We start from the raw sequence: 55,860 nt of genomic DNA, 5'->3' as shown, positions 1-55,860 counted from the left end.
CAGCTGCGACCTCGAGCCGCCGATGGGCAGCATCCTGTACATCAAGAAGTGCCCGCCCAAGGGCGGCGACACGCTGTTCGCCAGCATGTACGCCGCCTACGAGGCGCTGTCGGACCGGATGAAGACCTATCTCGACGGGCTGACCGCGGTCCATGACGGCGAGTCGGTCTATCGCGGCCTCTACAAGAACTACAACGTGGTCGACAAGCCAGAGTATCCACGGGCCATCCACCCGGTGGTGCGAACCCATCCGGTGACGGGCAAGAAGGCGCTCTACGTCAACCGCGGCTTCACCCGCTCGCTGGTCGGCCTGCCGCGCGACGAGAGCGACGCGATCCTGCGGTACCTGTACGAGCACATGGAGAACCCGCTCTTCCAGTGCCGCTTCCGCTGGCAGGAGAATTCCATCGCCTTCTGGGACAATCGCTGCGTCCAGCATCGCGCGATGTGGGACTACTGGCCGCACACCCGCAGCGGCAACAGGGTCACGGTGGCAGGCGACAAGCCTTACTGATATCTCTGGCGGGTGCTGGTCATATTCGATTGCGACGGGGTTCTGGTCGACAGCGAGCCCCTCGCCAACACCTGCTTTTCCCGCGCGCTCCAGCGCGAGGGCCTCGACTGGACCGTCGAGGAGACGATGCGCCGGCTGATGGGCCGCTCGATGAAGTCCTGCGTGGAGATCGTCGAGGGGGAACTTGGCCGGGCCCTGCCGGTCGATTTCGTCGACCGCCTCCAGGCCGACACAATGCAGGCCTTTCACGATGCGCCGCTGAGAGCCGTGCCGGGCGTCGTCGAGGCCATCGATGCGATCGAGGCGGCGGGCATCGCGACCTGCGTCGCGAGCTCGGGTGGGCTCGACAAGATGCGGGTCACGCTTGGCCTCACCGGCCTGTGGGCGCGCTTCGAAGGCCGCATCTTCAGTTCGAGCCAGGTGCCGCGGGGAAAGCCGTTCCCGGACCTCTTCCTTCACGCAGCCATTCAAATGAACGAGCAGCCCTTCGACTGCGCCGTGGTCGAGGATTCCCTGCCCGGCGTCCAGGCCGCCCGGGCCGCGGGGATGCGGGCGCTGGCCTATGTCGGGGCGACGTACAGCGACTCCGCGGCATTGCAAGCAGCGGGCGGTCGCACCTTCGACTCGATGTCGTCGCTGCCGATGCTGGCATGGGCGGGACGGTGAGCCGTACCGGGCCATGGTCGATGGGAGCCGGCGGCGGCGAGCGCGTCATCGTTGTCGGCGCCGGCATGGCAGGGCTCGTGGCTGCAAGGCTGCTGCACGATTCGGGCTTTACCGTCAGCGTGCTGGAGGCGCGCGACCGCATCGGTGGTCGAACCTGGACCGATGATCGCGTCGGTGCGCCGGTCGATCTCGGCGGCTCCTGGGTGCATGGGGTCGAGGGCAATCCGCTCACCCTCTGGTGCGAGAAGCTGGGCATCGACCTGATCGAGTCGCAGGGCGAGCGGCTGTTGATCGACAAGCGCGCCACGTCGCCGACGCGCGAGGGCCAGCGCCGCCGCGCGGTGATGGGCCGGATGGCCTTCAAGGCCGCCATCGAATGGGCGGGCTGGAAGAGCAAGGCGTTCACCCGGATTCGCGGTCCGCGCTCTATTTCCGTGCGCGAAGCCATCGAGCCGTTGCTGACCGCGTCATGGTTGCCGGAGATCGACCGGCTAGTGGTCGCCACCTTCGTCGAGATGAGCGAAGGGGTGCAGAGTGCGCCCTGGGAGGCGGTGGCGGCAGAGGAGTGGTTCCCGACCGAAGGCCTCGAACGCAACGCCCAGCCGAAGGGCGGCTACCGGTCCCTGGTCGGCGACGTCGCGCACGGGCTCGACATTCGCCAGGGAGTCGCGGTCGAACGGGTCGTCTGGACGGGTGGCGGCGTGACCGCGATCCTGCAAGGCGGCGAGCGCATCGAGGCGGATCGCGCGATCATTGCCGTGCCGGTCGGGCTGCTGCGGGCCGGGCTGCCGGCTCTCGATCCCGCACCGCCGGAACTTCAGCGCAGGGCCATCGGCCGCATCGGCTATGGCGCGGGCGTGCTCGGCAAGATCTACCTGCGCTTTCCGCGACGCTTCTGGCCGGAGTCGCCGAAATGGTTCGGGCGCCTTCCCGACTCGCCGGTGCAGCGCGGCGGCTTCAACACCTGGGTCAGTCACGAGCAGGAGACCGGGCTGCCGATCCTGCTCAGCTTCTGCAATGGCCACACCGCCATCCATCTCGACCACCGGGCGAGCGATGCGGAGGTGACGGCCGTCGCCATGCGATCCCTGCGCGCGATGTTCGGCGAGGACATTCCCGAGCCCGAGGCGATGGTCTTCCCGCGCTGGCTGAGCGATCCCTGGTCGCGCGGCGGCTATTCCTATCCCGGCGTCGGCAGCGATCCCGACGACTGCACCGAACATGCGCGACCACTGGGAAACCGCGTGTTCTTCGCCGGCGAGGCGACCGAACCGGTGGAGTACGGCACGGTCCATGCGGCGCTGTGGTCGGCCGAGCAGACCGCCGAGACCATCTTTCGGCTGGCCACCGGCACGGCAGCCTCGCGCGCCGCGCGGCCCTGGGCCGGCGCCCGTACTGGCGCGGGCCGGCACAATGCGGGATAAAAGCTCATGACCCTCGCCAATGTTCTTTTCGTGCTCGTGCTGGTCTCTGCCTTCGCCACGCTCGGGACGCTGTTCGCCGGCCTGATCAACATGAGTCGAAACCAGGACGGCAATATAGAGGGCAGTCGCCGCAGCAACCGCATGATGTGGTGGCGCGTACGCCTGCAGCTCCTCACCGTCGTGCTGATCCTCCTTTGGTATTTCGCGAGCAGGAGCTAGCCGATGGCCGTCACTCTCAACCGCATCTACACGCGCGGCGGCGATGCCGGGCAGACGTCGCTCGGTCGCGGCGAGCGTGTGGCGAAGCATGATGTCCGCGTCGAGGCCTATGGCACGACGGACGAAGCGAACTCGGCGATCGGCCTGGCGCGCAGCGCCCTCGCGCGCGCCGGGACCGGCGATCCGCGCCTCGCCGAAGCCGATGCGATGCTGGCCCGGATCCAGAACGACCTGTTCGATCTCGGCGCCGATCTCTGCACGCCCGAGGGCAAGACGAAGCGCGACGAGCCGGCGCTGCGCATCGTGGCGTCGCAGGTCGAGCGCCTCGAGCACGAGATCGATGCGATGAACTCCGAGTTGCAGCCGCTCAAGTCCTTCATCCTGCCGGGCGGCAGCGAGGCGGCCTCCTGGTTGCACCTGGGGAGAACCGTGGCGCGGCGCGCCGAGCGCTGCATGACGCGTCTCGCGGCCGAGCAGGAGATCAACCCGGAGGCGATCAAGTACATCAATCGCCTGTCCGACCACCTCTTCGTGCTGGCCCGCAGGCTCAACGACAATGGCGCGGCAGATGTGCTGTGGGTGCCGGGCGGCGCCCGCTAACCGGCCAAGCTGTTGAAAGATAGGGGAAAAATCTTCCACCCTGCGGTTTTGTGCGGTGCGCCATAGCCTTGACATGATCGGCTGAACACCCCTACACGAAAACCCCTTCGCCGGACGGGTCAGTCCGGCCGCAACTCACCGATAGGCGCAACGCGATGAAAGTGCTGGTCGCGGTCAAGCGGGTCATCGACTACAACGTCAAGATCCGCGTCAAGGCCGACAACACGGGTGTCGAGACGGCTAACGTCAAGATGTCCATGAATCCCTTCGATGAGATCGCCGTGGAAGAGGCGATCCGCATGAAAGAGAAGGGCGCCGCGACCGAAGTCATCGCCTTCTCCGCCGGCCCGGCCCAGTGCCAGGAGACGATCCGCACGGCCCTCGCCATGGGCGCCGACCGCGGCGTGCTGGTCCAGACCGACGCCGAACTGCAGCCGCTGGCCGTCGCCAAGCTGCTGAAGGCGGTGGTCGACAAGGAGCAGCCCGGCCTGGTGATCGTCGGCAAGCAGGCGATCGACGACGACTCCAACCAGACCGGCCAGATGCTGGCTGCGTTGCTGGGCTGGTCGCAGGGCACCTTCGCCAACAAGCTGAACGTCGCCGACGGCTCGGTCGAGGTGAAGCGCGAGGTCGACGGCGGCCTCGAGAACATCAAGATCAAGATGCCGGCGGTGATCACCACCGACCTGCGCCTGAACGAGCCGCGCTACGCCTCGCTGCCGAACATCATGAAGGCGAAGAAGAAGCCGATCGAGACGCTGGCGCCGGACGCGCTGGGTGTCGACGTCGCGCCGCGCCTCAAGACGCTGAAGGTCGAGGAGCCGCCCAAGCGCAAGGCCGGCATCAAGGTGAAGACCGTCGCCGAACTCGTCGACAAGCTGAAGAACGAAGCGGGAGTGATCTGATCATGGGCGTTCTCGTCGTCGCCGCGCATGACGGCAAAGCTGTCCGGGCCAACGTCGCCAACGCCGTCGCCGCGGCGAGCCAGATGGATCCGGACGTCACGGTCCTCGTGGCCGGCAACAATTGCGACGATGCGGCCAAGTCGGCCGCTTCGATCGCCGGCGTCACCAAGGTGCTTCAGGCCGACGATGCGGCCTATGCCAACTGGCTGGCCGAGGACATCGCGCCTCTGATCGTGAAGCTCGCCCCGAACTACAGCCACGTCGTGATGGCGGCCGATTCGGTCGGCAAGAACATCGCGCCGCGCGTCGCCGCCCTGCTCGACGTCGCGCAGGTCTCCGAGGCGATCCAGGTCGTGTCGCCCGACACGTTCGTCCGGCCGATCTACGCCGGCAACGCGATGGCCACCGTCCAGACAGCTGACAAGATCAAGATCGTCACGGTGCGCCCGACCAATTTCAAGGCCGCGGCCGGCGGCGGTTCGGCGGCGATCGAGAAGATCGGCGGCGAGGGTGCCAAGGGCCTGTCCTCCTATGTCGGCGCCGAGCTCTCCAAGAGCGAGCGCCCCGAACTGACCAGCGCCAAGATCGTCGTCAGCGGCGGTCGCGGCCTGCAGAGCGGCGAGAACTTCAAGATGCTCGAGACGCTGGCCGACAAGCTCGGCGCCGGTCTCGGCGCCAGCCGCGCCGCGGTCGATGCGGGCTACGTGCCGAACGATTACCAGGTCGGTCAGACCGGCAAGGTGGTCGCGCCCGACCTCTACATCGCCATCGGCATCTCCGGCGCGATCCAGCATCTCGCCGGCATGAAGGACAGCAAGACGATCGTGGCGATCAACAAGGACGAGGAAGCGCCGATCTTCCAGGTGGCCGACTACGGCCTCGTGGGCGATCTCTTCCAGCTCGTTCCCGAGCTCACCGCCGCGATCGAGAAAAAGTAAAGTAACCCGAGGGTACCCATCATGATCAAGCGCATCGGAGTCATCGGTGCCGGCCAGATGGGCAGCGGCATCGCCCATGTCTGCGCGTTGAAGGGCTTCGACATCCGGCTCGCGGATGTCGACCAGGCGCATCTCGACAAGGGTATCGACGCGATCGGACGCAACATGGACCGGCAGATCGGCCGCGGCATGATCCGTCCGGAGGACAAGGATTCGGCGCTGGGACGTATCTCGACCGGCACCGACTACAAGGCCTTCGCCGACTGCGACCTGATCGTCGAGGCGGCGACCGAGAACGAAGCGGTGAAGCGCGAGATCTTCAAGAAGGTCTGCGAGGGCCTGCCGGCCAACGTCCTGCTCGCCACCAACACCTCGTCGATCTCGGTGACGAGGCTCGCCGCCGTCACCGACCGACCCGGCAAGTTCATGGGCATGCACTTCATGAACCCGGTTCCGCTGATGGGCCTGGTCGAACTGATCCGCGGCATCGCCACGGAGGAGGAGACCTTCCGCACCGTGCGCGAGGTCGTGGTCAAGCTCGACAAGAAGCCGGTCAATGCCGAGGATTTCCCGGCCTTCATCGTGAACCGCATCCTGCTGCCGATGATCAACGAGGCGGTCTATGCGCTCTACGAGGGCGTCGGCAATGTCGAGGCGATCGACACCGGCATGAAGCTGGGCGCCAACCATCCGATGGGCCCGCTCGAGCTGGCCGACTTCATCGGCCTGGATACCTGTCTGTCGGTGATGCAGGTCCTGCACGAAGGTCTGGCCGATTCGAAGTACCGGCCGTGCCCGCTGCTCGTGAAGTATGTCGAGGCGGGCTGGATCGGCCGCAAGGTCAAGCGCGGCTTCTACGACTATTCCGGCGAGCGCCCGGTCCCGACGCGCTGACGGGGCGGGCGGCGCGATGCGTATCGCCGTCCTGCATTTTGCCCATGAGACGGTGACGTTCCTCCCGAACGACACCACGCTCGCCGATTTCACCTATCCGGGCTCGCCGGCCAGCGGCGAGGCGCTGCTGGCGCACGATCCAAGGTCCTACATGGGCGGGTTCGTGAAGGTGGCGCGCGAGTATGACGGTGTCGAACTGGTCGGCATCGAATCGCCGCTCTGGCCGAAGACCGGCACCGGCTCCGGCTGGATCACCGAAGAAGCCTACGAGACCTTCCTCGGCCGCATGATCGCGGGCCTGAAGGAGCAGGGGCCGTTCGACGGCGTCTATCTCAGCCTGCACGGGGCGATGGGCGTGCGCGGCGTTGCGCGCCCCGAGGCCGACATCGCGCGCCGCGTCCGCGAGGCGGTCGGGCGCAGGGCTTTCATCGTCGGCACCTTCGATCCGCACGGCAACGAGGATGCCGAGTTCCTGGCCCAGGCCGACATGGCGTTCACGGTCAAATATTTCCCGCACTACGATAGCCACCTCCAGGGCCAGCGCGCGGCGCGCATGCTGGTGCGCGCGATCCGCGGCGACTACGTGCCCGCCACGGTGACGGTGAAGGTGCCGATCATCACCCCGACCGTGCTGCAATGGACCGGCGCCTCGCCGTGGATGGACCTGGTGCAGCGCGCCCTCGTCTGGGAAGCCCGCGAACCCGATGTCTACGTGAACGTGTTCTTCGGATTTCCCTTTGCCGACGTGCCGGATGTCGGGCTCACCTTCCAGGTCATGACGAACGGCAATGCGGCGCTGGCGAAGAAGGTCGCCGACGACATGGCGTCCTGGGCCTGGCGCCGCCGGAAGGACCTGCTCAACACCGCCAGGGTCTATCCGATTCCCGAGGGCGTCCGGCTGGCGAAGAAAGCCATGGCCCGTGGCGAGACTCCGGTCGTGCTGGCCGATCATAGCGACCGCTCGGGCTATGCGACCTGGATCCTGAAGGAAGTGATCGCGCAGGATCTGTCGGACGTGCTGATCGCCACGATTGCCGACGCCAAGGTCATCGACGCGCTGAAGGGCGAAGGCGTGAAGGTCGGCGATCCGTTCGACCGCGAGATCGGCGGCCTCGCCGATGAATCCGCAGGCCAGCCGGTGCGCGTTACCGGCACGGTGGTGGGGGCGCATGAGGCGCACGGCAGGCTCTGGGTGAGCGTCGCTTTCGGCCGCAACAATGTCGTGCTGATCAGCCGCTACCTCACGCAGATCGTCGAGCCGTCGGAACTCGCGGGCCCCGCCTTCGACCTCGCGCAGTTCAAGGCGATCGCCATCAAGTCGCGCGTGCACTTCCGCCGCGGCTTCGACGATAGCGGCTTCGCTCGGACCATTCTGCTGGTCGAGCCGGTCGAGCCCTTCCTCGGTACCGTGCGGCTCGACGGATTGCCCTATCGCAACGTCGACCTGAAGAACTTCTACCCCTACGGCGACGTCGAATTCCCGCAAGCGAGACCCGCATGACCAGCCCGCTGTTCCGCCCCTTCGCGACCAAGTCGCTGTCGCTGCCCAATCGCCTCGTCATGGCGCCGATGACGCGCTCCAAGAGTCCCGGCAGCATCCCCGGCGCCGACGTCGCGGCCTATTATCGCCGCCGTGCCGAAGGCGGTGTGGGCCTGATCGTTACCGAAGGCACCACGGTCGACCGGCCCGCCGCCTCCAACGACACCAACGTGCCGGACTTCCATTCGCCGGCGGCTCTCGCCGGCTGGCGCCGCGTGGTCGAGGAGGTGCACGCCGCGGGCGGCAAGATCGCGCCGCAGATCTGGCACCAGGGCATGATGCGCAAGACCGGCACCGGCCAGCATCCCGAGGCGCCGTCCGATGGCCCTTCCGGTCTCTCGGCTTCCGGCAAGCAGGTCGGCCCACCGATGAGCGATGCCGACATCGCCGACACGATCGACGCTTTTGCGCGCGCCGCCGGTGCGGCGCAGGAGATCGGTTTCGATGCCGTCGAGATCCACGGCGCGCACGGGTACCTGATCGACCAGTTCTTCTGGGAGGGCGCGAACAAGCGCGACGACGCCTGGGGCGGCGACTTCGTGCAACGCACGCGCTTCGCGGCCGAGATCGTGAAGGCGATCCGGGCGCGGGTCGGCGCCGACTATCCGATCATCTTCCGCTTCTCGCAGTGGAAGCAGCAGGACTTCACGGCGCGGCTGGCGCCGACGCCCGACGAGTTGGCGCGCTTCCTGGAGCCGCTCACTGCCGCCGGCACCGATATCTATCACTGCTCTACGCGCCGCTTCTGGGAACCGGAGTTCGAGGGCTCGACGCTCAACCTCGCGGGCTGGACGAAGAAGCTCACCGGCAAGCCCACGATCACCGTGGGCTCGGTCGGCCTCAAGGGTGCGGATTTCGTGCAGACCTTCCGGACGCGCGAGGATTCGGAGATCGGCGATCTCGGCGAACTGGAGGCCCGGCTGGAGCGCGAGGAGTTCGATCTCGTGGCGGTCGGCCGCGCCCTGCTGGCCGATCCGCAATGGGCGGCCAAGGTGCGCGAAGGCCGCTTCGGCGAGCTCGCGCCCTTCTCGGCTTCCTCGTTGGCGACGCTCGCTTAAGGTCGTGCGCGAATCAGGGAGAAGTCATATGCCATCGTTCTTCAAGCCCCTTGTCGCGACCGCGATGCTTGCGAGCCTCGCACTGCCCTTCGCGCCGGCGGAGGCGCAATGGGTGTTCGTTGCCCGCAAGGCGCTGGGCCGCATCCACCAGATGACCGAAGGCGGTCAGCCGGATGGCCGCGCCGGTTACGATTTCGCGACGGTCCTGCTCGATGCCCATGCCGACAAGATCTTCTCGACCGCGCTCGACCTCGCGCGGAAGAATCCGTCCGTCCGCATCCTGATGCAGGATCCCGGCGCCCGCCGCATCCAGATCGCCGAGGGCGATCGCACCGCGACGTTGAACGTCGTGCCGTTTAACGACGACGTCTCGCAGCTCATGATCGCGGGCCATGCCGGTCCAAACGAAGGCTCGACCGCGTCAATGGTGGTGCAGGCGGTGCTGCGGGTCTGCAAGGAAATGGGCAAGCACTGCGAAGTCAGCAATTGATGGGCTGAGCGGAGCTCGGCCCGTTTAGCGACAGGCTGCGGCTTGGTTACAAGCCGCTAAGCTTGCAGTGTTCGAGAGCGTCGAAGAACGAACGGTCGTCGCTGACCCCTCCATCGGCGATTACGCCGACACCTCCCCATCTGAATGGGGAGGAGAGTAATCCGCGCTTTCCCAGTCGAGGCCGATGTCGAGGACGCTGGCGCTGTGCGTGAGCCAGCCGGCCGAGATGAGATCGACGCCGCTGGCCGCGATGGCCGGCGCGGTCTGAGGCGTGATGCGGCCGGAGGCCTCGGCGATGGCGCGTCCGTCGATCATGCGGACCGCGGTGGCGAGCTGATGGGGCGTCATGTTGTCGAGCAGCACGGCATCGACACCGGTCGCCAACGCTTCCTCGAGCTGATCCAGCGTATCGACCTCGACTTCGATCTTCACGAGATGACCGACGCCGCGGCGGGCCGCGAGGATCGCCGGCCGGATGCCGCCGGCCACGGCGACGTGGTTGTCCTTGATGAGCACGCCATCGTCGAGGCCGAAGCGGTGGTTCATGCCGCCGCCCACGCGCACGGCGTATTTCTGCAGGGCGCGCAGTCCCGGCATGGTCTTGCGCGTGCAGCAGATGCGCGCCTTGTGGCCGCGCACGGCCTCGACCAGTGTGGCGGCGCCGCTCGCCACGCCGCTGAGATGCCCGAGGAAGTTCAGCGCCACCCGCTCGGCGGTCAGCATGCCGCGCGCCGGGCCGGCAATGGTCGCGATGCGATCGCCGGGCGCGAGCGGTGTGCCGTCCGGCCGTTCGACCGCGACCTCGATCTCCGGGTCGACCAGCCGGAAGGCCGTTGCCGCCGCGGCAAGCCCGGCCACGACGCCCGGCTGGCGCGCGACCAAGGCGGTTCTTGCCCGGGCCGTCGGCGGCACGATCGCGTCGGTCGTGAGATCGCCGGCACGGCCGAGATCCTCGAGCAGGGCGGCGCGGACCACCGGTTCGATCATGAGGAGGGGGAGCGAGGGGATCGTCATCGGGTCCTCAGATTTCCAGCATGCGTTCGACGGCCCGGCGCGCCGCCGCGGCCACCGCGGGATCGATCGTCACCTCGTGCCGCATCGTCTCCAGTGCCCGGCGGATCTTCGGCAGGGTGATCTGCTTCATGTGCGGGCAGAGGTTGCAGGGCCGGATGAACTCGACTTCGGGATGTTGCACGGCGACGTTGTCGCTCATGGAGCATTCGGTCACGAGCACGACCCGCGCCGGTCGCTTCGCATCGACATAGTCGATCATCGCCGCCGTCGAGCCCGTGAAATCCGATTCGCCCACCACCTCGGGCGGGCATTCTGGATGGGCGAGCACCACGATTCCGGGATGGCCGGCGCGAAGCTGGCGGATGTCCTGGGCCGTGAAGCGTTCATGCACCTCGCAGTGGCCGGCCCAGGTGACGATCTCGACCCCGGTTTCGGCGGCGATGTTCTGCGCCAGGTACTCGTCGGGGAGCATGATGACCTTCGGGACGCCGAGGCTCTCGACGATCTTCTTCGCATTGCCGGAGGTGCAGCAGACATCGCTCTCGGCCTTCACGGCGGCGGACGTGTTCACGTAGGTGACGACGGGCACGCCGGGATAGCGCTGGCGCAGCAGCCGCACGTCGGCGGCGGTGATCGAGGCGGCGAGCGAGCAGCCGGCGCCGGGATCGGGGATCAGCACGCGCTTGGCCGGGTTCAGAAGCTTGGCGGTCTCGGCCATGAAGTGGACGCCGGCGAGGACGATGACGCCCGCATCGACCTTCATGGCCTCGCGCGCCAGGGCCAGGCTGTCGCCCACGATGTCGGCCACGCAGTGGAAGATCTCGGGCGTCTGGTAGTTGTGCGCCAGGATCACGGCATCGCGCTCGCGCTTCAGCGCCAGGATGGCATCGATATCCTCGGCGAAGGCCGGCCATTCGATCGAGGGAATGACACTCTTCACGCGATCGTAGAGCGGGGCCGTGCGGACCATCAGGTCGGGCGAAGCGGACAGCGACATCGGACACCTATTTAATGCTCAGTGTGAGTATTAATTATTTATACTAGGAATGAGCATTAATTCCGTCAAGACTTCAGATCGGGCGGGAGAGGGGGAGCTTGCTGCCCAGCACGGCGCGCTCGAGCACAACCTCGCGGCGGAAGCGGAACAGCTTGGCCGGACGGCCGCGCGCCTCGGCGGTGGACGCGCCCGTGGGCTCGACCAGCCCCTGCGCGTCGATCAGGCGGCGGAAGTTCTGCTTGTGCATGGGCCGGCCGGCCAGCGCTTCGACCGCGCGCTGGAGCTGCAGCAGCGTGAACTCGGGCGGCATCAACTCGAAGAAGACCGGCCGGTATTTGATCTTGGCCCGCAGGCGGGCGATGCCGGTGGCGAGGATCCGGCGGTGATCGTGCCGCATCGGCATGCCCGGTACGGGATCCGTCGCCGGATGCTTCGCCTCGGGGACCAGGCCCGCCTCGTAGAGCAGCTCGTAGCGCTGCAGGACCAGATCCTCGTTCCAGGTCTCGCGGCCATCGCCGAAGCTCACCTCGACACGCTGCTGCCGCTCGCGCCGGTTCCCTGCATCGGCCCCGGCGTCCACCCACGGCGCGAGCCTTGGCAGGATAGTCCCGGCGATCAGCGGCGAGGGGCCCGCCCGCCAGTCCTCCCACGGAAAATAGCGGTACCAGCTTCGCCATTCGGGATCGCGTGCGCCGGCCGACAGCCGCTCGCGGGTGAGGCCGAGATAGCTGATCGACACGACGCGCCGGCGCCCGTCCGAGGCCGGCCGGTCGCGATCGGCGAAGGTGTAGAGCTGCTCGACATAGCCCAGGGGATGGTTGGTCTGGCGTTCGACCCAGGCGCGCACGCCGCTCTGCAGCGTGGGATGTTCGGTCGCGAAGGGTCCCGACGGCAGGAGCGTGCCGTCCTCCAGGGTCAGCACCAGCGGCTGGTTCGCCGTCAGGGCGACCAGTACGGCGTTGAGTTCGATCGCGACGGCGTCGGAAGGCGCGGCAGGCGGCGTCATGTCCGCCGCATTATGCACGAAGCCGGCGCGACCGGGCGGGCCGTCAGCCTTTGTCCTTGCCCATCGCCGCCTTCATCAGGGCGATCGATTCGGGCATGTCCCAGTCGGCATCGCCCTCGATGCGGCCGAGCTCGCGACCCTTGGCATCGACCAGGATCGACGTCGGCAGCAGGGTGACGTCGAGACCCTGCATGGTCTTGCGCCCCTTGTCGAAGTAGATGCCGAGATTGGCGAGCTTCTGGTCCTTGTAGAACGGCGCGACCTTGGGCTTGGTCGGGCCGTCGATGGACAGCGGCACGATGAGGAACTTGTCCTTCGGGAAGGCCGCCTGCAGCCGGTCGAGGCTCGGCATTTCCTTCACGCAGGGCGCACACCAGGTCGCCCAGAAGTTCAGCAGGACGACCTTGCCCTTGAAGTCGCCGAGCTTCATTGGCTTGTCGTCGGCGGTCTGGATCTCGAGGTCGGGCAGGGGTTTCGGCTGCGCGGCGAGCTTGAACCGCTCCATGGCGCCCCTGGCCATGTCCGGCTTCACGCCGGCCAGGACCGGGGTGGCCAGGGCGGGGAGCGCGACGCCCGCCAGGGCGCCGCAAAGAATGTAGCGCCGGCCAAGTAGGAAATTGGGGACAGGATGTGCCATAAGCCGCGTTCCTAAAGAGATATATGGCTGAATTCATGGCACGGAAGAACACGACTGCGCGAGCAGCCAATCGTCGCTCCAATACGATGTGGGGCGGCCGCTACAAGCTCGGGCCCGCAGAGATCATGGAGAAGATCAACGCCTCCATCGGTTTCGACCGGCGGCTCTACGCGCAGGACATCGCCGGGTCGGTCGCGCACTGTGACATGCTGGTGGCCCAGGGAATCCTGACGGCCAAGGACGGACGCGACATCAAGCGCGGCCTCGCCCAGGTCAAGGCCGAGATCGAGAGCGGCAAGTTCAAGTTCTCCACCAAGCTCGAGGACATCCATTTCAACGTCGAGCAGCGGCTGACCGACATCATCGGCCCGGCCGGCGGCCGGCTGCACACCGCCCGCTCGCGCAACGACCAGATCGCGCTCGACGTGCGGCTGTGGGTGCGCGACACGATCGACAGGTTCGAGGCGATGCTGCAGGACCTGCAGGCCGCGTTGATCGACCGGGCCGACGAATATTCCTCGACCATCATGCCGGGCTTCACCCATCTGCAGACGGCCCAGCCCATCACCTTCGGCCACCATCTGATGGCCTATGTCGAGATGTTCGGCCGCGACCGCAGCCGCTTCGCCGACTGCCGCGCGCGCCTCAACGAATCGCCGCTGGGCGCCGCGGCGCTGGCCGGCTCGCCGCATCCGATCGATCCGCGCAAGACCGCGAAGGCGCTGGGCTTCGACCGTCCGATGGCCAACTCGCTCGACGCCGTCTCCGACCGCGACTACGTGATCGAGTTCATCGCCGCCGCCTCGACGACGGCCGTGCACCTGTCGCGTCTCTCCGAGGAGATCGTGATCTGGTGCTCCGCGCCGTTCCGGTTCATCGCCCTGTCGGATGCCTTCACGACCGGCAGCTCGATCATGCCGCAGAAGCGCAACCCCGACGCCGCCGAGCTGACCCGCGCCAAGGTCGGCCGCATCGTCGGCGCCTTCGTGGCGCTCTGCACCATCCTGAAGGGTCTGCCGCTGACCTACGGCAAGGACATGCAGGAGGACAAGGAGCCGCTGTTCGACGCCGCCGATTCGATGGAACTGGGGATCGCAGCGATGACCGGCATGATCCGCGACCTCAAGGCCAATCCGGAGCGGATGCGCGCCGTGGCCTCGGCTGACTATTCCGTGGCGACCGATCTCGCCGACTGGCTGGTGCGCAAGGTCGGGCTGCCGTTCCGCCAGGCCCATCACGTCACCGGCCGCCTGGTCGGCATCGCGGCCGACAAGGGCATCGACCTCGACAAGCTGTCGCTTGAGGAGATGCAGGCGGTGGAGCCCAAGATCGACCGCAGCGTCTATCGCGTGCTGACTGTCGAGGCATCGGTCAATGCCCGCAAGAGCCTGGGCGGTACTGCGCCGGCAAACGTCGAGCGCGCCGTCGCCGAAGCGCGGCGTCGCTTCCTGGGCAAGGTGGGGGGACGCGGGCGATGAGCGTCTTCGCCTACAAGGATGGCGAGATGCACGCCGAGGGCGTCGCGCTCGCCACCATAGCGGCCCAGGTCGGCACGCCGTTCTACTGCTATTCCGCCGGGGCCCTGCGCGCAGCGTGGCAGGAGTTTGCCGACGGCATCAAGGGCATGAACGCCAGCGTCGCCTACGCGATGAAGGCCAACAGCAACCTGGCCGTCATCCGACTGTTCGGCGAGATGGGCGCTGGCGCCGACATCGTCTCCGTGGGCGAGATGAAGCGGGCGCTGGCCGCCGGTATCCCGGCCCGGCGCATCATCTACTCCGGCGTCGGCAAGAAGCCGTCGGAGTTGATGGCGGCGCTCGAAGCCGGCATCGGGCAGATCAACGTCGAGAGCTCGGCTGAACTCGAAACGCTGAACGCCGTGGCAGGCCAGCTGGGGCGCAAGGCCGACATCACCATTCGGGTGAACCCGGACGTCGATGCCAAGACGCATGCCAAGATCACGACCGGCCGCAAGGAGAACAAGTTCGGCATCGACATCGACCTGGCCCGCGAGGCCTTCGCACTGGCCGGCCGGCTGCCGAACCTGAATGTCGTCGGCGTAGCCATGCACATCGGCTCGCAGCTCACCTCGCTCGCGCCCTATCGCGACGCCATCGTGCGGGTGCGCGAGCTGATCGGGCAGCTGCGCGAGGACGGCCATAGCATCGACCGGTTCGACATCGGCGGCGGGCTGGGGATCGTCTATGCCGACGAGAAGCCGCCCTCGATCGCGGAGTTCATGGCGGTCGTGGCGCGTGAAACCGAGGGGCTCGGCTGCGAACTCGCCTTCGAGCCGGGGCGCCGACTGGTCGGCGAGGCGGGCGTGCTGGTGGGCGAGGTCATCCTCGTGAAGCCCGGTTCGGCCAAGACTTTCGTCATCGTGGATGCGGCGATGAACGACCTCATCCGGCCCACGCTCTACGAGGCCTGGCACGAAATCCAGCCGGTCCGCGAGCCACGCCGCGATGCCGCCACGATCCGTTGCGACATTGTCGGTCCCATCTGTGAATCCGGCGACTTCCTGGCACAGAACCGTGATCTGCCGCCGCTGGCGGCGGGCGACTTGGTGGTGGTACGGTCAGCGGGTGCATATGGGGCGGTCATGGCTTCCAGCTACAACAGCCGTCCGCTGGCGCCCGAGGTGATGGTGGATGGCACGCGGTTTGCGGTTACGCGACCGAGGCCCACTGTCGAGGAAATGATCTCCGCCGAGCGGTTTCCGCCCTGGATGGAGCCGAAAAAGGCCTAACGAAAGGACGTCGATGGACGCCAGCCAGACCACCCCGACGATCCAGGCCCCCGGGCTGGGACGCAAGATCGGTTTGGCGCGGGCGGCTCTGGCATGGGAAGGCCTGTGGCCACGTTTCGTGCCGCTGCTTTCATTCGTGGCGCTGTTCGTGGCCGCCGCGCATCTCGACCTGTTCGCCGGCCTGGATCCGTGGGTGCATACGGGCGTGCTGGCCGCCATCGCGTTCGCCTTCGCCGGGCTCGCCTGGTGGCAGTTGCGTGATTTTGCCTGGCCCACGCAGGAAGCGTCGATCCGCCGCCTCGAGCGCGACAGTGACATTCCGCACCGGCCGCTGGTGGCCGTGCAGGACCATCTGGCCGCCGGCACGGCCGACCCGATGGCCAAGGCGCTGTGGGAGGCTCATCGCCGCCGCGAGGCCGAGCGTCTCGCCGGCCTGAGCAACCGGCCGGCCCATCCTGGCCTGGCCAGCCTCGACAAGTGGGCCCTGCGCTTCGTTCCGCTGCTGGCCCTGGTCGTCGCCATCGCCGTGGCGGGTGGCTGGCGCAGCGACCGCATGGCCGCCGCCGTCACGCCGGCCTTCCCGCCGCCGCCGCCCGTCGTCGCCAACCTGTGGATCGCGCCGCCGGCCTATACCGGCAAGCCGCCGGTCTATCTGGATATGGCCGAGCACGAAAAGATCTTGCGGGTTCCGGCCGGCAGCAAGATCGCCGGTTTCGTCGACGACACGCGCGGTCGCAAACCGCCGGTACTTTCGATCGACGGCAAGGCGACCGAATTCTCGACCGTCAGCAAGGGCAAGTACCAGGTCGAGGAAGTCATCACCGAGGGTAAGCAGATCACCCTGCAGGCGCGCGGCGACGAGCAGGCGCGCTGGAAGCTTCACGTGATCCCCGACCTCGCCCCGACCATCGAGTTCACGCGTCCGATCGGCGTCGACAAGTGGTCGACCAAGATCGAGTACCTCGCCGGCGACGACTTTGGCATCACCGGCGTGCAGCTCCAGATGCGCCTGCATGGCAGTGTGCTGGGCGACGATGCGCTGAGCAGCGACGAGGAGCCCGAGGTGCTGCGGGTCGACCTGCCGGTCGCGGGGAATGCCAAGAAGATCGCCGACACTTTCGTCCGCGATCTCACCAGCCATCCCTGGGCCGGCCTCAAGGTCACGGTGATGCTGTTCGCCACCGATGCGCTCGGCCAGAAGGGCCGCAGCTCGGTCGAGACCTTCCTGCTGCCCGAGCGGGTGTTCAACGATCCGACGGCGCGCGCCCTGATCGTGCTGCGCAAGGCACTGACCCGCGATCCGAAGGGCTATCGCATCGATGTCGCCGACGGCATGCGTCTGATCCATGGGAATCCGTCGAGCTATCGCGAGGATCCGGTCGTCCAGCTCGGCCTGCGCATCGGGTCCGTTCGGCTCGCGCAGAACGACAGCAAGGAGACGATCACCGACACGCAGAAGCTCCTCTGGGATCTCGCGATGCGCCTTGAGAGCGGCGCCACGTCCGACGCCGAGCGCGCCGTCGAGCAGGCCCGCCAGGAGCTGCAGGATGCCATGCAGCGCCAGGCCGGTGACGAGGAGATCGAGAAGCTGATCCAGCAGCTCTACGACGCGATGGCGCGGTGGCAGCGCGAGCTGGCCGAGAAGATGAAGGATCCCGACGAGCGCCGCCGCATGGAAGAGCAGGCGGAAAAGATGGATCCGAACAACACCATCACCGGCGACGACCTGCAGAAGATGCTCGACAAGATTCGCGAGATGGCCAAGAACGGCCAGCGTGAAGAGGCCAAGCGCATGCTCGAGGAGCTGCGCAAGATGATGGAAAACGCCACCCCGATGATGGCGAATCCGAACGGCCAGCAGCGCCAGCAGCAGGGACAGCGCGGCCAGCAGGGCCAGGGCAACCAGCAGGGCCGCGAGATGATGAACCAGCTCGACCAGCTGTCGCGCCGGCAGAACCAGCTGCTGGGCGAGTCCGAGCGCGAGGGCCGTCAGCAGCAGGGGCAGCGCGGCCAGCAGGGACAGCAGGGTCAACGCGGCCAGCAGGGACAACAGGGCCAGCAAGGACAACAGGGGCAGCAGGGACAGGGCCAACCCGGCCAGGGGCAGGGCCAGTGGGGCGACCAGCAGCGCGGCCAGCAGGAAGGCCTGCGCGGCCGGCTGGGCGACTTCATGAAGAAGCTCGACGAGAACGGCCTGCAGATGCCGGAATCGCTGGGACGGGCCGAACGCTCGATGCGCGAGGCCGAGGAGGCGCTGCGCCGCGGCGACCCGCGTGAGGCGTCCCGCGCCCAGCGCCGGGCCCTCGACAACCTTCAGCAGGGCATGGGCGACATGGCCGAGCAGCTGCGTCAGCAGCGCGGCCCCGGCAACAATCAGGATATCGCCGAGATCGAGGAGCGCGAGCGCCGCAGCGAGGACCGCGATCCCCTCGGCCGCTCCGACGGCAATTACGGCGACGCGATCGACTCCGGCGCCGACAAGGTGCCGCTCGAACTGGAACGCCAGCGCAGCCGCGAGATTCTCGACGAACTGCGCCGCCGCGCCGGCGAGCAGCAGCGCTCCAAGGAAGAGCTCGACTACATCGACCGGCTGCTGAAGACGTACTAGCAGGCCTTCGAAAAGGTCGAAGTCGAGACGAATAAACGAAACAAACGAAATAAACGAAACAAATGAAATGAATGTCGCCCCCCCCCCAGACCTACGTCACGGGGAGTGTGGCGCAACATTGTTGCGCGTAGGCCCTTCTGAAAGGTCTATTTCAACAACCTGAACCTGACGGGGCGGCCTGAGCACTCCCCGGCCGAGACAAGAGGGCGCCCTTTAGCCGGCCGTCTTCTCGACCACGCCGATGAAGGGCAGGCCGCGGAAGCGGTGGGCCCAGTCGAGGCCGTAGCCGACCAGGAACTCGTCGCCTGTCTCGAAGCCGACAAAGTCGGCCTTGAGGTCGGTACGCCGCTTGGCGGGTTTGTCGATCAGCGTGCAGATCGAGACCCGCCGCGCGCCACGCTCTTCCAGGAGCTTCTTGGCGAAGCTGAGCGTCAGGCCGGATTCGAGGATGTCGTCGACCAGCAGGACGTCACGGTCGCGCACGTCGTCGACGATGTCGCGCACGATGCGGACGGTGCCGCTCGTCTCGGTGCCGCTGCCGTAGCTCGACAGGGTGACGAAATCCATCGACCAGTCGGCGCCGGCGCGGCTCAGCGCCCGGATCAGGTCGGCCGCGAAGACGAAGCTGCCCTTCAGGACCGAGACGACCAGCGTGTCGGACTCGAGCTTGCCGGCAAGGTCGATCGCCATTTCCTCGACGCGCGAGGCGATCTCGGCGGCTGAGAAGCGGATCGAAACGACCGGACGGTCGGAGGTTGTGCGGTCGGGCAACGTGAACTCCGTCAGCGGCTGGTTAGTCGACGGTCGGCACGATGTTGGTCGCACCCGAAGGAGGTTCTTCAAGCGGCAGCGTGAAGCTCCTGCGCGCACCGGGGGCGATCGGCCCCTCGACCAGCGGCATCGCGCGCTCGGCCAGAACCTGCTCGCCGGCCCGGAAGACCAGCTTCAGGCGCCGGGTCGAACCGGGTGCGGTGCCGGTATTGATCAGTTCGCCCGCCACCACGTAACGCCCGTCGATGAGATCGATCTTGGTCGTCGCCATGTCGATCCCGACACGGGCACGCGCGATCTGGGTCGCATTCTGCGTCGCGTTCGCCGCATCGAGATGCAGCATCGTCCGCCAGGAGGCGGGCAGGCGGGCCTTGATCTGGTCGCGATACGCGTAGCCCGCGCCACCCAGCAGCACGACCAGGACGATCGCATAGGCGATCCAGGCGCCCCAGTTTCTCTTCTTGGGCGCAGGAGGCGTGGTCAGGGCAGGCAGGCCGGCGCCAGGAGGCGATGGCCGGATGACGATGTCGGGTACGGCGGTGGCCGGCGCGGGCGTCGAATCCGACGCGGTAGCGGCGGCCGGCGGCGCATCGGGCTTCTGGAACCAGCGATGACTGCAGCGGACACACTGGACAGTGCGGCCGGTCGGGCCGATCGCCAAGGGGTCGACGGCATATCGCGCGCCGCAGTTGGAACAGGTAAGCTGCATGATGAGCGGGGGATGCCCCACCAGATGTCCTTTGCGCGGCGACACTAGGCCACTACAAGTTGGCATACAAGCAACACGTCGCTCGCGAATACTTTTGAGATGATTGGCCTCCGGCTGCGCTCGTTCTTCTTCAATGTCGGCTGGTACGTCGGCACCACGATCCTCGCCATCGCCGGTTCGCCGATCCTGCTGATGCCGCGGCGCTTCGTGGTCGCCTGGTCGCTCGTCTGGATCGACTTCTGCCTGTGGTGGCTGCGGGTCACCTGCCGGCTGACGCATCGCGTCGGCGGGCTGGAGAACATGCCGACGGGACCGGTCATCTTCGCCTGCAAGCACCAGTCCTCGTGGGAGACGCTGGCCTTCTCGCGTCTGTTCCCCGGCGCCGCCACCGTCATGAAGCGCGAGCTGGTCCTGATCCCGATCGTCGGCTGGGCGATGGCGCGGGCCGGCAACATCGCGGTCGAGCGCGGCGACGGCGCCAAGGCGCTGCGCGGGCTGGTGAAGCAGGCCAAGGCGACCCTGGAAGAGGGGCGGTCGATCCTGATCTTCCCCGAGGGCACGCGCGTCGCCGTCGGCGACGAGAAGCCCTACCAGGTCGGCACGGCGGCGCTCTACCGGCAGCTCGGTGTGCCCGTGGTCCCCGTCGCGCTGAACTCCGGCGTCTTCTGGGGGCGGCGCAAGTTCATCAAGTGGCCGGGCGTGATCGACGTCGAAATCCTGCCGGCAATTCCCCCGGGCCTCGGCCGCGACGTGTTCATGGCCACCCTGCGCGAGCGAATCGAGGGCGCCACGGATCGGCTCGTTGCTGCAGCCCGCAGGCGCGAACAAAAATAGAACGATCTGTTGATATCGACGGGCCTTGGGCCTAGGTTTTCAGGATGGAATGGGCGCCCGTCTCCCAGCGGATCTGGGACATGAAATACCGCTTCAAGAGCACACCGGGTGGCAATCCCACGGCGACTCCGGATGCCGACCTCGATGCGACCTGGTGGCGTGTCGCCCGCGCCCTGGCGGCGCCGGAGCGCGATCCCGAAGTCTGGGCCGGCCGTTTCCACGAGGCGCTGTCGGGCTTCAAGTTCCTGCCGGCCGGACGTGTGATCGCGGGCGCCGGCACGGGCCGCACGGTCACGCTCTTCAACTGCTTCGTCATGGGCACGATCCCCGATGACATGTCGGGCATCTTCGAGAACCTGCGCGAGGCAGCCCTCACCATGCAGCAGGGCGGCGGCATCGGCCACGATTTCTCGAGTCTCCGCCCGCAGGGCGCGCCGGTGGTCGGCGTCGGCGCCGACGCGTCGGGGCCGCTGTCGTTCATGGATGTGTGGGACTCGATGTGCCGCACCATCATGAGCGCAGGCTCGCGGCGCGGCGCCATGATGGCGACGCTGCGCTGCGACCATCCCGACATCGAAGCCTTCGTCGACGCCAAGCGCGACCCCAAGCGGCTGCGCATGTTCAACGTCTCGGTGCTGGTCACCGACGCCTTCATGAAGGCGGTCGGGGACGATGCCGACTGGCCGCTGGTGTTCGGCGGCAGGACCTTCAGGACGGTGAAGGCCAAGGCGCTGTGGGAGCGCATCATGCGCGCGACCTACGAGGTGGCCGAGCCGGGCGTGATCTTCATCGACCGCGTGAATCGTCGGAACAACCTGCGTTATTGCGAGACGATCCAGGCTACGAACCCCTGTGGCGAGCAACCCCTGCCGCCCTATGGCGCCTGCCTCCTGGGATCGATCAATCTCGCCGCAATGGTAAAGGCCCCTTTCACGCCGGAGGCGGCGCTCGATGCCGACGCGCTGGAGCGGCTGGTGCCGCTGGCCGTGCGCATGCTCGACAATGTGATCGACGTCTCGCGCTTTCCGCTGCCGCAGCAGGAGAAGGAGGCGAAGGCCAAGCGGCGCATCGGGCTCGGCGTGACCGGTCTCGCCGATGCGCTGATCTTCTGCGGCGTGCGCTACGGCTCACCCGAGGCGGTGCGGCTGACGCGCGAATGGCTGGGCGCGGTGCAGAGGCTGTCCTACGTTGCCTCGGCCGACATCGCGGCAGAGAAGGGTAGTTTCCCCCTCTACGAACGGGCCAAGTATCTGGCGGGCGAGACGATCAGGGCGTTGCCCGAAGAGGCGCGGACCGCGATCGGTCGCTACGGCATCCGCAATGCGCTGCTCAACTCGATCGCGCCCACCGGTACGATCTCCCTGCTGGCCGACAACGTGTCCTCCGGCATCGAGCCGGTCTTCGCCTTCAGCCACGTGCGCCACGTGCTGCAACCCGACGGCTCCAAGCGCGAGGAGAGCGTCGACGACTACGCGTTCCGTGTCTGGCGCGAGATGAAGGGCAACGAGGCGCCACCGCCCGACGTCTTCGTCGATGCCCAGACGCTGACGCCCGCCGATCACCTCGCGATGCAGGCGGCGGCGCAGGACCATGTCGACAGCTCGATCTCCAAGACCATCAACCTGCCGCGCGACATTTCCTTCGAGGCTTTCAAGGGCGTCTACGAGGAGGCCTATGCACAGAACTGCAAGGGCTGCACGACCTACCGTCCCAACGACGTGACCGGTGCTGTGCTGGAGGTAAAGCCGGCGGAAGCCGAGAAGCCGGTGACGGCGGTGGCGCCGCGCGACAGCGATGTCGTCTACCTTGCTCCGCCGCTCGACCGGCCGGAGGAGCTTCCGGGGCGCACGTACAAGATCAAATGGCCGGGCAGCGACCACGCCATCTACATCACCGTCAACGACGTGGTGCAGGAGGGCCGCCGCCGCCCCTTCGAGATCTTCATCAACTCCAAGAACATGGAGCATTACGCCTGGACCGTGGCGCTGACGCGCATGATCTCGGCGGTGTTCCGGCGTGGCGGCGACGTCTCGTTCGTCGTGGAGGAGCTGAAGGCGGTGTTCGATCCGCGCGGCGGGCAATGGATGGAAGGCCGCTACGTGCCTTCGCTGCTGGCCGCGATCGGCAGCGTGATCGAGCGCCACCTTGTCGAGATCGGCTTCCTGGCGCCGACGGAATCACCCCGTTTGATCGACGCGATCGAGGAGCGCATGCGCTTCGCCGCCGGCTCCAAGCCACCGGCCGGCGGTGGTTCAACCAGTTCGATGGGACAGTGCCCCAATTGCGGTGCGGCGGCGCTCACGCATCAGGAAGGCTGCGACGTCTGCCTGAACTGCGGCTACTCCCGCTGCGGGTGACCGGGATTGTCCGCGCTGGCTCAACCCAGCTCGAGCTCGATCCCGGCCGATTTGCTGACGCCGGCCCCCAGGGTGGCGAATTCGCTGACGAAGGCGGTGTATTCGGCCGGCGCCATCGGCTTGTTGCCCGGCAGCAGCAGCACCTCCTTGACGCGCTCGACCACCTGGGTGCCGAGCTCCGCCGAAAGCTTGGACGCCGGAATGCGGGAAATCGTGTCGGCGGTGCCGCCCGGAGGGAAGGCGGCGATCAACTTGGTCGGCCCGGCCGGCCAGCAGGGGCTCGCCTTGACGGCGGGCACGGCCAGCGAAGAGCCAAGGGTGGCGGCCGATGCGGCCAGGGCGGTACTGCGGGCCAGTTTCACGAAGCGCTCCCGGGGTTCCCTCCCGCCAATGGCTGGCGCGTTCCCCCCGAAATCCTGCAATCGATATGCCCGCGCCAATCAGCCCTTGATTTGCCATAAGGGAGTCCGCAAATCCGGGCCGACCAAGGAGATGTTCGTATGATTCGGCGGGTGATTCTGGCAGCGGCCATCATGGGATGCGGCGCGGCGACTTCCGTGGCCCCGGCCGCCCTGGCGCAGGGGCTGCCCAACTCGCGCAGCGAGCTTGCCTATTCCTACGCCCCGCTGGTCAAGCGCGTCTCTCCGGCCGTGGTCAATATCTACACCACCACAACCGCCCGCGTGCAGCGCCGCCTGCCGTTCCCATTCCCCGGCCTGCCGCAGCAGGGCGGCGAGCGGGTGCAGAACTCGCTGGGCTCCGGCGTGCTGGTGGGCGCGGACGGGCTGATCGTGACAAACGCCCACGTCGTGAAGGGCGCCGACGAGATCCGCGTCGTGCTGGCGGACCGCCGGGAGTTCGAAGCGAAGCTCGTCACCCAGGACGAACGCTACGACCTGGCGCTGCTGCGCATCGAGGGCTCCGACGAGAAGTTCCCGTTCCTCGAACTGCGCGATTCCGATTCGATCGAGGTCGGCGACGTCGTGCTGGCGATCGGCAATCCGTTCGGCCTGAACCAGACCGTCACCAGCGGCATCGTCTCGGCCGTGGCGCGCAGCGCCGGCGGGATCAACGATTCGAACTTCTTCCTGCAGACCGACGCGGCGATCAATCCCGGCAACTCGGGCGGCGCGCTGGTCTCGCTCGACGGCAGGCTGATCGGCATCAACACGGCGATCTACTCGCAGAGCGGCGGTTCGGTCGGCATCGGCTTCGCCACGCCCTCCAACATCGTCGAACGCATGATCTCGACCGGCACGAAGGGCGGCCGCATCGTGCGCCCGTGGCTGGGGGTCAGCATGCAGAGGGTGACGCCCGACCTCGCATCGGGTTTCGGCCTGTCGCGGCCGGCGGGGCTCGTGGTCAAGGACGTCTATGCCGGCGGGCCGGGCGCGCACGCCGGCCTGAAGCGCAACGACGTGATCATCGGCATTCGCGAGCAGGCGATCGACGACGAGGCGGCACTGCGGTTCCGGCTCTCGACGCTCAACGTCGACACCGTCGTTCCGGTGAAGGTCATGCGGGGCGGCAAGGAAGTGGTGGTGCAGCTCAAGCTCGCGGCGCCGCCCGAGGATCCGCCGCGCGACCTGTCCCTGCTCGAGGGACGGCAGCCGCTTTCCGGCGCCTCGGTCGTCAACATGTCGCCGGCCGTCGCCGAGGAGATGGGGTTGGCCGAGTGGCGCCCCGGCATCGTCATCGTCGATGTGAAGAACGGCGCCTATGCCAGCCGCTTCGTGCGCCCTGGAGACATGATCCTGGCGGTCAACGGCCAGGACGTGAAGAACGTCGCCGAGCTCAAGAAGCGTGTTGCCAGCGGCATCAACAGCATCAGCGTCGGTCGCGACGGCGTGGTGTTCCCGGTCCAGTTCCGCTGAGCCGGTGGTAGCGTCGGGTCGTCGTGCCGGCTGAACTCTTCGCCTCGCTCGCCCCGACGCCGCTGGCCGAACGCCTGCGTCCCAAGTCGCTGGACGAGATCCTCGGCCAGGATCACCTGCTCGGGTCCGAGGGGCCTCTCGGGCGTATGCTGGAGGCGCGCAAACTCGGCTCGCTGGTCCTGTGGGGGCCACCGGGGTGCGGCAAGACCACCATCGCCCGCCTGCTCGCGGAAGCCGTGGACCTGCATTTCGAGCCGCTGTCGGCCGTCTTCTCCGGGGTGGCCGACCTGCGCCGCGTGTTCGAGGGGGCCCGCCAGCGCCGCAAGGACGGCAAGGGCACGCTCCTGTTCGTCGACGAGATCCATCGCTTCAACCGCGCCCAGCAGGACGGCTTCCTGCCCTATGTCGAGGATGGGACGGTAACCCTGATCGGCGCCACCACCGAGAACCCGTCCTTCGAGTTGAACGCCGCGCTCCTGTCGCGCTGCCAGGTGCTCGTCCTGCGCCGCCTCGACGACAATGCCCTGTCGGCGCTGCTCGCGCGGGCCGAGGAAGCGCTCGGGCGGAAACTGCCGGTCGACGAGGAGGGCCGTCAGGCCCTGTTCGCCATGGCCGACGGCGACGGCCGGTACATGATCGGACTCGCCGAGCAGCTCGCACAACTGAAGGACAAGGGGCCGGTGCCGCCGGCGCGGCTGGCGACGCTGCTGCAGAAGCGCGCGCCGCTCTACGACAAGGGGCAGGAAGCGCACTACAACCTGATCAGCGCGCTGCACAAGTCGCTGCGCGGGTCGGACGTCGATGCAGCGCTCTACTGGTTCGCGCGCATGCTCGACGGTGGCGAGGACCCGAAATACATCGCCCGCCGGCTGGTGCGCTTCGCGGTCGAGGATATCGGCATGGCCGATCCGCAGGCGCTGACCCAAACCCTGGCGGCCTGGGAGACCTACGATCGGTTGGGATCACCCGAAGGCGAACTGGCGATCGCCCAGGCGGTGATCTATCTCGGTACCGCGCCGAAATCGAACGCCGGCTACGTCGCATTCGGTGCCGCCAAGCGCGCCGCCAAGACGCACGGCTCGCTGACGCCGCCGATGCATATCCTGAATGCGCCGACCAAGCTCATGAAGGAGATCGGTTACGGCCAGGGCTACGAGTACGACCACAATGCCGCCGACGGCTTCTCGGGCCAGAACTACTTCCCCGACGGCATGGCGCGCGAGGAGTTCTACCGGCCGGTCGAGCGCGGCTTCGAGCGCGAGATCCTGAAGCGCCTCGACTACTGGAAGAAGCTCAGGGACAAGAAGCGTTGATCAAGGGAGCGCGCCACTCCAGTGGCGCTCAAGCATTGTCAGTTTAACAAGACATGAGCGCCACTGGAGTGGCGCGCTCCAATGAGGCGGTCAGGCCTCAGGGCCTGGCCATCGCCCGAACGACCCGGCGGTCGCGGCCATAGACGTCGTCGCGGAAGGTCGGAACGCCCTCGGCATTGGCGCTGACGGTCCGGTAGGTCACGTACAGGGTGATCGGCTCGGGAAAGGTGTAGTGGGCCTGCTGATTCTCCCTGATCGCCTGCTGGACCCTGTCCTTGTTGAAGCCGTTCTTGCCGTTGAAGACCTTCTCGACGAAGTCGAGCGGGTTCTGCAGGCGGATGCAGCCATGGCTGAAGTTGCGGCTGCCCTCGGTGAACAACCAGCGGCTCGCCGTGTCGTGCATGTAGATCCCGTACTTGTTGTTGAACGGGAAGAAAATGTAGCCCAGCGCATTCGAGGCGCCCGAGTCCTGCCGGATGCGGTAGGGGAATGCCTTGGGATGGATCGAGCTCCAGTCGATCGTGTTAGGGTCGATCTCGTCGTCGTTGCTCCAGCTCGCGAAGATCTTGAAGCCACTTCCAGCCAGGGCATTGGGATCGCGCCGAAGGATCGGCAGGTATTCCTCGCCGGCGATCGACGGCGGGACGGTCCAGTACGGGTTGGTCTGGAAGCCGCGCATGGTCGACTGGATCTCGGGTGTCGGGTCCTTGGGTGTGCCGACGATGACCTGGCTCTGGAAGGCGATCTTGCCTTCGTTCACGAACACCATCGAGTAGTCGCCGGTGTTCACATAGACGAAGCGGCTGCCGAGATCCTCCGGCAACCAGCGGCGGCGCTCCAGATTCGCGACGATCTGCTCGATGCGCTCGTCGATCGTGGTGTTGAGCGAGCGGACGGTCTTGGCGCCTATGACGCCGTCGACGGTCAGGCCCTTCATCTCCTGGTACGACTTCACCACGCCGACCAGCGGCTCGTCGTAGAGGTCGGCGACGGCGCCGGCCGGCGGCACCGTGAAGTCGAGTTCGGCCAGACGCTTGCGCAAGACGGGCACGCGGCTGTCGATCATGTTGGGCTTGAGCGCCGTGCCGTCGGGCATCGGGGTGTAGGTCACCTTGCCGCGCTTGTCGCGCCAGGTCGCCAGCGCCTTCTGCAGCGACGGGTAGTCGCCCTTGGGCGGCAGCGAGGCGAGGTAGGCCGCGAAGTCGGTCGCGTCGGCGGCGGCCTGCAGCAGTTCGGCCTTGTCCGCCTTGCGCTGGACGATGTCGATTTCCTTGTCGACCCTGTTGGCGCGGACGCGGCCGGTCGAGACATCGCTGGCATAGGCGACGAAGGCCGCCGACAGCAGGGCCTCGGCCGTAGTCGGATCTGCGCCCGGGGCCATCGCCTTCTCGACCTCGGAGAGGTTGTACCAGGCGGGATCCAGCCCATGATCGCCGGCGCTGCGTAGCGCCTTCAGCAGCGCTTCGGCACGTGCCGTTGCAGGGCCGGATCCGGTCCACAGAACGCCCGAAGCGAAGGAGGAGGATGCCCCCGAAAAGGAGAGCGCGAACGCCAGGAAAGCGGCGACAAAATGCGATCGATTCACACCTCAAGTATAAAGAGAATCGGCTGATTCGTCCATCAGCGCACGAATCCGTGAATGGCCAGGAAGGCGATCAGGTCGGCACTGGCGCGCTGCTTCAACTCGGCAGTCCCGCCGCCCGCGCGGGCGCCGCGGGTGACGCAATGTCGTCGGGCCCAGGCCTGGAACTCGGGCTCGTCCATAGCCCGCCCCAGCGCGGGCACGAAGTGACGGCCGTCATCCTCGATGAGGTTGCGGCAGCACGACCAGTTCTCGGCGTCCTTGATGTCGAAGACGGGCCCCAGCGACTCCCATCCGTGGTGTGCGCCGCCATAGACCTTCACCCTGATGCGGTCGTTGCCGGCGGCCCGCATGCGTTCGGCGTATTCGATCGCCAGTTCGGCCGGCGTGTAGTCGTCCCGGGCGGCCAGCATGAAGAACATCGGCCTTCCATGCGTGGTGGCGTCGCGATGCTGGGCGGTCGCGCCGGGGCAGAGAGCGACATGGATGTCGAACAGGTGCGGGAAGCCGCGCCGCCAGCTCTGGCGCACGGCGAGGGCGGCGTTGAGCGTCGCCACGCCGCCCTTCGAGACGCCCATGATGCCGATGCGCTCCGGATCGAAGCGCCGGTCGGCGCGCAGCAGGGCGAGGGCTGCGAAGGCGTCACCCTCCATCTGCGCGGCCGAAACCAGGCTCTGGTCCGCCACGGTGCGCCGCACGCCCCGGCTCCTGAAACTGTCGACGATCAGCGCCGCGGCGCCGGCGGCATTCAGCAGGTCGGCATAATAGTGCTCGCGATGACGCTGGACACCGGCGCTGCTGGTCAGGATGACCATGCAGGGCACCGGGCCGGGCCTTTCGGGGGGAATATGCAGGGTCGCGGAAATTCGCGCCGGCAGGCAGGCCGTCGGATGGTCGAACGTCAGCGTGTCGAAGGACACCGATTCCATGGACCCTGTGTAGCTTGTCCCTTAGGTTGCGCGCCATGAGCCAGAGCCCCGCCACCGGTGGTACCCGTCAGGTCCAGACCCGCGCCGTCACCGATGACGAGGCTGACATGCGCCTCGACCGCTGGTTCCAGCGCCATTTTCCCGAGCTGAGCCACGGCGCCCTGCAGAAGCTGCTGCGCACCGGCCAGGTGCGAATCGACGGCAAGCGGGCCGAAGGCAAGGACCGGGTCGAGCCCGGGCAGTCGATCCGCCTGCCGCCGGGTGTCACGAACTCGCCGCCGCCCAGGCCCAGGACGGCGGCAACGCCCAGCGTCTCCGAGCGCGACACCGCCGAAATCCAGAAGATGGTCATCTACCGCGACGAGCATGTGATCGTGCTCAACAAGCCGCCGGGACTCGCCGTTCAGGGCGGCAGCGGGACGGAAAAGCACATCGACGGCATGCTCGACGGACTGCGCTTCGGCTTCGAGCAGCGGCCCAAGCTGGTCCACCGGCTCGACAAGGACACGAGTGGGCTGCTGCTGATCGCCCGGACCGGCCAGGCGGCCAAGCATCTGACCGCGTCGTTCCGCGATCGGGAGACCGAGAAGCTCTACTGGGCCATTGTCGTCGGGGTGCCACCCAAGAAAGAGGGCGCGATCAACCTGCCGCTGGCCAAGCGGCCGGGCGCCTTCGACCGGGAACTGATGCAGGTCGACGAGGAGAACGGCCAGAAGGCGCTCACGCACTTCCGCGAGATCGACCGGGCCGGCCACCGCGCGGCCCTGCTGGCGTTGTGGCCGCGCACCGGCCGGACCCATCAGCTTCGCGTTCACTGTGCCGCCATCGGCTGCCCGATCCTCGGCGACCGCAAGTACGGGGGCGAGGAAGCGCTGCTGTCGACCATCGCCGACGCGCGCAAGCTGCATCTCCACGCCCGACGTCTGACGCTGCCGCATCCATCGGGCAAGGGCGAGCTGAGGGCCGAAGCCGAGCCGCCACCTCACTTCCGCCGTACCGTCGAGGCATTTGGCTTTTCGACGGACGGAGTTTGAGCGAGAATCAATCTGGATGCGGATTCCCTGGAAGCGCGTGGCGGTGATCACGGCGGTGGCGGTGCCGGTCGCCGCCGTTGTCGGCGTCGTCTGGGCCGCGACAAGGGACCTGTCGCGCTATCAGGCGCGCATGACCGAGCAGGTCCGCAAGGTCACCGGGCGCGAACTGGCGGCCCGCGTGCCGCTTTCGGTCAAGCTCGGCAGCGAGCCGGCGATGGTGGCCGAAGGCGTCACGCTCGCCAATGCGGCGTGGGGTTCCCGGCCGGACCTGGCGCGCGTGCGTCGCATGACGCTGTTCCTCGACCCGTTCTCGCTGCTTCTGGGCGAGGTCAAGATCGGGCGCATCCTGCTCGAGGGTGCCGACATCCTGGTCGAGCGCAGCGAGGTGGGCGACAGCAACCTCGAGATGCTGCCGCCGCCCGATGGATCGGGGCCGCACCCCGGCGAGAACCGTTCGCTCAAGCTTCGGACCGCCGCTGCCTTCCCGTGGATCGGCAACATCGAGGTGCGCGACTCGGTCCTGACCGTCTCGGAAGGCGCGGGCCGGCCTCCCGTGGTGCTCGAGATTCCGGCCGCGACCTTCAAGTCGCCGGCGCCGAACCAGACCTTGCAGGTCGAGGGGCGGTTCGGCGTGGCGCAGGGCGTGCCAATGGAACTCACGGGGACCGCTGGCTCCTTCAACGGCTGGATGGCCGGATTGCCCGGCAACATCGATCTGCAGGGCGGCTTCGGCGACGGCAAGATCTCGATCAAGGGCAGCATCAACGCCAAAGGCACGTCGCTGCAGATCAACTCCGAAGGCGCCGACGTCTCGGTGTTCGGGCCCTATATCCGCCTGCCCGTTCCGGCGGGCGGTCCCTATGTGATGAACAGCAAAGCCTCGACCCAGCGCAACGGCTTCAAGGTCGAGGTCACGACTCTGAAGGTGGGCGCGAGCGAAGCGGCGGGCGAGGCGCTGTTTCGCGTCGACCGCAAAGGCACACCGACCATCGTCGTCAACGCCGACGTGACCCGCCTCGACGTATCTGAGCTGAAGGCGCCGCTCGCGAGCGCGGTACCGGCCGCGCCAGCGACGGCCCCCGTGCAGCCGCCGCGTCTCATCCCGACCCTGCCGTTCGTCGCGAACTGGCTGGGTCGTGCCACCCTGTCGGTCACGGTCAGGCTGGGTGAGGTCGTGGGCCTTGGCGCCAAGATGCAGAACGCGTCGGTGACGCTGGCGTCGGGCGAGACGCGCTTCACCTTTCGCGCGGCTGCGACCGTCGGCGGCGGGTCCGCCGGCGTCGATCTCGTCTACGATCCGGCCGGACGCATCGGGCAGACCACGCTCACGGCGACCGCCAACCGCGTCTCCCTCGGCGAACTGTCGACGCTGCTCGGCCTCGACTTCGGCCTGCGCGACGGCGTTGCCGACATCGACCTGCGCCTGCGCGGCGGCGGCCGGACGACGCGCGATGCGCTGAATTCCGCCAATGGCTCGATCGACGTCGCCATGGGCAAGGGCCTGTGGCCGCAGAGTCAGCTCGCCAACTGGCCGCCGGAGATACAGCGGCTGCTGGGCGGTACCGATTCCGGCGTCCCGTTCAACTGCATCGCGGGACGTTTCGAGGTGAGCGGCGGTGTCGCCAACCTCCGACGACTGGTCGTCGACACGCCGCGCGGGGTGCTGGTCGGCGGTGGCTATTTCCACCTCCGCACTGACAACTGGGAGTTCATGCTGGCGCCCGAGGCGCGAGACCATCAGAACGCCGCGCTGGCCGTTCCAATGCGTATCAAGGGCGGGCTCGGCAAGGCCACGGCGAGCGCGGTCGATCCCAACCTCTCCAAGCTGCTGGTGGGCGGCGGCCCGATCCCGAGCCTGGTCGCGCAGGTAGCCCAAGCGGGCCGGCAGGCGGGCGCCAATGCATGCGCCGTGCTGGCGCCCCGGGTCGAAGCGCTGCGTCCCGGGCTGCGGGCACAGTTGCCGGCGCCCACGTCGGACGTCCGGCAGCGGGCGTCGCGGCCGCAACTGAAGACGCCCGGTCCGCAGCGCAGTCAGGGCCGCTAACCCTGCTCTTGTCGGCCGGCCCGCACCGCGTGTAATCCCGACGCCACGATGCGACAGGAGAACAGGTCATTCCGCATCGTGATTTGGCCGGGATCTGAATGAAGCGATTCTACAAGGATACGGGCATCGACGAGGGCGAGGGTGGTTTTCGCGTCCTGCTCGACGGCAAGCCGATGCGGACGCCGGCCAAGGCGGTGCTGGTCGTACCGACTCGCGCGCTCGCCGAGGCGATCGCCGCCGAATGGGCGGCGGTGCCTGACAAGGCCGAGATCAATGCGGCCCATCTGCCGCTGACCCGCCTTGCCGCGACCGGCATCGACCGCGTGGTGTCGCGGCGCGACGAGGTGATCGCCGACACCTCGAAGTACGCAGGCTCGGACCTTCTCTGCTACCGGGCCGCCGGGCCGGACAGCCTGGTCGAGCTGCAGCGGGGACGCTGGGACCCGCTGCTCGCCTGGGCAGCCGAGCGGCATGGCGCCCAGCTGGTCACGGCGGAGGGGATCGCCTTCGTCGAACAGGCGCCAGAGGCGAGGGCGCGGCTGCACGAGGCGGTGTCGGCGCACGGCGATCTGGCCCTTTCGGCGCTCTATAACCTCACGCATACGGCGGGCTCGGTCGTGATTGCGCTCGCGGTGTCGGACGGCCGCCTGGATGCGGCAGGCGCCTTCGCGGCCGCGCAGACCGACGAGCTCTACCAGGTGGATCGCTGGGGCGACGATCCAATCGCGGAGAAGCAGCGCGAAGGCGTGCGCCGGGACATCGAGGCGGCCACGCGCTTTCTTTCACTTCTGGAAAACGCGCGTCTGCGCGGCTGAGAGGGATCATGGGAGCGGGCACCAGGCTGCGAAAGGTCATGGCCGAGAAGGGCCTTATCGAGGCGATGGCGGCGCACAGCCCGCTCTCGGCGATGCTCGCCGCCGAGGCGGGCTTCGACGCGATCTGGGCCTCCGGCTTCGAACTCTCCGCGCTCTACGGCGTGCCGGACGTCAGCATCGTGTCGATGACCCAGCATCTCGATATGACGCGCGCCATGGCCGAGCGCTCGGGCCTGCCGGTCGTCGCCGACATCGACACCGGCTTCGGCAACGCCATCAACGTCCTCTATGCCGTGGAGCAGTACGAGCGTGCCGGCGTCGGCGCGATCGTGATGGAGGACAAGAGCTTTCCCAAGGTCACCAGCCTGATCGCCGGCGGCCGGCAGGACATGGTCCGCATCGAGGAGTTCCAGGGCAAGATCGAGGCGGCGCGGTCGGCGCGGCGCGATCCTGATCTCATGGTCGTGGCGCGTACGGAGGCGTTGATCGCCGGCCTCGGCCAGGACGAGGCGCTGAAGCGGGCGCGGGCCTATGAGGCCGCGGGCGCCGACCTGATCCTGGTCCATTCCAAGCAGAAGACGCCCGACGAGATCGAGGCCTTCATCAAGGCGTGGGACGGCAAGGCGCCGATCGCGCTGGTGCCGACCGCGTATCCCCAGATGACGGTGGCACGGGTGAAGGAACTGAAGAAAGTCGGCCTGCTGATCTGGGGCAACCACGCGATCCGCGCGTCGGTCGGTGCGATGCGCGCGACCTTCGCGCAGATCCGCAAGGACGGCGGAATTCATGGCGTCGAGGCGAGTATTCCCTCCGTCGACGCGGTATTCGATTTGCAGGGAATGGGAACTGTGAAGGACAACGAGAAGCGATTCCTTCGCTAGACGTGATCGCTTTATTGGCCGAAAACTGACCGAGGGCCGGAGAATTAGATGCAGAAGATGTTGGAAGAACTCGAGCGCAGGCGGGCAGCGGCGCGTCTCGGCGGCGGCGAGCGCCGTATCGAGGCGCAGCACGCCAAGGGCAAGCTGACGGCGCGCGAGCGCATCGATGCGCTGCTCGATCCCGGGTCGTTCGAGGAATACGACATGTTCGTCGAGCATCGCTCGATCGACTTCGGCATGGAAAACCAGAAGATTCCGGGCGATGGCGTGGTCACCGGCCACGGCACGATCAACGGCCGGCTGGTCTACGTGTTCAGCCAGGATTTCACGGTCTTTGGCGGGGCATTGTCCGGCATGCACGCCACCAAGATCTGCAAGGTCATGGACATGGCCATGAAGGTCGGCGCGCCGGTGCTGGGCCTTAACGACTCGGGCGGCGCACGCATTCAGGAAGGGGTCGACTCCCTCGCGGGCTACGCCGACGTGTTCCAGCGCAATGTGCTGGCGTCCGGCGTGATCCCGCAGATCTCGATGGTCATGGGGCCCTGCGCAGGCGGCGCGGTCTATTCGCCGGCCATGACCGACTTCATCTTCATGGTGAAGGACAGTTCCTACATGTTCGTCACCGGCCCCGACGTGGTGAAGACCGTCACGCACGAGACGGTGACGCAGGAGGAGCTGGGCGGCGCGCTCACGCACACGCAGAAGTCGGGCGTGGCCGACCTCGCCTTCGAGAACGACATCGAGGCGCTGCTGCAGCTGCGCCGCTTCATCGATTTCCTGCCCTCGAACAATCGCGAGAAGGCGCCAGTCCGCACGACGCTCGATCCCGTCGATCGTGAGGATTTTTCGCTCGACACGCTGGTGCCCGAGAATCCGAACAAGCCCTACGACATCAAGGAGCTGATCCTGAAGGTCGTGGACGAGGGTGATTTCTTCGAACTGTCGCCGGAATGGGCGGCCAACATGGTGGTGGGCTTCGGCCGCATGGACGGCCGCTCGGTGGGTTTCGTGGCGAACCAGCCGATGGTGCTGGCGGGCTGCCTCGACATCGACAGCTCGCGCAAGGCGGCGCGGTTCGTGCGCTTCTGCGACGCCTTCAACATCCCGATCGTGACCTTCGTCGACGTGCCGGGCTTCTTGCCGGGCACGACGCAGGAGTTCGGCGGCATCATTAAGCACGGCGCCAAGCTGCTCTACGCCTATGCCGAGGCCACCGTGCCGAAGGTGACGGTGATCACCCGCAAGGCCTATGGCGGCGCCTACGACGTGATGGCGTCCAAGCACCTGCGCGGCGACGTGAACTATGCGTGGCCGGGTGCCGAGATCGCAGTGATGGGCGCCAAGGGCGCGGTCGAAATCATCTTCCGGTCCGACGTCGGCGACGCCAACAAGATCGCGGCGCGCACCGAGGAATACCGCCAGAAGTTCGCCAATCCGTTCGTGGCGGCCAACCGCGGCTTCATCGACGACGTGATCATGCCGCACGGCACGCGCCGCCGCATCTGCCGCGCGCTGGCCACGCTCGAGACCAAGAAGCTCGAGAATCCGTGGCGCAAGCACGGCAACGTTCCTCTGTGACGGAAGCCACGTGCATCTCTCTCCCGAGGAGCGCATGAGGCGCGGCCGGATCGTGCGCAAGCACCTGATGGTCGGGCTTCTCGCGCTGCTCGTGATCATCCCGCTGAATTTCATCGTGAGCCGCCAGTATCCGTGGTGGCTCTGGGTCCTCATCGTCTGGTTGCCCCTGATCGGCGCGCACTCAATGTGGGCCAGGGGCGTCTTCGATCGCAGAAAAGAAGGAATGTGAGCATGGCCGCCAAGAAGAAGGTCGCCAAGGTCGCCGCCAAGAGCGCGCCCCCCAAGAGCGCGTCGAAGGGCGTCGCGATTGCGAAGAAGGCGCGGCCCGGGAAGCCGGCCGCCGAGGGGCCGCTGTTCGACAAGATCCTGATCGCCAACCGCGGCGAGATCGCCTGCCGCGTCATCCGCACCTGCAAGCGGCTCGGCATCAAGACCGTTGCCGTGTACTCGGAAGCCGACGCCGATGCGCTGCATGTGCGCGAGGCCGACGAGGCGGTGCTGATCGGACCACCGCCCTCGGCCCAGTCCTACCTGCTGATCGACAAGATCGTCGAGGCCTGCAAGGCGACCGGCGCCCAGGCGGTGCATCCGGGCTACGGGTTCCTGTCCGAGAAGGAGGCCTTCCAGAAGGCGCTGGCCGAGGCCGGCATCGCCTTCATCGGTCCCGACGCCCACGCCATCTATGCCATGGGCGACAAGATCGAGTCCAAGAAGCTCGCCCAGGCGGCCGGCGTCAGCACGGTTCCCGGCTACCTGGCGGCGATTCCCAATGCCGACGAGGCGGTGAAGATTGCCCGCAAGATCGGCTACCCCGTCATGATCAAGGCCTCCGCCGGCGGCGGCGGCAAAGGCATGCGCATCGCCTGGAACGATGCCGAGGCGCATGAAGGATTCGGCTCAGCGACCAACGAGGCCAAGTCGTCCTTCGCCGACGATCGCGTGTTCATCGAGAAGTATGTCGAGGAGCCGCGCCACATCGAAATCCAGCTGATCGCCGACGGCCACGGCAACTGCGTCTACCTCTGGGAGCGTGAGTGCTCGATCCAGCGCCGCCACCAGAAGGTGATCGAGGAGGCGCCGAGCCCGTTCCTCGATGCCAAGACGCGCAAGGCGATGGGCGAGCAGGCCGTGGCACTCGCCAAGGCGGTCAAATACAAGAGCGCCGGCACCGTCGAGTTCATCGTCGACAAGAACCGCAAGTTCTACTTCCTCGAGATGAACACGCGCCTGCAGGTCGAGCATCCGGTGACCGAACTGATCACCGGCCTCGACCTGGTCGAACTGATGATCCGCGTGGCCGCGGGCGGCAAGCTGCCGTTCCAGCAGAAAGACGTGAAGCTGCAGGGCTGGGCCGTCGAGGCGCGTCTCTACGCCGAGGACCCCTTCCGCAACTTCCTGCCCTCGACGGGGCGCCTGGTGAAGTATCGCGAGCCCGAGGCCGGGCCCGACGTGCGCGTCGATACCGGCGTCTTCGAGGGCGGCGAGATCTCGATGTTCTACGATCCGATGATCGCCAAGCTCTGCACGCACGGGAACACGCGCGACGAGGCGATCGACCGCATGCGCCGCGCGCTGGACGAGTTCTATGTCCGCGGCGTTTCGCATAACGTGCCGTTCCTCGCCGCCTTGATGGCGCATCCGCGTTTCCGAGCCGGTAAGCTCACGACCAACTTCATCGCCGAGGAGTTCAAGGGCGGCTTCACGGCCGAACATCTGCCACCGAAGGATCCGGCAGTTCTGGCGGCAATCGCGGCGGTGGTCGATCGCATCCATGCCCATCGCGCCGGCGCGCCGCAGTCCGAGCGTGTCGTCATGCTCAACCGTGCCGCGATGCCGGTCTCCGTGAGCGGCGGCGGCCTCGAATTTGCCGTCGACATCGACGCGCGCCGGATCGAAATCGAGACCGAGTGGTCCCCGGGTGAACCGCTGATGCGGGCCAAGGTCGACCAGCATCCGGTGGTGGCGCAGATCGATCCCCTGGGCTCCGGCTGGCGCCTGACGCATGAAGGCGGGCAGGCCGACGTGCTGGTGCTGACGCCGCGCCAGGCCGAGCTCTACGCCCTGATGCCGGTCAAGGCCGCGCCGGATACCTCCAAGTTCCTGCTTTCGCCGATGCCGGGCCTGCTGGCCTCTGTCGCGGTGAGCGAGGGGCAGGAGGTCAAGGCGGGCGAGGCGCTGGCCGTGGTCGAGGCGATGAAGATGGAGAATGTGCTGCGCGCCACGCGCGACGGCACGGTGAAGACGCTCCACGCCAAGGCCGGCGACAGCCTGAGGGTCGACCAGAAGATCATCGAGTTCGCCTGAGCCCGATGGCATTGCAGGCGCGTCTGGCCATTGCCGGCCGGGTCCAGGGCGTTGGCTATCGCGATTGGGCGATGGAAACGGCCCAGCGGCTCGGCCTCAACGGCTGGGTGCGCAACCGCATCGACGGATCGGTCGAGGCACTGGTCGTGGGCGAGGACGAAGCCGTGGGCAGGATGATCGAGGCTTGCCGTCGCGGTCCGGCACTCGCGCGGGTGGACGCAGTCGACGTCGAGCCGGTCGACCTCGACGTCCTGCCGGCCGGTTTCACGCGGCTGCCGACGGCCTGATTCCGCCGAACACTTCCTCAAAGGTCTCGGCCAGGGCCGCGTCGAGGTCGGACAGGGTTACCGGCAGGCCGAGATCGACCAGGGACGTGACGCCATGGTCGGCAATGCCACAGGGAACGATTCCCGCATAGTGCAAAAGGTCGGGCTCGACGTTGATCGAGATGCCGTGGAAGGCCACCCAGTGTCGTATGCGGACGCCGATGGCGGCGATCTTGTCTTCGCGCGGGCTGCCGTCGGGCAGCGGCGGTTTGTCCGGCCGCACGACCCAGACGCCGACGCGGCCTTCCCGCCGTTCGGCCTTGACGTTGAAGCGGCCCAGCGTGCGGATCGTCCATTCCTCGAGGTCGGAAACGTAACGCCGTACGTCCTGGCGGCGCGCCCGAAGGTCGAGCATCACATAAGCCACCCGCTGGCCGGGGCCGTGATAGGTGTACTGGCCGCCGCGGCCCGCGACATGGACCGGAAAGCGGGCGGGCTGAAGCAGATCCTGGGCCCGCGCGCTCGTACCGGCCGTATAGAGCGGCGGATGCTCCAGCAGCCAGACCATTTCGCCCGCCCGGCCGGCGCGGATGTCGGCGACCCTCGCTTCCATGGTGGCAAGCGCCTCGTCGTAGGGGACGGCGCCGTCGGAGATTCGCCATTCGAGCCTGTTCATTGTGGCAAAATCGGCACTTCTCGACCTTCGTGCAAGCCCGCCTTGCCACTGAGGGGGCGATTTGGTATCCCCCGCGCCATCGAACCGGCGCGGCCATGGCGGAATTGGTAGACGCGCTAGCTTGAGGTGCTAGTGCCGCGAGGCGTGGAAGTTCGAGTCTTCTTGGCCGCACCATCGCCGGTTCGAATGAATAAGGTAGACGAGAGGTCGCCGCCTGTTGGTAAATCCCAACCGGCGGCCCTTTTGTTTTTCAGGCGAGGAGATGAGCTTTGGCGGACGAACTCAGCGAAAGCGCCCTCCGGTACCATCGCCTGCCGCGGCCCGGGAAGATCGAGGTCGTTCCAACCAAACCGCTGGCGACCCAGCGCGACCTTTCGCTGGCCTATTCGCCTGGCGTGGCAGCAGCCTGCAACGAGATCGTACGCGATCCCGGAACCGCCGCCGAACTCACCTCCCGTGCGAACCTGGTCGCCGTCGTGACCAATGGCACTGCCGTGCTGGGCCTCGGTGCGATCGGCCCGCTGGCAGCCAAGCCGGTGATGGAGGGCAAGGGTGTGCTCTTCAAGAAGTTCGCCGGCATCGACGTCTTCGACCTCGAACTGGCCGAACTCGACCAGGAGAAGCTGGTCGACATCGTGGCCTCCCTCGAGCCGACCTTCGGCGGCATCAACCTAGAGGATATCAAGGCGCCTGAGTGCTTCTACGTCGAGCAGAAGCTGCGCGAGCGCATGAAGATCCCGGTATTCCACGACGACCAGCACGGCACCGCCATCATCGTCGGCGCCGCGCTGTTCAACGCGCTGTCGCTGGTCGGCAAGGATATTGCCAAGGTGAAGCTCGTCGTATCCGGCGCGGGCGCGGCGGCCCTGTCCTGCCTCGGCGTGCTGGAGAAGCTCGGCTTGCCGCGGGAGAACATGTGGGTCACCGACATCGCCGGCGTGGTCTGGAAGGGCCGCAACGAGCTGATGGACCCGTGGAAGGAGCGCTATGCCCGTGACACGCAGGCCCGCACCCTGGGCGAGGTGATCGGCGGCGCCGACGTGTTCCTGGGGCTTTCTGCCGCCGGCGTCCTGAAGCCCGATATGGTGGCCCGGATGGCCGCCAGGCCGCTGATCTTCGCGCTGGCCAATCCCAATCCCGAGATCGCGCCGGAAGACGTCGCGGGTGTCCGCGACGACGCCATCATGGCGACCGGCCGCAGCGACTATCCCAACCAGGTCAACAACGTCCTCTGCTTCCCCTACATATTCCGGGGCGCGCTCGACGTCGGCGCCACGACCGTCAACGACGAGATGAAGATCGCCTGCGTGCGGGCGCTCGCGGCGCTGGCGCGGAAGGAACCGTCCGACGTCGTGGCGCGCGCCTTCGGCGAGCAGGCTGGCGGCTTCGGTCCCAGCCAGATCATCCCCAAGCCGTTCGATCCGCGCCTGATCGTCGAGCTGGCGCCGGCCGTCGCGAAGGCCGCCATGGATAGCGGCGTCGCGACGCGCCCGATCACGGATTTCGACGCCTATCGCCAGCAGCTCAGCCAGTTCGTCTTCAAGTCCGGTCTCGTCATGCGGCCGGTGTTCGCCCAGGCGCGCTCCGATCCCAAGCGGGTGATCTTCAGCGCCGGCGAGGATGATCGCGTGCTGCGCGCCGCGCAGATCATCCTCGACGAAGGGATCGCCAGGCCGATCCTGATCGGCCGGCCGGAGATCATAAAGCGCCGGGCCGAGCGCCTCGGCCTGCGGTTCCAGCCGGGCGTCGACATCGAGCTGGTCGATCCGTCCCGCGACCCGCGCTACGACAAGTACTGGGGCGCCTATCACGAGCTGATGGAGCGGCGCGGCGTCACCGAACCGACGGCCCGCAACCTGGTACGCTCCAGCCCGACGCTCATCGCGGCCTTGGCCGTGAAGCTGGGGGACGCCGACGCGATGATCGCCGGCGCCTATGGCCGCTTCCGCACGCACCTGGCCCATGTGCGCGACGTCATCGGCCTGCGCCAAGGGGCGAAGAACATGGCGGCCCTCAGCCTGCTGGTCATGCCGACCCGCGCGCTGTTCATTGCCGACACCTACGTGAACGACGATCCGGATCCCGAGACGCTGGCCGAGATCACCCTGCTGGCCGCGGACGAGGTCCTGCGTTTCGGTATCCAGCCCAAGGTCGCCCTGATCTCGCATTCGAGCTTCGGCAGTTCCGAGCATGCGTCGGCCAGGAAGATGGCGACCGCGGTGAAGATCCTGCACCAGCGGGCGCCGACCCTCGAGGTCGATGGCGAGATGCACGGCGACGCCGCGCTGAACGTCGAAATCCGCAACAGCGTCTTTCCGCGGTCTAGGCTGAAGGAGGCGGCGAACCTGGTTGTCTGCCCGTCGCTGGATGCCGCCAACATCTCCTTCAACCTGCTGAAGGAGGCGGCTGACGGGCTGCATATCGGACCAATCCTGCTCGGCACAGATCTGCCGGCGCATGTGCTCACGCCGTCGGTCACTGCCCGCGGCATCCTCAACATGACCGCCCTGGCGGTGGTCGAAGCGCAGCGCCTCGCCGAGGCGCGTGGATGAGCGGCGAGATCGATCTCGTCGATGAAGTCACGCCGGAACTCGTCCGGCGAGTTGAGGCGGCCCTTGTCGAGAACAGGCCGGAAGAGGCGCGGGGGCTGCTGGCTAACCTCAGCGCGACTGGCCAGGCCTCCATCCTCGAACAGATTTCGGAGGATGAGCGCGACACACTGGTCGGGATCCTCAAGGACGATCTCGATCCCGAGACCCTGACCGAACTCGACGAGGAAGTCCTCGAGGACGTTCTCGATCAGCTCGACAGCAAGGAAATCGCGGCCGCTGCACGCGAATTGGAGGCCGACGATGCGGCCACCATTCTGGAGGACCTTTCAGAGGACGAACGGCGGGAGGTCCTGGCCGAGCTGCCGGCCGAGGAGCGCGCCGACATCGAGCGGGCGCTGGCCTATCCGGAAGATACGGCCGGGCGCCTCATGCAGCGCTCGCTGGTCAAGGTCGCCGATACCTGGACCGTGGGCCAGGTGATCGACTATTGCCGCGAGGCGACTGACCTGCCCGACGACGTCTACGACATCTTCGTCGTCGATGCGGCGGGCCGACTGCGCGGTTCGGTGCCGCTCGGCCGCATGCTGCGGACCAAGCGGCCCGTTCCGATCCTAGACATCGTCGATCCCGACATCCCTTCGCTGCCGGCGATGGCTGACCAGGCCGAGGTGGCGCACGTCTTCCGCGACAAGAACCTGGTCTCGTGTCCGGTCGTCGACGGTAACGGGCGGCTGCAGGGCGTGATCATGGTCGACGACGTCGTCGACGTGATCGACGAAGAGGCCGAGGAGGACCTGCTTAAGATGGGAGGCGTCGGCGCCGACGACATGCATGCCGACACCGTGACCACCGCCCGGATGCGGGCGCCCTGGCTGCTGGTCAACGTCGCGACCGCCCTTGTCGCGTCATTCGTCATCAGCCGGTTCGAAGACACGATCGAGAAGATCGTGATCCTGGCCGCTCTCATGCCGATCGTCGCGTCGATGGGCGGCAATGCCGGCATCCAGACCGTCACCGTCACGGTGCGCGCCCTGGCGATGGGCGAGCTTACCGCCGCCAACGGGATGCGCTTCATCGCCAAGGAAGCGGTCGTGGGCAGTCTCAACGGACTGTTGTTCGCACTTTTGTTGGCCGTGGGCGTGATCCTGATCTTCCACGACTGGCGGCTCGGTGCCGTGATCGCCGCCGCCATGGTCTGCAATCTCATGGCCGCGGCGCTGGCTGGCTCGCTGATCCCGCTTGGTCTACAGAAATTCGGCGTCGACCCCGCCGTCTCCTCGACGGTTTTCCTGACCATGGTTACCGACGTGACCGGATTTCTCACCTTCCTCGGGCTGGCGACGATCTTCCTGCTTTGAGGTATCCTTTGCGGCGGAGGTCGTTCATGTCGGCAATCGTCCGCCTGGTGGTTGCATTCGCCCTGATGCTGGGTGCTTCCGTGGCACAAGCGCAGAACAAGGTGCCGTCCGACCGGCCACTGGAAGCACTAGTCAAGAGTTCGCTGCTGACCCTCAACGATGCCAACGTCACCGGAAACTATTCCGTGCTGCACGCCAAGCTGTCCAAGCCTTTCCGCCAGCAGTTCTCGCCAGAGAAACTTAAGGAGACGTTCAAGGAATTCGGCCAGGGCAATGCCGATTTCGACATCATCGCCGCCATGAAGCCGGCCTATGATCCGGCGCCGGTCGTCGACGGCGACGGCAAGCTGGTGGTGAAGGGCAGCTTCCCGACGGAGCCGTCGCGGCTGCTCTTCGAGCTCGAGTTCATTCCGTCAGACGGCGAGTGGAAGCTGATCCGCATCCACGTCAAGCTGGGTTCCAAGTCCTGATGCAATCCCATAGCAGGTAAGACGAAGATGATTCCGAATGCGATGCCGCCGTTCGATTTCGGCCTGGGAGAAACGGCCGACGCGCTGCGCGACCAGGTCCAGCGCTTTGCCTCGACAGAGGTCGCGCCGATCGCCGCCGAGATCGACAAGACCGACCGGTTCCCGCGCGAGCTGTGGCCGAAGATGGGTGAACTCGGTCTGCACGGCATCACCGTCGAGGAAGAGTTCGGCGGTTCGGGCCTCGGCTATCTTGAGCATGTCATCGCGGTCGAGGAGATCAGCCGTGCCTCTGCCGCAGTCGGGCTGAGCTACGGCGCCCACTCCAACCTCTGCATCAACCAGATCCGCCGCACTGGCACCGACGAGCAGAAGCGCCGCTTCCTGCCCGGGCTGATCTCCGGCGAGCATGTCGGCAGCCTCGCCATGAGCGAATCGGGCGCCGGCTCCGACGTCGTATCGATGAAGCTGCGGGCCGAGAAGAAGGGCGACCGCTACGTCCTGAATGGCACCAAGATGTGGATCACCAACAGCCCCGACGCGCAGCTGATCGTGGTCTATGCCAAGACCGATCCGGCCGCCGGGCCGCGCGGCATCACGACCTTCATCGTCGAGACCGACCGCAAGGGGTTCAAGGTCGCGCAGAAGCTCGACAAAATGGGCATGCGCGGCTCCTCGACCGGCGAACTCGTGTTCGAGGATTGCGAGATCCCCGAGGAGAACGTGCTGGGCGCAGTGGGCAAGGGCGTCAACGTGCTGATGAGCGGGCTCGACTACGAGCGTGCCGTCCTGGCGGCGGGCCCCATCGGCATCATGCAGGCGGCGATGGACATCGTCGTACCCTATGTCCACGAGCGCAAGCAGTTCGGCCAGGCGATCGGCGAGTTCCAGCTGGTCCAGGGCAAGCTCGCCGACATGTACACGACGATGAATGCCTGCAAGGCCTATGTGTATGCCGTCGCCAGGGCCTGCGACCGCGGCCAGACCACGCGCAAGGATTCGGCCGGGGCGATCCTCTATGCCGCCGAGAAAGCGACGATGGTGGCACTCGACGCCATCCAGCTGCTGGGCGGCAACGGCTACATCAACGACTATCCGACCGGCCGCCTGCTGCGCGACGCCAAGCTCTACGAGATCGGCGCCGGCACCAGCGAGATCCGCCGCATGCTGATCGGCCGCGAACTGTTCGCCGAGACCGCCTGACGGACGACGGCATTTGACCCGGAGGAGGCTTTTTCGTACACAGTGTGTATGGAAAGCCTCCGATGCCGCGCTATCTGACCGAAAAGGATATCGCCGATTTCCGCGCCGGGTTGTGCCGGGTCGCGACCGAAAGATTCGCCCGTTTCGGCTATGAGGGCGTGACCATGCGCCAACTCGCCGAGGCGCTGGGCTGCAGCCCGAAGACACCCTACCGCTACTTCAAGGACAAGGCCGACATCCTGGCGACCGTGCGGGCGCAGGCCTTCGCCCAGTTTGCCGACGCGCTGGAAGCCGCTGCGGCGGGGGCGGAGGGGCCGCTCGACAGCGCGCGCCGCGTGGGCGATGCCTATCTGCAGTTCGCCGACGAGCATCCGCATGCCTATCGCATTATGTTCGAGATCGACCAGCCGATCAGCGACGAGCATCCCGACTTGGTACGCGAGTGCAAGCGGGCGCGTACCTTCGTGACCCGTCAGGCCGAGGACATGGTGAAGGCCGGGCTGATCGACGCCGATCCAATGCTGTTCGGCTGGTCCATGTGGGCCGCCACGCACGGTCTGGTCATGCTGCGGCAGGCCGGCATGCTGGAGAACGGGCCGGATATCCGGACGCTCGCCGGCTATCACGGCGCGCTGATGTTCAAGGGCGCCTTGGCGGCTCCAAAGAAGACGGGGAAAAAACAATGACGGCAGGCGTCACGGCGGGCGAGCGGTTCCGCAGCTGGGCCGAGATCCAGGCCAACGCCGCGCGGGCGGCCGGCGGGCTCGAGGCGTTGGGTGTCGGCGAGAATGGCAGCGTCGCCCTGATGCTGCGCAACGACTTCGAGACCTTCGAAGTCAACATGGCCGCGAGCCAGATCGGTGCCTACGCAGTGCCGATCAACTGGCACTTCACGCCCGAGGAGGCGAACTACATCCTGCGCGACAGCGGCGCGAGCGTACTGGTGGCGCATACGGACCTGCTGGCACAGATCGCCGGTGGTGTGCCCGAGGGCGTGAAGGTTTTCGCTGTTCCGACACCGGACGAGATTGCCGCCGCTTACGGGGTACCGGACGAAAAACGCCGCGTGCCGGCGGGCGCGGAGGCTTGGGAGGATTTCGTCGCGGCTTTCTCGCCCCGCACGGCGCCGCCGCGGCCCTCCCGCGGCAGCATGATCTATACGTCGGGCACCACGGGGCGGCCCAAGGGCGTTCGGCGCCAGCCGAGCACGCCCGCGCAGCAGGCGGCGGGTGCCCAGGAAGCCGCCCTGTTCTGGGGGCTGAAGCCCGATCGGTCGATCGTCGTGCTGATGAACGGCCCGATGTACCACTCCGCCCCGGCCGCCTACGGCATGGCGAGCGCGCGCCTCGGCCTGCACATGGTGCTGCAGCCGCGCTTCGAGGCGGAGGATATGCTGCGCCTGATCGCACGGCACGGCGTCAGCCACATGCACATCGTGCCGACCATGTTCGTCCGCCTGCTGCGCCTGCCGGCGGAAGTCCGGGCGCGCCACGACGTCTCGTCGCTGAGTTTCGTCAGCCACGGCGCCGCACCCTGCGCGCCGGCCGTGAAGCGCCAGATGATCGAGTGGTGGGGGCCGGTCATCAACGAATACTACGGTGCGACGGAAACGGGCGTCGTCGTCTGGCACGGTTCCGAAGAGGCATTGCGCAAGCCCGGCACGGTGGGCCGGCTGGTGCCCGGCGGCATCCTGCGCATCGTCGACGAGGAGGGGCGCGACGTGAAACAGGGGCAGGTCGGCGAGATCTACCTGCGCGGTCCCCATCTTTCGGAGTTCACCTACAACAACGACGACGCCAAGCGGCGCGAGATTGCACTGGGCGAGCTCGTCACCGTGGGCGACGTGGGCTACGTCGATGCCGACGGCTTCCTGTTTCTGTGCGATCGCAAGCGCGACATGATCATCTCGGGCGGGGTGAACATCTACCCGGCCGAGATCGAGGGGGCGCTGATCCAGATGCCGGGCGTGCGTGACTGCGCCGTGTTCGGCATCCCGGACGAGGAATTCGGTGAGCAGATCTGCGCCCATGTCGAGCCGGCTGCCGGCGCCACCCTCGATGCGGCATCCGTGCGTGCCTATCTCGGGGAGCACCTGGCGCGTTACAAGGTGCCGCGGGTCGTCGAGTTCAGCTCCGCACTTCCGCGTGAGGATTCGGGCAAGATCTTCAAACGCAAGCTGCGTGCGCCATATTGGGAGAGGGCGGGCCGCAGCATCTGAGGAAATCCATGGCCGATGACGACGTCACCCTGTCCGGCGAGCTGAAGGGCAAGCTGGTCGAGAGCAAGCAGAAGTGGGCCGAGGAAGGCCGTCTGCTGACTGGCAAGACCGCGGCGCACTCGGAGCGGCTGCCACCCGGCCAGCGGCTGGTCGGGACCTGGCCGGTCCTCGATCTCGGCATCAAGCCCGAGATTCCCACCCATGCGTGGCGCCTGTTCGTCGACGGTGAGGTCGAAGCTCCCGTCACTCTGAAGTGGGATGAGTTCACCGGATTGCCGAAGACCGAACTGACGACCGACATCCACTGCGTCACCGCCTGGTCGCGCTATGACAATCGATGGGAAGGCGTGAGCGCCCGCGACCTGATCGCCCTGGTGAAGCCCAAGGCGCAGGCGCGGCACGTCATTTTCCATTCCTACGACACCTACAGGACCAACGTGCCGCTGGCCGACTTCGCCGCAGAAGACGTCATGCTGGCCTGGAGCTGGAACGGCGAGCCGATCAGCCGCGAGCATGGCGGGCCGCTGCGCGTGGTGATTCCGAAGCTTTATTTCTGGAAGAGCGCCAAGTGGATCAAGCGCATCGAGTTCTCGGAGTTCGACAAGCCGGGTTTCTGGGAAACGCGCGGCTATCACAACTATGGCGATCCGTGGCGCGAGCAGCGCTACGACGACGAGCCTTGATAGGGAGGCCTGACATGGGCGCGCACAATTTCAGCTTCACCGCCCTCGACGGCAAGCCGCTGGAGCTTCAGGCCTTGGCCGGCAGGCCGATCCTGCTTGTCAACGTCGCCTCCTATTGCGGGTTCACACCGCAATACACAGACCTCCAGGCCCTGCATGAGACCTACGGTCCGCGCGGCCTCGTCGTGCTGGGCGTGCCCTGCAACGACTTCGGCGAGCAGGAGCCGCGCAGCGAAGGCGAGATCGCGAAGTTCTGCGAGTCTGTGTACGACGTCACCTTCCCGATGACCGCGAAGCAGAAGGTGATCGGCCCCGAAGCCCACCCGCTCTACAGGTGGATCGCGACGGAAGCGGGCGAGGGCGTGGCGCCCATGTGGAACTTCCACAAGTACCTGATCGGCAAGGACGGCAGCCTGCAGGGCGCCTGGCCGAGCCGCGTGCGGCCGGTCTCGAGCGAGATCACATCGGCGATCGAGGCGGTGCTCTGAGGCTCAGGCGTCGAGGGCGCGGCGGACGCCGCCGAACACTTCGTGGAACATCTCGGTCGTGAGCCGGCCGGTGTTCGTGTTGTAGCGCGAGCAGTGATAGCTGTCGGCAAGCACCAGGCCCGTCGGCAATTCATGAAGTTTGTTGTGGATGAACGGGTACGCGCCCGCCGGCCGCACGGTCAGGGCCCGCAGGATCTGGTCGTGGGCACCCTTGCCCAGCGCCACCAGGACCCGCAGCTTCGGCATGACGGCAAGCTCTGACTGCAGGAACGGGCGGCAGGCTGTGAATTCGACGGGCAACGGCTTGTTCTCGGGCGGGAGGCAACGCACCGCGTTGGCGATCCGGCAGTCCACGAGCTGAAGCCCGTCGTTCGGATCGGCGCGATAGGTGCCCTGCGCGAAGCCGAACCTCAGCAAGGTCGAGTAGAGGAGGTCGCCGGCATAGTCGCCGGTGAAGGGGCGGCCGGTGCGGTTGGCGCCCTTCATGCCGGGGGCGAGCCCGACGATCAGCAGCCGGGCGTCGAGTTTGCCGAACGAGCGGACCGGCGCATTCTTCCAGTCCGGGAACTTGCCCCGCAGGTCGTGGCGGAAGGCGGCGAGCCTCGGACAGCGCAGGCAGTCGAGCGGCGGCTCTTCGAAGGAGGATGCGGGCACTGAAGCGGTTGGCCTAGGCCGAGCGCATCAGGGATTCGGGCGGCGCATCATACTCCGCTTCGGCCTCGCGGTTGGTCGCGGCCGGGCGCGGGGCGCGCTCCGACGGGTTGCGGGCGATCAGCGGCGCCAGTTCGGACAGTTCGATGAAGTCGTCGGCCTGGCGGCGCAACTCGTCGGCCACCATCGGCGGGGCTGACTTGATGGTGCTGACGACCGAGACCCGGATTCCGCGGCGCTGGACGGCCTCGACCAGCCGGCGGAAGTCGCCGTCGCCGGAGAACAGGATCACATGGTCGAGATGGTCGGCCATTTCGAGCACGTCGATGGCCAGCTCGATGTCCATGTTGCCCTTGACCTTGCGGCGGCCCATGGCATCGGTGAATTCCTTGGCCGGCTTGGTGACCATGGTATAGCCGTTGTAATCCAGCCAATCGATCAGCGGCCGGATGGGCGAATACTCCTGATCCTCGACCAAGGCCGTGTAATAATACGCCCGGACCAGCCGGCCTTTTTCCCGGAACACTTTCAGAAGGCGGCGATAGTCGATGTCGAAGCCCAAGGAGCGGGCGGCCGAATAGAGATTCGCACCGTCGATGAAGAGCGCGACGCGCTCATTCTCGTAGAAATTGCCCTTCATGGCGACCAAACCCTTTTGACGAATATGCGCTGGCGAGCGAAAAATTATGCAGCAATGGAAGGCTGGTAACCCGAGCCTTTCCTTGAACATATTAAGAGTAGGTTGTTAACCCATAGATCACAAGGGGTTGAGGGAGCGTGCTGGTGGACAACACAGGCGACCGACCGATTTTCATTGGTGCCGGCGCCAATCTGCCCCATCCGTCCTACACCTCTCCCCGCGAGACCCTGCACGCCGCCTTGCTGGAGCTGGATCGGTGGAAGATCCGCGTATTGCGCTATTCCCGCTGGTACAGGACGGCCCCGGTGCCGGTCTCGGATCAGCCCTGGTACGTGAACGTGGTGGCCGAGATCGCCACGTCGCTCTCCGCGGACGACCTGCTGGCCACCCTGCACGAGATCGAGGATCTGTTCGGCCGGGTTCGCAGCGTGCCCAATGCACCCCGGCTGATCGATCTTGATTTGCTCGATTATCGTGGGGAAATTGCCGTGCCGGGGGCCGGGAGAGCCATCCTGCCGCATCCCCGGATGGCGGAACGGGCCTTCGTCCTGCGGCCTTTGGCCGATCTCGCACCAACCTGGCGCCACCCGGTGTCCGGCGCGTCGATCCAGGACCTGCTGAAGGCCCTGCCGGCGGATCAGGTCGCCCAGCCCTTCCAGGCCGCCGGCTTGCCTTTTGGGCCGGGGCGGGTATAACCGCCGGCTTCCAGGAAATTCTGAGGTTCCCGCCATGGCGCGTGTCACCGTCGAAGACTGCATCGTGCAGGTCCCCAACCGTTTCGAACTGGTCATGTTTGCCTCGCAGCGCGCCCGCGACATCTCGGCCGGCGCCCAGATCACGCTCGACCGCGATCGTGACAAGAACCCGGTCGTGGCGCTGCGCGAGATCGCCGAGATGAAGCTCGACCAGGCTGTCCTGAAGGATTCCCTGATCTCCGGCATGCAGAAGCACGCCGACGTCGACAAGCCCGAGGAAGTCAACGAGATGGCCGAACTCGAGCAGGAGCTGGCGGCGGCGCTGGCGCAGGGCGGTGCGGAAGCGGCCCAGCCCAAGGCGCTGCCGATGGCCGAGGAAGACGACGTCAGCGAATGATGGTCGAGGGCTGAGCCCTAGCGGCGCTCAGCCTGCTATTCGTGCAATCGCCGTGGAGTGCACGCAATCGTCCCCATATAATGGGCGATTGTCATGATTCGTCAGTTTGAACTCGTCGAGCGCGTACATTCCTACGATCCGGATGCGGACGAGGACATGCTGAACCGCGCCTACGTCTATGGCCTGAAGAAGCACGGCAACCAGCTCCGTGCCTCGGGCGACCCCTATTTCTCTCACCCTGTCGAAGTTGCCGGCATCCTGGCCGAGATGCGGCTCGACACGGATTCGATCGTCACCGGCCTGCTGCACGACACGCTCGAGGATACCGACGCCACACGCGACGAGATCGCCGGACTGTTCGGCGAGGACGTTGCGCGCCTGGTCGACGGCGTCACCAAGCTCTCCCGACTCGAAATCCAGTCGGAGAGTACGAAGGAGGCCGAGAACCTGCGCAAGCTGGTGCTGGCCATGTCGTCGGACATCCGCGTGCTGCTGGTGAAGCTCGCCGACCGCCTGCACAACATGCGCACGCTGCACCACATCAAGGAGCCGGCGCGCCGCCGGCGCATCGCGCGCGAGACCATGGATCTCTACGCGCCGCTTGCGTCACGCATCGGCATGGAGAAGGTGAAGCGCGAACTCGAGGAACTGGCCTTCGCCGAACTCAACCCCGACGGCCGCGCCTCGGTGCTGGCGCGCCAGGGCTACCTGCGCGAGCGCGGCGACAAGCTTGTGCCCCAGATCGAGGTCGAGCTGGTCCGGACGCTGAAGGAGGGTGGCCTCGAGGCCCAGGTCTCGGGCCGCGAGAAGTCACCCTACTCGATCTGGCGGAAGATGCAGAGGAAGAACGTATCCTTTGAGCAGCTCTCCGACATCATGGCGTTCCGCATCATCGTCGCGGACGTGGCGCAGTGCTATCAGGCGCTCGGCCTGCTGCACGGCCGCTACCAGGTGCTGCCGCAGCGCTTCAAGGACTACATCTCGGTTCCCAAGCCCAACGGCTACCGCTCGCTGCACACCGGCGTGATCGGCCCGCTCGGCCAGCGCATCGAGATCCAGATCCGCACCGAGGAGATGCAGGACCAGGCGGAGCGCGGCGTTGCCGCGCATTGGATCTACAAGCAGGGTGGGCCGTCGACCGATGCGCCGCAATATGCCTGGCTGCGCAGCCTCATGGACATCCTCGACAAGGCGCCCAACGCCGAGGAGTTCCTCGAGCACACCAAGCTCGAGATGTTCCAGGACCAGGTCTTCTGCTTCACGCCCAAGGGCAAGCTGATCGCCCTGCCGCGCGGCGCCACGCCGATCGACTTCGCCTATGCGGTGCATAGCCAGGTGGGCGACACCTGCGTCGGCGCCAAGATCAACGGCCGCATGCTGCCGCTGCGCACCCAGCTCTCGAACGGCGACCAGGTCGAGATCATCACGTCGAAGGCGCAGACGCCGTCGCCGACCTGGGAACGCTTCGTCGTCACCGGCAAGGCCAAGGCCGCGATCCGGCGCTTCATCCGGACGCGCCAGCGCGAGCAGTACATCCAGCTCGGCAAGTCGCTGCTCGAGAAGGCCTTTCACGAGGAAGGCTACGAGGTCACCGAGAAGGGCCTCGACGGTGTGCGCATCAACTTCAAGCAGGCGTCCACGGACGACCTGATCGCGACGGTTGGCGCCGGCCTGGTCGGTGCCCGTGAGGTCCTGACGGCCGTCTATCCGGGGCTGAAGCAGCCTCGAAAGGGCGGCGCCGACGTCGTGCCGATCTCGCGGGCGCGGTCGAAGTCCGGCAAGAGCGCCGAGGGTGGGCGAGGGGGCAAGCTTGAGGGCGAGCAGATCCCCATTCGCGGGCTGATCCCGGGCATGGCGGTGCACTTCGCGCGCTGCTGCCATCCGCTGCCGGGCGACCGCATCGTCGGCATCATCACGACCGGCAAGGGCGTCACCATCCATACGATCGATTGCGCCACCCTGGAGAGCTTCTCCGAGGCGCCGGAGCGCTGGATCGATGTCGGCTGGGATTCGGTCAGCGAGGGCGGCGGCGGCGTCTATACGGGACGGCTCAAGATCACGGTTGCCAACCAGCCCGGCAGCCTGTCGAGCCTGTCGACGGTGATCGCCCGCCACCAGGGCAACATCTCCAACCTGCGCATCGTCAACAGGTCGATGGATTTCTTCGACATGGTGATCGACGTCGAGGTGTCCGACGTGAAGCACTTGGCAGACATCACTGCGGCGCTGCGCGCCACTCCCGCCATCAACGCCGTCGAACGCGCCCGCAATTGACGGTTTCCTCACCCTCCCATTGCGAAAGACGCGTATGACTGCGCTCAACCCCCTTCGTCTCGGTGTCAACATCGACCACGTCGCCACCGTGCGTAACGCTCGCGGCGGACATCTGCCTGATCCGCTGCGTGCGGCGCGCCTGGCCGAGGCGGCCGGCGCCGACGGCATCACCGCGCATCTGCGCGAGGACCGGCGCCACATCATCGATGCCGACATCGAAGGCTTGATGCGGGAACTCAAGGTGCCGCTGAATTTCGAGATGGCAGCGACCGAGGAGATGGTCAGCATCGCGCTGCGCCATCGCCCGCACGCCGCCTGCATCGTGCCGGAAAAGCGCGAGGAGCGGACGACCGAAGGCGGGCTCGACGCAGCCGGCCAGCACAGCCATCTGAAACCGATGGTGGCGCGCCTGCGCGACGCCGGCATCCGGGTCTCGCTCTTCATCGAGGCCGATCCGCGCCAGCTCGAGGCGGCCGTCGCGCTGGGGGCTCCGGTCGTGGAGTTGCACACAGGTCGCTACTGCGAGGTCGAGGGCGAGGCCAAGCAGGTGGAATTGCGACGCATCCGCGAGGCGGCGGCAATGTGCGCGAGGCTCGGGCTCGAATGCCATGCCGGCCACGGGCTGAGCTACGCCGATGTGGCGCCGGTCGCCGCCATTCCCGAAGTACGGGAGCTCAATATTGGCCATTTCCTGATTGGTGAGGCGATCTTCGTCGGCCTGGAGCCGGCGATCCGCGAGATGCGTGGCATCATGGACGCCGCGCGGGCGGGCGGAGCGACCGCGTGATCATCGGCCTCGGCAACGACCTCTGCGACATCCGGCGTATCGAGAAGTCCCTGGAGCGGTTTGGCGAGCGCTTCGTGCAGCGTGTCTTCACGGAAACCGAGCAAAAGCGCTCGGAAGGCCGGGCGACCCGTGCAGCCAGCTACGCCAAGCGGTTTGCCGCCAAGGAGGCCTGTGCCAAGGCGCTGGGCACCGGGTTGCGGGCCGGCGTTTTCTGGCGTGACATGGGTGTGATCAATCAGAAAAGCGGCAAGCCCACCCTGGCCTTGACGGGCGGGGCACTGGCCCGGCTGCAAAAGATCACACCGGTAGGCATGACCGCCCAAATCGACTTGAGCATCACCGACGAATACCCGCTCGCTCAAGCAGTCGTGATCATCTCGGCGGTCCCGAATCCATGATCCGCAAGGCGCTTTGGGCGATCACAGAGCCCCCATGCCGCGGTTGCGGCGGGAGACAGGGACCCCGGGCCCTGCTATAGCCCCGGCTTGTTCAAACTGGTACGGCGATGACGGACGTGGCTGAGCGTCGTAAGAGATCACAAGAAAAGACCGGCGGCTGGGGCGAAACCGTCCGGACGGTGGTCTACGCCGTCCTGATCGCTCTGGTCGTGCGGACCTTCGCCATCGAGCCCTTCAATATTCCCAGCGGCTCGATGATCCCGACCCTGTTGGTCGGCGACTACCTGTTCGTGTCCAAGTATTCCTACGGATATAGCAAGCACTCCTTCCCGTTCTCCCTCGGCGTCTTTTCGGGCCGGATCTTCGGTTCGCCGCCTGAGCGCGGTGACGTGGCCGTGTTCAAGTATCCCGGCGACCAGGGCCAGGGTGTCAACCGTACCGACTACATCAAGCGCATCGTCGGCATGCCGGGCGATCGCATCCAGGTGACCAATGGTCTGCTGCACATCAACGGCGTGGCCGTCGACCGGTTGAAGATCGGCGACTATGTGAAGGGCAACAACGGCCACTACCAGAAGGGTACGCTCTACAGCGAAACCCTGCCCAACGGCCGCCGCTACACGGTGCTCGAATATCGCGACGACGGCATGGCCGACAATACGCCGGAGTTCCTCGTGCCGGCCGGCAGCTACTTCGTCATGGGCGACAATCGCGACGATTCGCTCGATAGCCGAACGCGGCTGATGCTGCGCGACTTCTCCGGCTCGACGCGAGACCGCGACCAGCTCGGCTGGTACGTGCCTTCGGAGAATCTCGTCGGCCGGGCGGAGTTCATCTTCTTCTCGCATGACCCGTCGGCTGCCGGCTGGCTGGAACCGTGGAAATGGCCCGAGGCGATACGCTGGAACCGCTTCTTCATGGCAATCCACTGATCTCGACGGACGTCGATCTCGCGGCGCTGTCGAAGGGTGTGGGTCATGTTTTCGCGCATCCCGAGCTTGCCTCGGAGGCGCTGACCCATCGCAGCGCGCTCGACCGCCGCCCCGAACTCAAGGCGGCCTTCCCGAACGGCAACGAACGGCTGGAATTCCTGGGCGACCGCGTGCTGTCACTCGCGATGGCTGACCTGCTGTTGCGCCGCTTCCCGCGCGAGCGCGAGGGCGAACTGGCACGCCGCCACGCCGCTCTCGTGCGCGCCGAGACACTGGTCGAAATCGCCACGGAAATCGATCTGGGCAGACATCTGCGCCTCGGCGATTCGGAGCGTACTCCGGGGACCAGCGTTCGGCCCAACATCCTGGCGGATGCGCTGGAGGCGCTGCTCGGTGCCATCTTTCTGGATGCCGGGCTCGAAGCCGCGGCGGCCAGCGTGGCCCTGCTGTGGGGCCACCGCCTGAGCAACCAGGTGGTGGTGCCGCGCGATCCCAAGACGGCACTGCAGGAATGGGCGCAGGCCCGCCGCCTGCCACTGCCCGTCTATCTGGAAGTCGATCGCGAGGGTCCGCCTCACGCCCCGGTTTTCGTGGTCGATGCCGTCCTCAAGGGGTACGAACCGGCGCGCGGCCGGGGCGGCAGCAAGCGCGAGGCCGAGCGGTTGGCTGCCATGACACTGCTGGAAAGGTTGAACGGGGCATGAGCACAGCTGCAACGCGGGCCGGCTTCGTCGCCGTCGTCGGGGCGCCGAATGCCGGCAAATCGACCCTGGTGAACGGCCTGGTCGGTTCCAAGGTGAGCATCGTGTCGCCCAAGGTGCAGACGACGCGCATGCGCGTGATCGGCATCGCCATGACGGACCTTCCCGACACCGGCAAGGGGCCCTCGCGGGCGCAGGTCGTGCTGGTCGACACGCCCGGCATCTTCCGCGTCGCCAAGCGGCGCTTGGAGCGCGCCATGGTCGCCGCCGCCTGGCAGGGCGCCGACGATGCCGACCTGGTGGCGCTGGTGGTCGATGCCGAACGTGGCGTCGGCGAGGAGACGAAGGCTATCGCCGGGCGGCTGAAGGATTCGCGCACGCCGCGCTTCCTGGTCCTGAACAAGATCGACCTGGTGCCGCGCGAGAAGCTGCTGGCGCTGACGGCCGAGCTGAACGCGATCGTGCCGTTCGAGCGCACCTTCATGGTGAGCGCGCTCAAGGCCGACGGCATTGGCGACCTGTTGACGGCTTTCGCGCAGGCCATGCCGCCGGGGCCGTTCCTCTACCCCGAGGACCAGGCGGCGGACCTGCCGTTGCGGCTGCTGGCGGCCGAGGTGACGCGCGAGCAGGTGTTCCTGCAGCTTCACCAGGAGCTGCCCTATGAGGCGGCGGTCGAGACGGAGAAATGGGAGGATCGTCCCGACGGCAGCGTCCGGGTCGAGCAGACGATCCACGTCCAGCGCGAGGGCCAGCGCGCGATTTTCCTCGGCAAGGGCGGCGCCCGCATCAAGCAGATCGGCGCCCGCGCCCGCCACGAGCTCTCGCAGATGCTCGAGCGCCCGGTTCATCTCTTCCTGCATGTGAAGGTGAGCGAACGCTGGGCGGACGATCCTTCCCACTACCGCACGATCGGCCTCGACTATCAGTCCTAGCCTGAATTGATGCGGCCGTCGCCGGACACCGATTCGGCGATGGTGACGAAGGAAATGAGGCGATCCGGCAGCCTTGCGAGGCGCGTATGATCGCCTAAATAGATAACGGCGGCTTGGTGCGGCGAGCCCCGCAACCGATGCAATTGCGCCGTCCTCCGAGTCATCGTTACGGAATCGTAAATTTCCCGTTGACGGTGTGCGGGGTGGCCCATATAAGCCCGGCTCCCGACGACGAGCGGGGCCGCCGAGACCGCC

The 55,860-nt window shown here is 66.8% G+C and carries 55 protein-coding genes and 1 tRNA gene (1 of these 56 only partly in view); 43 read left to right on the top strand and 13 right to left on the bottom strand.

What is annotated here, in order from left to right:
• From Q0Q48_RS17050 to Q0Q48_RS17000, 11 genes are all read left to right on the top strand, one after another.
• Nucleotides 1-514, top strand: partial view of a TauD/TfdA family dioxygenase gene (locus Q0Q48_RS17050; RefSeq protein ID WP_295139993.1) — the 3' portion only. 371 nt of this gene lie to the left of the window's left edge; 514 of the gene's 885 nt are visible here — the last part of the coding sequence; its start codon lies beyond the left edge, outside the window; its stop codon occupies nt 512-514.
• 12 nt (nt 515-526) lie between these two features.
• Nucleotides 527-1,180 carry an HAD-IA family hydrolase gene (locus Q0Q48_RS17045; RefSeq protein ID WP_295139991.1) on the top strand — a complete coding sequence of 218 codons (654 nt, stop codon included), beginning with the start codon at nt 527-529 and terminating at the stop codon, nt 1,178-1,180.
• Complete coding sequence (locus tag Q0Q48_RS17040) at nt 1,177-2,604, top strand: NAD(P)/FAD-dependent oxidoreductase (protein WP_295139989.1); 1,428 nt, start codon at nt 1,177-1,179, stop codon at nt 2,602-2,604. Before Q0Q48_RS17045 ends, Q0Q48_RS17040 begins: the two co-directional genes overlap by 4 nt.
• A 6-nt stretch (nt 2,605-2,610) precedes the next feature.
• On the top strand, nt 2,611-2,823 hold the full coding sequence (locus Q0Q48_RS17035) for a twin transmembrane helix small protein (protein WP_295139987.1): 213 nt from the start codon (nt 2,611-2,613) through the stop codon (nt 2,821-2,823).
• Between the two features lie 3 nt (nt 2,824-2,826).
• A complete protein-coding gene (locus Q0Q48_RS17030; RefSeq protein ID WP_295139986.1) occupies nt 2,827-3,423 on the top strand; it encodes a cob(I)yrinic acid a,c-diamide adenosyltransferase in 597 nt (198 codons plus the stop codon).
• Between the two features lie 155 nt (nt 3,424-3,578).
• Nucleotides 3,579-4,328: an electron transfer flavoprotein subunit beta/FixA family protein gene (locus tag Q0Q48_RS17025; protein ID WP_295139985.1), complete on the top strand. Its 750-nt coding sequence runs from the start codon at nt 3,579-3,581 to the stop codon at nt 4,326-4,328.
• Nucleotides 4,329-4,330: 2 nt separating this feature from the next.
• A complete protein-coding gene (locus tag Q0Q48_RS17020; protein ID WP_295139983.1) occupies nt 4,331-5,266 on the top strand; it encodes an FAD-binding protein in 936 nt (311 codons plus the stop codon).
• A gap of 21 nt (nt 5,267-5,287) precedes the next feature.
• Complete coding sequence (locus Q0Q48_RS17015) at nt 5,288-6,160, top strand: 3-hydroxybutyryl-CoA dehydrogenase (protein ID WP_295139982.1); 873 nt, start codon at nt 5,288-5,290, stop codon at nt 6,158-6,160.
• Nucleotides 6,161-6,176: 16 nt separating this feature from the next.
• Nucleotides 6,177-7,661: a M81 family metallopeptidase gene (locus Q0Q48_RS17010; protein WP_295139980.1), complete on the top strand. Its 1,485-nt coding sequence runs from the start codon at nt 6,177-6,179 to the stop codon at nt 7,659-7,661.
• A complete protein-coding gene (locus tag Q0Q48_RS17005) occupies nt 7,658-8,758 on the top strand; it encodes an NADH:flavin oxidoreductase (protein ID WP_295139979.1) in 1,101 nt (366 codons plus the stop codon). Before Q0Q48_RS17010 ends, Q0Q48_RS17005 begins: the two co-directional genes overlap by 4 nt.
• 28 nt (nt 8,759-8,786) lie before the next feature.
• The gene (locus Q0Q48_RS17000; protein ID WP_295139977.1) at nt 8,787-9,248 is read left to right on the top strand and encodes a hypothetical protein; all 462 of its coding nucleotides are present in this window, start codon (nt 8,787-8,789) and stop codon (nt 9,246-9,248) included.
• A 120-nt stretch (nt 9,249-9,368) separates the two neighbouring features.
• Here the strand turns inward: Q0Q48_RS17000 and nadC are convergent, their stop codons facing one another.
• From nadC to Q0Q48_RS16980, 4 genes are all read right to left on the bottom strand, one after another.
• Complete coding sequence (gene nadC / locus Q0Q48_RS16995) at nt 9,369-10,262, bottom strand: carboxylating nicotinate-nucleotide diphosphorylase (protein ID WP_295139975.1); 894 nt, start codon at nt 10,260-10,262, stop codon at nt 9,369-9,371.
• 7 nt (nt 10,263-10,269) lie between these two features.
• Nucleotides 10,270-11,259, bottom strand: a complete 990-nt coding sequence (nadA, locus tag Q0Q48_RS16990; protein ID WP_295139973.1) for a quinolinate synthase NadA — start codon at nt 11,257-11,259, stop codon at nt 10,270-10,272.
• A 73-nt stretch (nt 11,260-11,332) separates the two neighbouring features.
• The gene (locus Q0Q48_RS16985; RefSeq protein ID WP_295139972.1) at nt 11,333-12,265 is read right to left on the bottom strand and encodes a hypothetical protein; all 933 of its coding nucleotides are present in this window, start codon (nt 12,263-12,265) and stop codon (nt 11,333-11,335) included.
• 43 nt (nt 12,266-12,308) lie between these two features.
• Entirely contained in the window at nt 12,309-12,902 is a 594-nt protein-coding gene (locus tag Q0Q48_RS16980; RefSeq protein ID WP_295139971.1) for a TlpA disulfide reductase family protein, read from the bottom strand.
• Between the two features lie 35 nt (nt 12,903-12,937).
• On the opposite strand from Q0Q48_RS16980, the gene argH reads away from it, so the two are divergent.
• Genes argH through Q0Q48_RS16965 form a run of 3 tightly spaced genes read left to right on the top strand, consistent with a single transcriptional unit; the run spans nt 12,938 to nt 18,259 of the window.
• Complete coding sequence (gene argH / locus Q0Q48_RS16975; RefSeq protein ID WP_295139969.1) at nt 12,938-14,380, top strand: argininosuccinate lyase; 1,443 nt, start codon at nt 12,938-12,940, stop codon at nt 14,378-14,380.
• Entirely contained in the window at nt 14,377-15,651 is a 1,275-nt protein-coding gene (lysA, locus tag Q0Q48_RS16970; RefSeq protein ID WP_295139967.1) for a diaminopimelate decarboxylase, read from the top strand. Before argH ends, lysA begins: the two co-directional genes overlap by 4 nt.
• A 13-nt stretch (nt 15,652-15,664) precedes the next feature.
• The gene (locus Q0Q48_RS16965) at nt 15,665-18,259 is read left to right on the top strand and encodes a TIGR02302 family protein (RefSeq protein ID WP_295139965.1); all 2,595 of its coding nucleotides are present in this window, start codon (nt 15,665-15,667) and stop codon (nt 18,257-18,259) included.
• Between the two features lie 213 nt (nt 18,260-18,472).
• On the opposite strand, the gene hpt is transcribed toward Q0Q48_RS16965, so the two are convergent.
• Entirely contained in the window at nt 18,473-19,030 is a 558-nt protein-coding gene (hpt, locus tag Q0Q48_RS16960; RefSeq protein ID WP_295139963.1) for a hypoxanthine phosphoribosyltransferase, read from the bottom strand.
• A 22-nt stretch (nt 19,031-19,052) separates the two neighbouring features.
• Entirely contained in the window at nt 19,053-19,760 is a 708-nt protein-coding gene (locus tag Q0Q48_RS16955) for a zinc-ribbon domain-containing protein (protein ID WP_295139962.1), read from the bottom strand.
• A gap of 78 nt (nt 19,761-19,838) precedes the next feature.
• Between Q0Q48_RS16955 and Q0Q48_RS16950 the strand changes: the two genes are divergently transcribed.
• Nucleotides 19,839-20,573: a lysophospholipid acyltransferase family protein gene (locus Q0Q48_RS16950; RefSeq protein ID WP_295139961.1), complete on the top strand. Its 735-nt coding sequence runs from the start codon at nt 19,839-19,841 to the stop codon at nt 20,571-20,573.
• 44 nt (nt 20,574-20,617) lie between these two features.
• On the top strand, nt 20,618-22,930 hold the full coding sequence (locus Q0Q48_RS16945; protein ID WP_295139959.1) for an adenosylcobalamin-dependent ribonucleoside-diphosphate reductase: 2,313 nt from the start codon (nt 20,618-20,620) through the stop codon (nt 22,928-22,930).
• 20 nt (nt 22,931-22,950) lie between these two features.
• On the opposite strand, the gene Q0Q48_RS16940 is transcribed toward Q0Q48_RS16945, so the two are convergent.
• Nucleotides 22,951-23,292 carry a hypothetical protein gene (locus Q0Q48_RS16940; RefSeq protein ID WP_295139957.1) on the bottom strand — a complete coding sequence of 114 codons (342 nt, stop codon included), beginning with the start codon at nt 23,290-23,292 and terminating at the stop codon, nt 22,951-22,953.
• A gap of 138 nt (nt 23,293-23,430) precedes the next feature.
• Here Q0Q48_RS16940 and Q0Q48_RS16935 point away from each other — a divergent pair, with 138 nt between their 5' ends.
• Together Q0Q48_RS16935 and Q0Q48_RS16930 are read left to right on the top strand one after the other, a co-directional pair.
• The gene (locus Q0Q48_RS16935) at nt 23,431-24,804 is read left to right on the top strand and encodes a Do family serine endopeptidase (RefSeq protein ID WP_295139956.1); all 1,374 of its coding nucleotides are present in this window, start codon (nt 23,431-23,433) and stop codon (nt 24,802-24,804) included.
• Nucleotides 24,805-24,827: 23 nt separating this feature from the next.
• Entirely contained in the window at nt 24,828-26,117 is a 1,290-nt protein-coding gene (locus tag Q0Q48_RS16930; RefSeq protein WP_295139955.1) for a replication-associated recombination protein A, read from the top strand.
• Nucleotides 26,118-26,214: 97 nt separating this feature from the next.
• Here the strand turns inward: Q0Q48_RS16930 and Q0Q48_RS16925 are convergent, their stop codons facing one another.
• Together Q0Q48_RS16925 and Q0Q48_RS16920 are read right to left on the bottom strand one after the other, a co-directional pair.
• Nucleotides 26,215-27,702: a L,D-transpeptidase family protein gene (locus Q0Q48_RS16925; RefSeq protein WP_295139953.1), complete on the bottom strand. Its 1,488-nt coding sequence runs from the start codon at nt 27,700-27,702 to the stop codon at nt 26,215-26,217.
• Nucleotides 27,703-27,737: 35 nt separating this feature from the next.
• Nucleotides 27,738-28,628: a dienelactone hydrolase family protein gene (locus Q0Q48_RS16920; protein WP_295139951.1), complete on the bottom strand. Its 891-nt coding sequence runs from the start codon at nt 28,626-28,628 to the stop codon at nt 27,738-27,740.
• A gap of 35 nt (nt 28,629-28,663) precedes the next feature.
• Between Q0Q48_RS16920 and Q0Q48_RS16915 the strand changes: the two genes are divergently transcribed.
• The 8 genes from Q0Q48_RS16915 (at nt 28,664) to Q0Q48_RS16880 (ending at nt 37,574) form a co-directional block, all read left to right on the top strand.
• Nucleotides 28,664-29,662 (top strand): RluA family pseudouridine synthase, encoded by a 999-nt coding sequence (locus Q0Q48_RS16915; RefSeq protein ID WP_295139949.1) that lies wholly within the window; start codon nt 28,664-28,666, stop codon nt 29,660-29,662.
• Between the two features lie 16 nt (nt 29,663-29,678).
• Complete coding sequence (locus Q0Q48_RS16910) at nt 29,679-31,706, top strand: AsmA family protein (RefSeq protein WP_295139947.1); 2,028 nt, start codon at nt 29,679-29,681, stop codon at nt 31,704-31,706.
• A 98-nt stretch (nt 31,707-31,804) separates the two neighbouring features.
• A complete protein-coding gene (locus Q0Q48_RS16905) occupies nt 31,805-32,521 on the top strand; it encodes an ATP12 family protein (protein WP_295139945.1) in 717 nt (238 codons plus the stop codon).
• 8 nt (nt 32,522-32,529) lie between these two features.
• A complete protein-coding gene (locus Q0Q48_RS16900) occupies nt 32,530-33,402 on the top strand; it encodes a phosphonopyruvate hydrolase (RefSeq protein ID WP_295139943.1) in 873 nt (290 codons plus the stop codon).
• Nucleotides 33,403-33,450: 48 nt separating this feature from the next.
• The gene (locus Q0Q48_RS16895; protein WP_295139941.1) at nt 33,451-34,983 is read left to right on the top strand and encodes an acyl-CoA carboxylase subunit beta; all 1,533 of its coding nucleotides are present in this window, start codon (nt 33,451-33,453) and stop codon (nt 34,981-34,983) included.
• Between the two features lie 34 nt (nt 34,984-35,017).
• The gene (locus Q0Q48_RS16890) at nt 35,018-35,212 is read left to right on the top strand and encodes a hypothetical protein (protein ID WP_295139939.1); all 195 of its coding nucleotides are present in this window, start codon (nt 35,018-35,020) and stop codon (nt 35,210-35,212) included.
• Between the two features lie 122 nt (nt 35,213-35,334).
• Complete coding sequence (locus tag Q0Q48_RS16885; RefSeq protein WP_295140325.1) at nt 35,335-37,287, top strand: acetyl/propionyl/methylcrotonyl-CoA carboxylase subunit alpha; 1,953 nt, start codon at nt 35,335-35,337, stop codon at nt 37,285-37,287.
• A 5-nt stretch (nt 37,288-37,292) separates the two neighbouring features.
• Nucleotides 37,293-37,574, top strand: a complete 282-nt coding sequence (locus Q0Q48_RS16880) for an acylphosphatase (protein WP_295139937.1) — start codon at nt 37,293-37,295, stop codon at nt 37,572-37,574.
• Here the strand turns inward: Q0Q48_RS16880 and lipB are convergent.
• The gene (gene lipB, locus Q0Q48_RS16875; protein ID WP_295139935.1) at nt 37,552-38,229 is read right to left on the bottom strand and encodes a lipoyl(octanoyl) transferase LipB; all 678 of its coding nucleotides are present in this window, start codon (nt 38,227-38,229) and stop codon (nt 37,552-37,554) included. The genes Q0Q48_RS16880 and lipB overlap by 23 nt on opposite strands.
• 89 nt (nt 38,230-38,318) lie before the next feature.
• On the opposite strand from lipB, the gene Q0Q48_RS16870 reads away from it, so the two are divergent.
• The 9 genes from Q0Q48_RS16870 to Q0Q48_RS16830 all read left to right on the top strand — a co-directional run bounded on the left by Q0Q48_RS16870 (nt 38,319) and on the right by Q0Q48_RS16830 (nt 47,198).
• Nucleotides 38,319-38,403, top strand: a tRNA-Leu gene (locus Q0Q48_RS16870).
• 95 nt (nt 38,404-38,498) lie between these two features.
• Nucleotides 38,499-40,781: an NADP-dependent malic enzyme gene (locus tag Q0Q48_RS16865; protein WP_295139933.1), complete on the top strand. Its 2,283-nt coding sequence runs from the start codon at nt 38,499-38,501 to the stop codon at nt 40,779-40,781.
• On the top strand, nt 40,778-42,139 hold the full coding sequence (gene mgtE, locus Q0Q48_RS16860) for a magnesium transporter (RefSeq protein WP_295139931.1): 1,362 nt from the start codon (nt 40,778-40,780) through the stop codon (nt 42,137-42,139). The genes Q0Q48_RS16865 and mgtE overlap by 4 nt, the downstream gene beginning before the upstream one ends.
• A 26-nt stretch (nt 42,140-42,165) precedes the next feature.
• Nucleotides 42,166-42,609 (top strand): hypothetical protein, encoded by a 444-nt coding sequence (locus tag Q0Q48_RS16855; protein ID WP_295139929.1) that lies wholly within the window; start codon nt 42,166-42,168, stop codon nt 42,607-42,609.
• 27 nt (nt 42,610-42,636) lie between these two features.
• Nucleotides 42,637-43,809 carry an isovaleryl-CoA dehydrogenase gene (locus Q0Q48_RS16850; RefSeq protein WP_295139927.1) on the top strand — a complete coding sequence of 391 codons (1,173 nt, stop codon included), beginning with the start codon at nt 42,637-42,639 and terminating at the stop codon, nt 43,807-43,809.
• A 62-nt stretch (nt 43,810-43,871) separates the two neighbouring features.
• The gene (locus tag Q0Q48_RS16845) at nt 43,872-44,495 is read left to right on the top strand and encodes a TetR/AcrR family transcriptional regulator (RefSeq protein WP_295139925.1); all 624 of its coding nucleotides are present in this window, start codon (nt 43,872-43,874) and stop codon (nt 44,493-44,495) included.
• Nucleotides 44,492-46,027 carry an acyl-CoA synthetase gene (locus Q0Q48_RS16840; protein ID WP_295139923.1) on the top strand — a complete coding sequence of 512 codons (1,536 nt, stop codon included), beginning with the start codon at nt 44,492-44,494 and terminating at the stop codon, nt 46,025-46,027. The genes Q0Q48_RS16845 and Q0Q48_RS16840 overlap by 4 nt, the downstream gene beginning before the upstream one ends.
• Before the next feature lie 8 nt (nt 46,028-46,035).
• Nucleotides 46,036-46,710 (top strand): sulfite oxidase-like oxidoreductase, encoded by a 675-nt coding sequence (locus Q0Q48_RS16835; RefSeq protein WP_295139921.1) that lies wholly within the window; start codon nt 46,036-46,038, stop codon nt 46,708-46,710.
• 14 nt (nt 46,711-46,724) lie between these two features.
• Nucleotides 46,725-47,198 carry a glutathione peroxidase gene (locus tag Q0Q48_RS16830; RefSeq protein ID WP_295139919.1) on the top strand — a complete coding sequence of 158 codons (474 nt, stop codon included), beginning with the start codon at nt 46,725-46,727 and terminating at the stop codon, nt 47,196-47,198.
• A 3-nt stretch (nt 47,199-47,201) separates the two neighbouring features.
• Here the strand turns inward: Q0Q48_RS16830 and Q0Q48_RS16825 are convergent, their stop codons facing one another.
• The gene (locus Q0Q48_RS16825; protein ID WP_295139918.1) at nt 47,202-47,852 is read right to left on the bottom strand and encodes a uracil-DNA glycosylase; all 651 of its coding nucleotides are present in this window, start codon (nt 47,850-47,852) and stop codon (nt 47,202-47,204) included.
• Nucleotides 47,853-47,865: 13 nt separating this feature from the next.
• A complete protein-coding gene (locus tag Q0Q48_RS16820) occupies nt 47,866-48,489 on the bottom strand; it encodes an NYN domain-containing protein (RefSeq protein ID WP_295139917.1) in 624 nt (207 codons plus the stop codon).
• A 137-nt stretch (nt 48,490-48,626) separates the two neighbouring features.
• Here Q0Q48_RS16820 and folK point away from each other — a divergent pair, with 137 nt between their 5' ends.
• The 8 genes from folK (at nt 48,627) to era (ending at nt 55,605) form a co-directional block, all read left to right on the top strand.
• Nucleotides 48,627-49,184, top strand: coding sequence for a 2-amino-4-hydroxy-6-hydroxymethyldihydropteridine diphosphokinase (folK, locus tag Q0Q48_RS16815; RefSeq protein WP_295139915.1), 558 nt, complete (start codon nt 48,627-48,629; stop codon nt 49,182-49,184).
• Nucleotides 49,185-49,218: 34 nt separating this feature from the next.
• Nucleotides 49,219-49,581, top strand: coding sequence for a DNA-directed RNA polymerase subunit omega (gene rpoZ, locus Q0Q48_RS16810; protein ID WP_295139913.1), 363 nt, complete (start codon nt 49,219-49,221; stop codon nt 49,579-49,581).
• Nucleotides 49,582-49,674: 93 nt separating this feature from the next.
• Nucleotides 49,675-51,855: a bifunctional (p)ppGpp synthetase/guanosine-3',5'-bis(diphosphate) 3'-pyrophosphohydrolase gene (locus Q0Q48_RS16805; protein ID WP_295139911.1), complete on the top strand. Its 2,181-nt coding sequence runs from the start codon at nt 49,675-49,677 to the stop codon at nt 51,853-51,855.
• A gap of 34 nt (nt 51,856-51,889) precedes the next feature.
• Nucleotides 51,890-52,642 carry a pyridoxine 5'-phosphate synthase gene (locus tag Q0Q48_RS16800; RefSeq protein WP_295139909.1) on the top strand — a complete coding sequence of 251 codons (753 nt, stop codon included), beginning with the start codon at nt 51,890-51,892 and terminating at the stop codon, nt 52,640-52,642.
• A complete protein-coding gene (acpS, locus tag Q0Q48_RS16795; RefSeq protein ID WP_295139908.1) occupies nt 52,639-53,040 on the top strand; it encodes a holo-ACP synthase in 402 nt (133 codons plus the stop codon). The genes Q0Q48_RS16800 and acpS overlap by 4 nt, the downstream gene beginning before the upstream one ends.
• A gap of 107 nt (nt 53,041-53,147) precedes the next feature.
• On the top strand, nt 53,148-53,972 hold the full coding sequence (lepB, locus tag Q0Q48_RS16790; RefSeq protein WP_295139906.1) for a signal peptidase I: 825 nt from the start codon (nt 53,148-53,150) through the stop codon (nt 53,970-53,972).
• The gene (rnc, locus tag Q0Q48_RS16785; RefSeq protein WP_295139904.1) at nt 53,924-54,676 is read left to right on the top strand and encodes a ribonuclease III; all 753 of its coding nucleotides are present in this window, start codon (nt 53,924-53,926) and stop codon (nt 54,674-54,676) included. Before lepB ends, rnc begins: the two co-directional genes overlap by 49 nt.
• On the top strand, nt 54,673-55,605 hold the full coding sequence (gene era, locus Q0Q48_RS16780) for a GTPase Era (protein ID WP_295139902.1): 933 nt from the start codon (nt 54,673-54,675) through the stop codon (nt 55,603-55,605). Before rnc ends, era begins: the two co-directional genes overlap by 4 nt.
• Here the strand turns inward: era and Q0Q48_RS16775 are convergent.
• Nucleotides 55,602-55,860 (bottom strand): hypothetical protein (locus Q0Q48_RS16775; RefSeq protein ID WP_295139900.1); only part of this gene is annotated, 259 nt, incomplete at its 5' end. The two genes, era and Q0Q48_RS16775, sit on opposite strands and share 4 nt — an antisense overlap.

The organism is uncultured Reyranella sp. (assembly GCF_945957355.1).
Lineage (GTDB): Bacteria > Pseudomonadota > Alphaproteobacteria > Reyranellales > Reyranellaceae > Reyranella.
This window is presented reverse-complemented; position numbering and strand designations above follow the sequence as displayed.

Excerpts from the sequence above, each read along its gene's own strand:
- Q0Q48_RS17035 (WP_295139987.1), top strand. The coding sequence starts at position 2,611 with ATGACCCTCGCCAATGTTCTTTTCGTGCTCGTGCTGGTCTCTGCCTTC.
- Q0Q48_RS17030 (WP_295139986.1), top strand. The coding sequence starts at position 2,827 with ATGGCCGTCACTCTCAACCGCATCTACACGCGCGGCGGCGATGCCGGG.
- Q0Q48_RS17025 (WP_295139985.1), top strand. The coding sequence starts at position 3,579 with ATGAAAGTGCTGGTCGCGGTCAAGCGGGTCATCGACTACAACGTCAAG.
- Q0Q48_RS17020 (WP_295139983.1), top strand. The coding sequence starts at position 4,331 with ATGGGCGTTCTCGTCGTCGCCGCGCATGACGGCAAAGCTGTCCGGGCC.
- Q0Q48_RS17015 (WP_295139982.1), top strand. The coding sequence starts at position 5,288 with ATGATCAAGCGCATCGGAGTCATCGGTGCCGGCCAGATGGGCAGCGGC.
- Q0Q48_RS17010 (WP_295139980.1), top strand. The coding sequence starts at position 6,177 with ATGCGTATCGCCGTCCTGCATTTTGCCCATGAGACGGTGACGTTCCTC.
- Q0Q48_RS17005 (WP_295139979.1), top strand. The coding sequence starts at position 7,658 with ATGACCAGCCCGCTGTTCCGCCCCTTCGCGACCAAGTCGCTGTCGCTG.
- Q0Q48_RS17000 (WP_295139977.1), top strand. The coding sequence starts at position 8,787 with ATGCCATCGTTCTTCAAGCCCCTTGTCGCGACCGCGATGCTTGCGAGC.
- nadC (WP_295139975.1), bottom strand. The coding sequence starts at position 10,262 with ATGACGATCCCCTCGCTCCCCCTCCTCATGATCGAACCGGTGGTCCGC.
- nadA (WP_295139973.1), bottom strand. The coding sequence starts at position 11,259 with ATGTCGCTGTCCGCTTCGCCCGACCTGATGGTCCGCACGGCCCCGCTC.
- Q0Q48_RS16985 (WP_295139972.1), bottom strand. The coding sequence starts at position 12,265 with ATGACGCCGCCTGCCGCGCCTTCCGACGCCGTCGCGATCGAACTCAAC.
- Q0Q48_RS16980 (WP_295139971.1), bottom strand. The coding sequence starts at position 12,902 with ATGGCACATCCTGTCCCCAATTTCCTACTTGGCCGGCGCTACATTCTT.
- argH (WP_295139969.1), top strand. The coding sequence starts at position 12,938 with ATGGCACGGAAGAACACGACTGCGCGAGCAGCCAATCGTCGCTCCAAT.
- lysA (WP_295139967.1), top strand. The coding sequence starts at position 14,377 with ATGAGCGTCTTCGCCTACAAGGATGGCGAGATGCACGCCGAGGGCGTC.
- Q0Q48_RS16965 (WP_295139965.1), top strand. The coding sequence starts at position 15,665 with ATGGACGCCAGCCAGACCACCCCGACGATCCAGGCCCCCGGGCTGGGA.
- Q0Q48_RS16950 (WP_295139961.1), top strand. The coding sequence starts at position 19,839 with ATGATTGGCCTCCGGCTGCGCTCGTTCTTCTTCAATGTCGGCTGGTAC.
- Q0Q48_RS16945 (WP_295139959.1), top strand. The coding sequence starts at position 20,618 with ATGGAATGGGCGCCCGTCTCCCAGCGGATCTGGGACATGAAATACCGC.
- Q0Q48_RS16935 (WP_295139956.1), top strand. The coding sequence starts at position 23,431 with ATGATTCGGCGGGTGATTCTGGCAGCGGCCATCATGGGATGCGGCGCG.
- Q0Q48_RS16920 (WP_295139951.1), bottom strand. The coding sequence starts at position 28,628 with ATGGAATCGGTGTCCTTCGACACGCTGACGTTCGACCATCCGACGGCC.
- Q0Q48_RS16915 (WP_295139949.1), top strand. The coding sequence starts at position 28,664 with ATGAGCCAGAGCCCCGCCACCGGTGGTACCCGTCAGGTCCAGACCCGC.
- Q0Q48_RS16910 (WP_295139947.1), top strand. The coding sequence starts at position 29,679 with ATGCGGATTCCCTGGAAGCGCGTGGCGGTGATCACGGCGGTGGCGGTG.
- Q0Q48_RS16905 (WP_295139945.1), top strand. The coding sequence starts at position 31,805 with ATGAAGCGATTCTACAAGGATACGGGCATCGACGAGGGCGAGGGTGGT.
- Q0Q48_RS16900 (WP_295139943.1), top strand. The coding sequence starts at position 32,530 with ATGGGAGCGGGCACCAGGCTGCGAAAGGTCATGGCCGAGAAGGGCCTT.
- Q0Q48_RS16895 (WP_295139941.1), top strand. The coding sequence starts at position 33,451 with ATGCAGAAGATGTTGGAAGAACTCGAGCGCAGGCGGGCAGCGGCGCGT.
- Q0Q48_RS16890 (WP_295139939.1), top strand. The coding sequence starts at position 35,018 with ATGAGGCGCGGCCGGATCGTGCGCAAGCACCTGATGGTCGGGCTTCTC.
- Q0Q48_RS16880 (WP_295139937.1), top strand. The coding sequence starts at position 37,293 with ATGGCATTGCAGGCGCGTCTGGCCATTGCCGGCCGGGTCCAGGGCGTT.
- lipB (WP_295139935.1), bottom strand. The coding sequence starts at position 38,229 with ATGAACAGGCTCGAATGGCGAATCTCCGACGGCGCCGTCCCCTACGAC.
- mgtE (WP_295139931.1), top strand. The coding sequence starts at position 40,778 with ATGAGCGGCGAGATCGATCTCGTCGATGAAGTCACGCCGGAACTCGTC.
- Q0Q48_RS16855 (WP_295139929.1), top strand. The coding sequence starts at position 42,166 with ATGTCGGCAATCGTCCGCCTGGTGGTTGCATTCGCCCTGATGCTGGGT.
- Q0Q48_RS16850 (WP_295139927.1), top strand. The coding sequence starts at position 42,637 with ATGATTCCGAATGCGATGCCGCCGTTCGATTTCGGCCTGGGAGAAACG.
- Q0Q48_RS16845 (WP_295139925.1), top strand. The coding sequence starts at position 43,872 with ATGCCGCGCTATCTGACCGAAAAGGATATCGCCGATTTCCGCGCCGGG.
- Q0Q48_RS16840 (WP_295139923.1), top strand. The coding sequence starts at position 44,492 with ATGACGGCAGGCGTCACGGCGGGCGAGCGGTTCCGCAGCTGGGCCGAG.
- Q0Q48_RS16835 (WP_295139921.1), top strand. The coding sequence starts at position 46,036 with ATGGCCGATGACGACGTCACCCTGTCCGGCGAGCTGAAGGGCAAGCTG.
- Q0Q48_RS16830 (WP_295139919.1), top strand. The coding sequence starts at position 46,725 with ATGGGCGCGCACAATTTCAGCTTCACCGCCCTCGACGGCAAGCCGCTG.
- Q0Q48_RS16820 (WP_295139917.1), bottom strand. The coding sequence starts at position 48,489 with ATGAAGGGCAATTTCTACGAGAATGAGCGCGTCGCGCTCTTCATCGAC.
- rpoZ (WP_295139913.1), top strand. The coding sequence starts at position 49,219 with ATGGCGCGTGTCACCGTCGAAGACTGCATCGTGCAGGTCCCCAACCGT.
- Q0Q48_RS16805 (WP_295139911.1), top strand. The coding sequence starts at position 49,675 with ATGATTCGTCAGTTTGAACTCGTCGAGCGCGTACATTCCTACGATCCG.
- Q0Q48_RS16800 (WP_295139909.1), top strand. The coding sequence starts at position 51,890 with ATGACTGCGCTCAACCCCCTTCGTCTCGGTGTCAACATCGACCACGTC.
- lepB (WP_295139906.1), top strand. The coding sequence starts at position 53,148 with ATGACGGACGTGGCTGAGCGTCGTAAGAGATCACAAGAAAAGACCGGC.
- rnc (WP_295139904.1), top strand. The coding sequence starts at position 53,924 with ATGGCCCGAGGCGATACGCTGGAACCGCTTCTTCATGGCAATCCACTG.
- era (WP_295139902.1), top strand. The coding sequence starts at position 54,673 with ATGAGCACAGCTGCAACGCGGGCCGGCTTCGTCGCCGTCGTCGGGGCG.